55 protein-coding genes (2 of these 55 running past the window's edge) are annotated in these 54,488 nt (G+C 71.1%); 31 read left to right on the top strand and 24 right to left on the bottom strand.

The features are described 5' to 3' along the window. A protein-coding gene (locus FGM06_RS09140; RefSeq protein WP_144798957.1) for a PLP-dependent cysteine synthase family protein crosses the window boundary here: on the bottom strand, positions 1–547 show its 5' portion. The gene continues 434 nt to the left of window position 1, outside the view; the window shows 547 of its 981 coding nt (coding positions 1–547); it begins with the start codon at positions 545–547; its stop codon lies beyond the left edge, outside the window. Between the two features lie 190 nt (positions 548–737). Here FGM06_RS09140 and thrS point away from each other — a divergent pair, with 190 nt between their 5' ends. The 3 genes from thrS to FGM06_RS09125 all read left to right on the top strand — a co-directional run bounded on the left by thrS (position 738) and on the right by FGM06_RS09125 (position 4,843). Then, the gene (thrS, locus tag FGM06_RS09135; RefSeq protein ID WP_186310993.1) at positions 738–2,714 is read left to right on the top strand and encodes a threonine--tRNA ligase; all 1,977 of its coding nucleotides are present in this window, start codon (positions 738–740) and stop codon (positions 2,712–2,714) included. Between the two features lie 106 nt (positions 2,715–2,820). Beyond that, positions 2,821–3,993 carry a pyridoxal-phosphate-dependent aminotransferase family protein gene (locus tag FGM06_RS09130; protein WP_144798955.1) on the top strand — a complete coding sequence of 391 codons (1,173 nt, stop codon included), beginning with the start codon at positions 2,821–2,823 and terminating at the stop codon, positions 3,991–3,993. Between the two features lie 118 nt (positions 3,994–4,111). Continuing rightward, entirely contained in the window at positions 4,112–4,843 is a 732-nt protein-coding gene (locus FGM06_RS09125; protein WP_144798954.1) for a methyltransferase domain-containing protein, read from the top strand. Positions 4,844–4,891: 48 nt separating this feature from the next. Here the strand turns inward: FGM06_RS09125 and FGM06_RS09120 are convergent, their stop codons facing one another. Then, on the bottom strand, positions 4,892–6,190 hold the full coding sequence (locus FGM06_RS09120) for an MFS transporter (protein ID WP_144798953.1): 1,299 nt from the start codon (positions 6,188–6,190) through the stop codon (positions 4,892–4,894). A 99-nt stretch (positions 6,191–6,289) separates the two neighbouring features. On the opposite strand from FGM06_RS09120, the gene FGM06_RS09115 reads away from it, so the two are divergent. Next, a complete protein-coding gene (locus tag FGM06_RS09115; protein ID WP_144798952.1) occupies positions 6,290–6,892 on the top strand; it encodes a DUF192 domain-containing protein in 603 nt (200 codons plus the stop codon). Positions 6,893–6,966: 74 nt separating this feature from the next. Here the strand turns inward: FGM06_RS09115 and FGM06_RS09110 are convergent, their stop codons facing one another. Beyond that, positions 6,967–7,818 carry a ZIP family metal transporter gene (locus tag FGM06_RS09110; RefSeq protein ID WP_144798951.1) on the bottom strand — a complete coding sequence of 284 codons (852 nt, stop codon included), beginning with the start codon at positions 7,816–7,818 and terminating at the stop codon, positions 6,967–6,969. Positions 7,819–7,992: 174 nt separating this feature from the next. Here FGM06_RS09110 and folP point away from each other — a divergent pair, with 174 nt between their 5' ends. Then, the gene (gene folP / locus FGM06_RS09105; protein ID WP_144798950.1) at positions 7,993–9,234 is read left to right on the top strand and encodes a dihydropteroate synthase; all 1,242 of its coding nucleotides are present in this window, start codon (positions 7,993–7,995) and stop codon (positions 9,232–9,234) included. A gap of 174 nt (positions 9,235–9,408) precedes the next feature. Beyond that, complete coding sequence (locus FGM06_RS09100; RefSeq protein WP_144798949.1) at positions 9,409–10,116, top strand: 6-hydroxymethylpterin diphosphokinase MptE-like protein; 708 nt, start codon at positions 9,409–9,411, stop codon at positions 10,114–10,116. A gap of 19 nt (positions 10,117–10,135) precedes the next feature. Here FGM06_RS09100 and FGM06_RS09095 read toward each other — a convergent pair whose 3' ends face one another. After that, a complete protein-coding gene (locus FGM06_RS09095; RefSeq protein ID WP_144798948.1) occupies positions 10,136–10,921 on the bottom strand; it encodes a creatininase family protein in 786 nt (261 codons plus the stop codon). 153 nt (positions 10,922–11,074) lie between these two features. Between FGM06_RS09095 and FGM06_RS09090 the strand changes: the two genes are divergently transcribed. The 7 genes from FGM06_RS09090 (at position 11,075) to FGM06_RS09060 (ending at position 17,573) form a co-directional block, all read left to right on the top strand. Then, positions 11,075–11,485, top strand: a complete 411-nt coding sequence (locus tag FGM06_RS09090) for a nascent polypeptide-associated complex protein (protein ID WP_144798947.1) — start codon at positions 11,075–11,077, stop codon at positions 11,483–11,485. A gap of 10 nt (positions 11,486–11,495) precedes the next feature. Beyond that, positions 11,496–12,236: a tRNA (adenine-N1)-methyltransferase gene (locus tag FGM06_RS09085; RefSeq protein WP_144798946.1), complete on the top strand. Its 741-nt coding sequence runs from the start codon at positions 11,496–11,498 to the stop codon at positions 12,234–12,236. Positions 12,237–12,277: 41 nt separating this feature from the next. After that, the gene (locus FGM06_RS09080; protein WP_144798945.1) at positions 12,278–13,330 is read left to right on the top strand and encodes a transcriptional regulator TbsP domain-containing protein; all 1,053 of its coding nucleotides are present in this window, start codon (positions 12,278–12,280) and stop codon (positions 13,328–13,330) included. Between the two features lie 107 nt (positions 13,331–13,437). Continuing rightward, positions 13,438–14,559 carry a pyridoxal phosphate-dependent aminotransferase gene (locus tag FGM06_RS09075; protein WP_144798944.1) on the top strand — a complete coding sequence of 374 codons (1,122 nt, stop codon included), beginning with the start codon at positions 13,438–13,440 and terminating at the stop codon, positions 14,557–14,559. Between the two features lie 126 nt (positions 14,560–14,685). Continuing rightward, a complete protein-coding gene (locus FGM06_RS09070; RefSeq protein WP_144798943.1) occupies positions 14,686–15,888 on the top strand; it encodes a methionine adenosyltransferase in 1,203 nt (400 codons plus the stop codon). A 93-nt stretch (positions 15,889–15,981) separates the two neighbouring features. After that, positions 15,982–16,434, top strand: a complete 453-nt coding sequence (locus tag FGM06_RS09065) for a DUF5804 family protein (protein ID WP_144798942.1) — start codon at positions 15,982–15,984, stop codon at positions 16,432–16,434. Between the two features lie 395 nt (positions 16,435–16,829). Continuing rightward, positions 16,830–17,573 carry a ThuA domain-containing protein gene (locus tag FGM06_RS09060; RefSeq protein WP_144798941.1) on the top strand — a complete coding sequence of 248 codons (744 nt, stop codon included), beginning with the start codon at positions 16,830–16,832 and terminating at the stop codon, positions 17,571–17,573. 30 nt (positions 17,574–17,603) lie between these two features. On the opposite strand, the gene FGM06_RS09055 is transcribed toward FGM06_RS09060, so the two are convergent. Continuing rightward, complete coding sequence (locus tag FGM06_RS09055) at positions 17,604–18,272, bottom strand: helix-turn-helix domain-containing protein (protein WP_144798940.1); 669 nt, start codon at positions 18,270–18,272, stop codon at positions 17,604–17,606. Positions 18,273–18,356: 84 nt separating this feature from the next. Between FGM06_RS09055 and FGM06_RS09050 the strand changes: the two genes are divergently transcribed. After that, positions 18,357–20,012, top strand: a complete 1,656-nt coding sequence (locus FGM06_RS09050; RefSeq protein ID WP_144798939.1) for an NADH-quinone oxidoreductase subunit D-related protein — start codon at positions 18,357–18,359, stop codon at positions 20,010–20,012. Between the two features lie 208 nt (positions 20,013–20,220). On the opposite strand, the gene FGM06_RS09045 is transcribed toward FGM06_RS09050, so the two are convergent. The 3 genes from FGM06_RS09045 to pyrB form a co-directional block, all read right to left on the bottom strand. Continuing rightward, a complete protein-coding gene (locus FGM06_RS09045) occupies positions 20,221–21,081 on the bottom strand; it encodes a glycoside hydrolase family 10 protein (RefSeq protein ID WP_144798938.1) in 861 nt (286 codons plus the stop codon). 309 nt (positions 21,082–21,390) lie between these two features. Continuing rightward, the gene (pyrI, locus tag FGM06_RS09040) at positions 21,391–21,849 is read right to left on the bottom strand and encodes an aspartate carbamoyltransferase regulatory subunit (protein WP_144798937.1); all 459 of its coding nucleotides are present in this window, start codon (positions 21,847–21,849) and stop codon (positions 21,391–21,393) included. After that, entirely contained in the window at positions 21,846–22,787 is a 942-nt protein-coding gene (gene pyrB, locus FGM06_RS09035) for an aspartate carbamoyltransferase (protein WP_144798936.1), read from the bottom strand. The genes pyrI and pyrB overlap by 4 nt, the downstream gene beginning before the upstream one ends. A gap of 187 nt (positions 22,788–22,974) precedes the next feature. Between pyrB and FGM06_RS09030 the strand changes: the two genes are divergently transcribed. Continuing rightward, the gene (locus FGM06_RS09030; protein WP_144798935.1) at positions 22,975–23,295 is read left to right on the top strand and encodes an ASCH domain-containing protein; all 321 of its coding nucleotides are present in this window, start codon (positions 22,975–22,977) and stop codon (positions 23,293–23,295) included. A gap of 25 nt (positions 23,296–23,320) precedes the next feature. Here FGM06_RS09030 and FGM06_RS09025 read toward each other — a convergent pair whose 3' ends face one another. After that, a complete protein-coding gene (locus tag FGM06_RS09025; protein ID WP_144798934.1) occupies positions 23,321–23,674 on the bottom strand; it encodes a 2Fe-2S iron-sulfur cluster-binding protein in 354 nt (117 codons plus the stop codon). 149 nt (positions 23,675–23,823) lie between these two features. Between FGM06_RS09025 and mvaD the strand changes: the two genes are divergently transcribed. Both mvaD and FGM06_RS09015 read left to right on the top strand, forming a co-directional pair. Further along, positions 23,824–24,822: a phosphomevalonate decarboxylase MvaD gene (gene mvaD / locus FGM06_RS09020; RefSeq protein ID WP_144798933.1), complete on the top strand. Its 999-nt coding sequence runs from the start codon at positions 23,824–23,826 to the stop codon at positions 24,820–24,822. Positions 24,823–25,091: 269 nt separating this feature from the next. Beyond that, the gene (locus tag FGM06_RS09015) at positions 25,092–25,430 is read left to right on the top strand and encodes a DUF7344 domain-containing protein (protein WP_241662555.1); all 339 of its coding nucleotides are present in this window, start codon (positions 25,092–25,094) and stop codon (positions 25,428–25,430) included. A gap of 26 nt (positions 25,431–25,456) precedes the next feature. Here FGM06_RS09015 and FGM06_RS09010 read toward each other — a convergent pair whose 3' ends face one another. From FGM06_RS09010 to dacZ, 7 genes are all read right to left on the bottom strand, one after another. Then, a complete protein-coding gene (locus FGM06_RS09010; RefSeq protein WP_144798932.1) occupies positions 25,457–27,016 on the bottom strand; it encodes a cryptochrome/photolyase family protein in 1,560 nt (519 codons plus the stop codon). Between the two features lie 81 nt (positions 27,017–27,097). Continuing rightward, complete coding sequence (locus FGM06_RS09005; protein ID WP_144798931.1) at positions 27,098–27,544, bottom strand: phosphate-starvation-inducible PsiE family protein; 447 nt, start codon at positions 27,542–27,544, stop codon at positions 27,098–27,100. A 57-nt stretch (positions 27,545–27,601) separates the two neighbouring features. Further along, the gene (locus FGM06_RS09000; protein WP_144798930.1) at positions 27,602–30,025 is read right to left on the bottom strand and encodes a DEAD/DEAH box helicase; all 2,424 of its coding nucleotides are present in this window, start codon (positions 30,023–30,025) and stop codon (positions 27,602–27,604) included. Between the two features lie 72 nt (positions 30,026–30,097). Further along, positions 30,098–30,757: a GNAT family N-acetyltransferase gene (locus FGM06_RS08995; protein ID WP_144798929.1), complete on the bottom strand. Its 660-nt coding sequence runs from the start codon at positions 30,755–30,757 to the stop codon at positions 30,098–30,100. A 73-nt stretch (positions 30,758–30,830) separates the two neighbouring features. Then, positions 30,831–31,886: a sensor histidine kinase gene (locus FGM06_RS08990; protein ID WP_144798928.1), complete on the bottom strand. Its 1,056-nt coding sequence runs from the start codon at positions 31,884–31,886 to the stop codon at positions 30,831–30,833. A 106-nt stretch (positions 31,887–31,992) separates the two neighbouring features. Next, positions 31,993–32,781 carry a mechanosensitive ion channel domain-containing protein gene (locus tag FGM06_RS08985; RefSeq protein ID WP_144798927.1) on the bottom strand — a complete coding sequence of 263 codons (789 nt, stop codon included), beginning with the start codon at positions 32,779–32,781 and terminating at the stop codon, positions 31,993–31,995. Between the two features lie 6 nt (positions 32,782–32,787). Next, the gene (dacZ, locus tag FGM06_RS08980) at positions 32,788–33,597 is read right to left on the bottom strand and encodes a diadenylate cyclase DacZ (protein ID WP_144798926.1); all 810 of its coding nucleotides are present in this window, start codon (positions 33,595–33,597) and stop codon (positions 32,788–32,790) included. 153 nt (positions 33,598–33,750) lie between these two features. Here dacZ and FGM06_RS08975 point away from each other — a divergent pair, with 153 nt between their 5' ends. After that, positions 33,751–34,875 carry an aldo/keto reductase gene (locus FGM06_RS08975; protein WP_144798925.1) on the top strand — a complete coding sequence of 375 codons (1,125 nt, stop codon included), beginning with the start codon at positions 33,751–33,753 and terminating at the stop codon, positions 34,873–34,875. A gap of 148 nt (positions 34,876–35,023) precedes the next feature. Here FGM06_RS08975 and FGM06_RS16030 read toward each other — a convergent pair whose 3' ends face one another. Beyond that, positions 35,024–35,194 carry an HVO_0758 family zinc finger protein gene (locus FGM06_RS16030; RefSeq protein ID WP_186310992.1) on the bottom strand — a complete coding sequence of 57 codons (171 nt, stop codon included), beginning with the start codon at positions 35,192–35,194 and terminating at the stop codon, positions 35,024–35,026. 150 nt (positions 35,195–35,344) lie between these two features. Here FGM06_RS16030 and FGM06_RS08970 point away from each other — a divergent pair, with 150 nt between their 5' ends. The 3 genes from FGM06_RS08970 (at position 35,345) to FGM06_RS08960 (ending at position 38,422) form a co-directional block, all read left to right on the top strand. After that, positions 35,345–36,529, top strand: a complete 1,185-nt coding sequence (locus FGM06_RS08970; RefSeq protein WP_144798924.1) for an MFS transporter — start codon at positions 35,345–35,347, stop codon at positions 36,527–36,529. Between the two features lie 99 nt (positions 36,530–36,628). Next, positions 36,629–37,846: a glycosyltransferase family protein gene (locus FGM06_RS08965; protein WP_144798923.1), complete on the top strand. Its 1,218-nt coding sequence runs from the start codon at positions 36,629–36,631 to the stop codon at positions 37,844–37,846. A 3-nt stretch (positions 37,847–37,849) separates the two neighbouring features. After that, complete coding sequence (locus FGM06_RS08960) at positions 37,850–38,422, top strand: DUF7109 family protein (protein ID WP_144798922.1); 573 nt, start codon at positions 37,850–37,852, stop codon at positions 38,420–38,422. Positions 38,423–38,450: 28 nt separating this feature from the next. Here FGM06_RS08960 and FGM06_RS08955 read toward each other — a convergent pair whose 3' ends face one another. After that, on the bottom strand, positions 38,451–38,843 hold the full coding sequence (locus tag FGM06_RS08955; protein ID WP_144798921.1) for a TlpA family protein disulfide reductase: 393 nt from the start codon (positions 38,841–38,843) through the stop codon (positions 38,451–38,453). Between the two features lie 144 nt (positions 38,844–38,987). On the opposite strand from FGM06_RS08955, the gene FGM06_RS08950 reads away from it, so the two are divergent. The 5 genes from FGM06_RS08950 to FGM06_RS08930 all read left to right on the top strand — a co-directional run bounded on the left by FGM06_RS08950 (position 38,988) and on the right by FGM06_RS08930 (position 43,090). Continuing rightward, positions 38,988–39,905 (top strand): PLP-dependent cysteine synthase family protein, encoded by a 918-nt coding sequence (locus FGM06_RS08950; RefSeq protein WP_144798920.1) that lies wholly within the window; start codon positions 38,988–38,990, stop codon positions 39,903–39,905. A gap of 131 nt (positions 39,906–40,036) precedes the next feature. Then, on the top strand, positions 40,037–40,432 hold the full coding sequence (locus FGM06_RS08945) for a hypothetical protein (RefSeq protein ID WP_144798919.1): 396 nt from the start codon (positions 40,037–40,039) through the stop codon (positions 40,430–40,432). Next, the gene (locus FGM06_RS08940) at positions 40,429–40,998 is read left to right on the top strand and encodes an MOSC domain-containing protein (RefSeq protein WP_144798918.1); all 570 of its coding nucleotides are present in this window, start codon (positions 40,429–40,431) and stop codon (positions 40,996–40,998) included. Before FGM06_RS08945 ends, FGM06_RS08940 begins: the two co-directional genes overlap by 4 nt. A gap of 72 nt (positions 40,999–41,070) precedes the next feature. After that, positions 41,071–42,243, top strand: coding sequence for an MFS transporter (locus tag FGM06_RS08935; RefSeq protein WP_144798917.1), 1,173 nt, complete (start codon positions 41,071–41,073; stop codon positions 42,241–42,243). Between the two features lie 61 nt (positions 42,244–42,304). Then, complete coding sequence (locus FGM06_RS08930) at positions 42,305–43,090, top strand: PHP domain-containing protein (protein WP_144798916.1); 786 nt, start codon at positions 42,305–42,307, stop codon at positions 43,088–43,090. Between the two features lie 55 nt (positions 43,091–43,145). Here FGM06_RS08930 and FGM06_RS08925 read toward each other — a convergent pair whose 3' ends face one another. Next, the gene (locus FGM06_RS08925) at positions 43,146–44,384 is read right to left on the bottom strand and encodes a mandelate racemase/muconate lactonizing enzyme family protein (RefSeq protein WP_144798915.1); all 1,239 of its coding nucleotides are present in this window, start codon (positions 44,382–44,384) and stop codon (positions 43,146–43,148) included. 172 nt (positions 44,385–44,556) lie between these two features. Between FGM06_RS08925 and FGM06_RS08920 the strand changes: the two genes are divergently transcribed. Further along, positions 44,557–45,018, top strand: a complete 462-nt coding sequence (locus tag FGM06_RS08920) for a TRAM domain-containing protein (protein WP_144798914.1) — start codon at positions 44,557–44,559, stop codon at positions 45,016–45,018. Between the two features lie 32 nt (positions 45,019–45,050). Here FGM06_RS08920 and FGM06_RS08915 read toward each other — a convergent pair whose 3' ends face one another. The 3 genes from FGM06_RS08915 to FGM06_RS08905 all read right to left on the bottom strand — a co-directional run bounded on the left by FGM06_RS08915 (position 45,051) and on the right by FGM06_RS08905 (position 49,793). Next, on the bottom strand, positions 45,051–46,151 hold the full coding sequence (locus tag FGM06_RS08915; RefSeq protein WP_144798913.1) for a geranylgeranyl reductase family protein: 1,101 nt from the start codon (positions 46,149–46,151) through the stop codon (positions 45,051–45,053). A gap of 41 nt (positions 46,152–46,192) precedes the next feature. Then, entirely contained in the window at positions 46,193–47,497 is a 1,305-nt protein-coding gene (locus tag FGM06_RS08910) for an HAD hydrolase family protein (RefSeq protein WP_144798912.1), read from the bottom strand. Positions 47,498–47,573: 76 nt separating this feature from the next. Next, on the bottom strand, positions 47,574–49,793 hold the full coding sequence (locus tag FGM06_RS08905; RefSeq protein ID WP_144798911.1) for a thioredoxin domain-containing protein: 2,220 nt from the start codon (positions 49,791–49,793) through the stop codon (positions 47,574–47,576). A gap of 142 nt (positions 49,794–49,935) precedes the next feature. Between FGM06_RS08905 and purD the strand changes: the two genes are divergently transcribed. Beyond that, positions 49,936–51,219, top strand: coding sequence for a phosphoribosylamine--glycine ligase (gene purD, locus FGM06_RS08900; protein WP_144798910.1), 1,284 nt, complete (start codon positions 49,936–49,938; stop codon positions 51,217–51,219). A gap of 352 nt (positions 51,220–51,571) precedes the next feature. Continuing rightward, positions 51,572–52,090 (top strand): acyltransferase, encoded by a 519-nt coding sequence (locus FGM06_RS08895; protein ID WP_144799927.1) that lies wholly within the window; start codon positions 51,572–51,574, stop codon positions 52,088–52,090. Positions 52,091–52,093: 3 nt separating this feature from the next. Here the strand turns inward: FGM06_RS08895 and FGM06_RS08890 are convergent, their stop codons facing one another. Continuing rightward, positions 52,094–52,453 (bottom strand): DUF5798 family protein, encoded by a 360-nt coding sequence (locus FGM06_RS08890; RefSeq protein WP_144798909.1) that lies wholly within the window; start codon positions 52,451–52,453, stop codon positions 52,094–52,096. Positions 52,454–52,576: 123 nt separating this feature from the next. Here FGM06_RS08890 and surE point away from each other — a divergent pair, with 123 nt between their 5' ends. After that, positions 52,577–53,440, top strand: coding sequence for a 5'/3'-nucleotidase SurE (gene surE, locus FGM06_RS08885; protein WP_144798908.1), 864 nt, complete (start codon positions 52,577–52,579; stop codon positions 53,438–53,440). A 27-nt stretch (positions 53,441–53,467) separates the two neighbouring features. On the opposite strand, the gene FGM06_RS08880 is transcribed toward surE, so the two are convergent. Continuing rightward, on the bottom strand, positions 53,468–54,157 hold the full coding sequence (locus tag FGM06_RS08880; RefSeq protein ID WP_144798907.1) for a nucleotide exchange factor GrpE: 690 nt from the start codon (positions 54,155–54,157) through the stop codon (positions 53,468–53,470). 157 nt (positions 54,158–54,314) lie between these two features. On the opposite strand from FGM06_RS08880, the gene FGM06_RS08875 reads away from it, so the two are divergent. Continuing rightward, positions 54,315–54,488 carry the beginning of a DUF1028 domain-containing protein gene (locus FGM06_RS08875; RefSeq protein ID WP_144798906.1) on the top strand. 792 nt of this gene lie beyond the right edge of the window, so only the first 174 of its 966 coding nucleotides appear in the window; the start codon lies at positions 54,315–54,317; its stop codon lies off the right edge, out of view.

The following is a 54,488-nucleotide window of genomic DNA, read 5'->3' as shown; positions in this document are numbered from 1 at the left end:
CGCCCGTGCCGCAGCCGACGACCACGGCCCCGACCTCGCCGTCGAGCGCCTCGTCGATCTCGGGGGCGGTGGTCTCGTAGTGGGCCTCGGCGTTGAGCGGGTTCGAGAACTGCTGGGGGACGACGGCGTCGTCGAGCTCGTCGGCGATCTCGTGGGCGCGGTCGATGGCGAACCCCATCCCGTCCTCGCTCGGGGTGTTGACCACCTCCGCGCCGAGCGCGCGCATGAGCTGCTGTTTCTCCACCGAGAACCGCTCGGGGACGACGAACACGGCGTTCAGCCCGAGCTGTCTCGCCGCGACCGCCAACCCGATCCCGGTGTTGCCGGCGGTCGGCTCGACGACGGTGCCGCCCTCGCCGACGTCGCCGCGCTCGCGCATGCGTTCGAGCATGTACTTCCCGATCCGGTCTTTGACGCTCGCGCCGGGGTTGAACGACTCCAGCTTCGCGTACACCGGCACCGCGTCCGGCGAGTCGTGCACCCGGACGAGCGGCGTCTCCCCGATCGTCTCCAGCACCGACGACAGGGGCTCCCGATGGGTCGTCATGTCTCCGCAGTCGGTGCCGCCCCTTTTGCGTGTTTCCATGGCCGCTCGGGCCGCCCTCTGTCGTCGTCGGCGGCGGGCGTTGCCGACGACCGCGGTGCCCACCGCGTCGACGGCGGGCGTTGCCGGGGGCTCGGAGCGAACGACCGCCGCCTCGAAGCGCGCGAGCCCGTGCCGGGGATCGAACAAACTTATGCCCCTCGTCCGGTTCCGAAGAGATATGAGCGAGACCGATGCGCAGGCCGACGTGACGGTCGTCCTTCCGGACGGATCAGAGCTGGACGTTCCGGCGGGGGCGACAGTCGAGGACGTCGCCTTCGAGATCGGCCCCGGGCTCGGTCGCGACACCGTCGCGGGGAAGATCGACGGCGAGCTCGTCGAGAAGCACGCGACGGTCCACGACGGCGCGCGGATCGAGATCGTCACCGACCAGTCCGACGAGTACCTCACGGTGCTGCGCCACTCGGCCGCCCACGTCTTCGCGCAGGCCCTCCAGCGGCTCCACCCCGAGGCGACCCTGACTATCGGCCCCCCGACCGACGACGGGTTCTACTACGACGTGACCGACGTCGACCTCGACGAGGACGACCTCGCCGCCATCGAGGAGGAGATGGAGGCGATCATCGAGGCCGACTACGACATCGAGCGCGAGGTCCGGTCCCGCGAGGAGGCGAAAGAGATCTACGCCGACAACGAGTACAAGCTCCAGATCCTCGACGAGGAGGCCGACGACGAGGAGGTTACCTTCTACGCGCAAGACGACTGGCGGGACCTCTGTCAGGGTCCGCACGTCGAGTCGACGGGCGAGATCGGCGCGGCGGCCCTATTGGAGGTCTCCGCCGCCTACTGGCGCGGCGACGAGGAGAACGACACGCTCACGCGCGTCTACGGCACCGCCTTCGCCTCCGAGTCCGACCTCGAGGAGCACCTCGAACTGCGCGAGGAGGCGTTAGAGCGCGATCACCGGAAGATCGGCCAGGAGATGAACCTCTTCTCGATCCCGACGGTGTCCGGGCCGGGGCTCCCGCTGTACCACCCGCCGGGCAAGACCGTGCTCCGCGAGCTCTCGAATTTCGCGAACGAGCTCAACCGCGAGAACGGCTACGAGGAGGTCGAGACTCCTCACGTGTTCCGCACGGAGCTGTGGAAGAAGTCCGGCCACTACGAGAACTACAAGGACGACATGTTCCTCCTCGACGTCAACGACGAGGAGTACGGGCTCAAGCCGATGAACTGCCCGGGCCACGCGACCATCTTCGACCAGCAGTCGTGGTCGTACCGGGACCTCCCGCAGCGCTACTTCGAGAACGGGAAGGTGTACCGGAAGGAGCAGCGCGGTGAGCTCTCCGGGCTCTCGCGCGTCTGGTCGTTCACCATCGACGACGGCCACCTGTTCGTCCGCCCCGACCAGATCCGTCAGGAGATCGAGTCCGTCATCGAGATGATCTTCGAGGTCGTCGAGACGCTCGACCTGGACGTCGAGGTCGCGCTGGCGACCCGCCCGGAGAAGTCGGTCGGCGGCGACGAGATCTGGGAGTCCGCCGAGGAGCAGCTCCGCGACGTGCTGGAGTCCGGCGGCTACGACTACGACGTCGAGCCCGGCGACGGCGCCTTCTACGGCCCGAAGATCGACTTCGGCTTCGAGGACGCGCTCGGCCGCGTCTGGGACGGCCCCACCGTCCAGCTCGACTTCAACATGCCCGACCGGTTCGACCTGACGTACACCGGCGAGGACAACGAGGACCACCAGCCGGTGATGATCCACCGAGCGCTGTACGGGAGCTACGAGCGCTTCTTCATGGTGCTCATCGAGCACTTCGACGGCGACTTCCCGCTGTGGCTCGCGCCCGAACAGGTCCGGATCCTCCCCGTCTCCGACGGGACGCTCGGCTACGCGCACCGCGTCAAAAACGATCTCGAGGACGCCGGCTTCCGCGTCGAGGTCGAGGACCGCGACTGGACGGTCGGCCGCAAGATCCGCGCCGGGCACGACGACCGGCTCCCGTACATGGTCATCGTCGGCGACGACGAGCAGGAGGCCGGCACCGTCTCGGTGCGCGACCGCTTCGAGAACCAGCGCGGCGACGTCGATCTCGACGCCTTCGTCGACCACCTCGTCGAGGAGCGCGACGAGAAGCGGACGGAACCGGACTTCGTCGACGCGGCGTAGGCGGCGCGTAAGCGGCGAGAGCGACGCGAAGGCGACCCCCCGTCGCCGCCTCAGCTCTCGGACGCGTTCCGCCGCGTTTTTGACGCTCACCGCCGCGAACTCTTGTATGAGCGACACGCCGCTGGCACGCAGCGCAGTCGACGACGCCCCCGACGTGGGGGAGCTGACGCCGCCCGACCGCACGCTGATGGGCCCCGGGCCGAGCGACGTCGACCCGCGGGTGTTGAGGGCGATGAGCACGCCGCTCGTCGGCCACCTCGACCCCTCGTTCGTCGAGATCATGGACGAGGTCCAGGAGCTGCTCCGGTACACCTTCAGGACCGACAACCAGTGGACCATTCCGGTGTCCGGGACCGGCTCCGCGTCGATGGAGGCCGCGATCGGGAACCTCGTCGAACCGGGCGACACGATGCTGGTCCCGACGAACGGCTACTTCGGCGGGCGGATGAGGTCGATGGCCGAGCGCGCGGGCGGCGAGGTCGTCGAGGTGTCTGCGCCGTGGGGCGAGCCCCTCGACCCCGTCGACGTCGAGCGCGCGTTCGACGAGCACCAGCCGGACGTGTTCGGCTTCGTCCACGCCGAGACGAGCACCGGCGTCCGCCAGCCCGACGTGCCCGCGCTGACCGAGATCGCACACGCCCACGACGCGTACGTGATCGCCGACTGCGTCACGTCGCTCGGGGGCGTTGAGCTGCGCGTCGACGAGTGGGACGTCGACGTCGCCTACTCCGGGCCGCAGAAGTGCCTCTCCTGTCCGCCCGGCGCGAGCCCCCTGACGCTCAACGACCGCGCGATGGACAAGGTGCTCGACCGTGAGGAGGAACCGCGGTCGTGGTACCTCGACCTCTCCCTCTTGGAGGGGTACTGGGGCGACGACCGCGCGTACCACCACACCGCGCCGATCACGAACGTGTACGCGCTCCGCGAGGCGCTCCGGCTGATCGCCGAGGAGGGGATCGAGGAGCGGTGGGCCCGCCACCGCGCCGTCGCCGGCGAGCTGAAGGCGGGGCTGCAGGACCTCGGCCTCGAGATGAACGCCGCCGACGACTACTGGCTGCCGAGCCTGAACGCCGTGCGCGTCCCCGACGGGGTCGACGACGGCGCCGTCATCGAGCGCCTCCTCGACGAGTACGACCTCGAGATCGCCTCCGGCCTCGGTGACCTCGAGGGGGACATCTGGCGGATCGGCTGCATGGGCCGCTCCGCCCGCAAGAAGAACGTCGAGTACCTGCTCGCCGCGCTGGAGGACGCGCTCGCCGAGCAGGGGTACGAGGCCTGATCCGGGGCCGAGCCGTCGGTCGCCTCCTCGATCGACCGACGGCGGGCGATACCCCGACTTCGGAGCACGGTACCGCCCCTCACGCGACTTTTTCACCGTCGACGCCGGCGGTTTCGGTATGTCCGACGCCTTCGGCCGAGCGATCCGCGATCACTTCCGCGGCGAGCGGGGCGAGCCCCTCCTGCACCGAGACGGCGGCGAGACGGTCGAACACCCGATCGAGGCGTTCTACTTCGCCGACTTCGACCCCGACGAGGACCCGTCTCACGAGTGGCTGGCGTCCCGGCTGCAGGGGCCGCTCGTCGACCTCGGCGCCGGGACCGGGCGGCACGCGCTGTACTTCCAGGAGCGGTTCGAGACGGTCGCGGTCGAGCCGAGCCCCGCGCTCGTCGAGACGATGCGCGAGCGCGGCGTCGACGACGCCCGCGAGGGAGACATGTTCGCGCTGCGCGAGGCGTTCCCCCGCGACCGGTTCGGCTCCGCGCTCGCGAACGGGACCCAGATCGGACTCGCCGGGTCGATGCGGGGGCTCACCGAGTTCCTCGGCGACCTCGCACACGTGACGACGCCGGACGCGACCGCGGTCGTCGACTGCTACGACCCGACCCATCCGGCGACGGCCGACCTCGTCGGCTACCGGGACGACCCGACGCCGGGGCTCGCGCACCGCGTCATGTTCTTCGAGTACGAGAGCGAGACGAACCCGATCCTCCAGCTTCGGCTGTTCAGCCCGGCCAGGCTCCGGGAGGCCGCCGTGGGAACGGACTGGGAGATCGCGGAGGTGGTCCGCGGCGAGGAGGGCAACGAGTACCACTACCGCGCCGCGCTGCGGAAGCGCGGCGGCGAGTAGAGCGCTCGTCTCCCCTCCTGTCCACCGGTTTCAGTCGCGGGACTCGCCCTACCACGTCGTCAGCGCTGCCCGCCCGTGGTCGTGCACGAGAACGGCGAGGAAGGCGAGCACGCCGGTGACCGCGAACGCGCCGCCGACGTAGAAGACGGACGCCATGCTCACCTCGACCATCAGCCACCCCGCGATCAGCGGGCCGGCCACCGAACCGGGGCGCCAGACCAGTTCCCGGATCCCGAAGCTGGCGGCCACGCCGCCGTCGTCGGTCCCCTCGTCCGCGAACAGCGCCATGCTCGCCGGCTCACGGAAGGAGTCGGCGACGCCGAGCAGCCCGGAGAAGGCGACGAGGGGGAGGTACGCGGGCGGCAGCTCGCCGAGGAACGGGAGCGTCACCCCGGCGCCCAACGCGGTCCCGATCGCCGCGGAGAAGGGGATCCCCATCGCGATCAGTCCGTACGCGCCGCCGCCGGCGAAGACGAACAGCGACCGGCCGTACCCGTCCGAGAGCCGACCGGTGAACAGCTGGCCGACCATGTTGGTCGCCTTCTCGGCGGTGACCGTCACCGCGATGGCGACGCCGGCGACGCCGAGGCCGCCGCCGGCCATCGACGTGCCAGCGTAGATCGGGACCCAGGTTCGGACCATGGTCACGGCGAAGGCGTACTGGGCGCGGAACCCCGTGATCGTGAGGATCTTCCGGTTGACGGCCAGATCGGAGAAGGGGAACCCCTCGACGCGGGTGTCATCCTCGTCTAAGACGAGCCACGTGACGGCCCAGGCGGCGACCATCAGCCCGGAGATGATCGCGAAGATCGGGCCGAATCCGACCGCGTCGTAGATCGCGCCCGCCGACAGCGACCCGACGATCGAGGCGGCGAAGGCGGCGGCGTTCGCCTTCCCGATCCTGTCGGCCCGCGTTCCCACGTCGGCGATCTGGCCGACCAGCGACAGCGTCATCAGCCCCGCGCCGGTGACGACGAACCCCTGCAGGGCCCGCACGGCGACGAACGAGGCGGAGGAGTCCACCAGCGGGAACAGCGCGTAGACGCCGGCTCCGACCGCGAGGGTGCCGAGCAGGACGGTCCGCTTGTCGAACCGGTCGCCGGCCCACGCCAGCGGGACCACGGCGACGGTCTGGGCGAGGGTGAACCCCGTGGTGTACATCCCGATGACGAACCCCGCGGAGATGGAGACGCCCAGCACCGTCGTCGCCTGCGGGTCGAGCGCGTTGATGTACGGTCCGAGCAGCGTGATCAGGGTGATGAACCCGAACCCCTCGGCGAACCGCGTGAGGTAGAGCGCCCAGAACTGCGATCGGCTCGCCCCGTTCCTCGCGTCCACGTTGCTCACACCGGAACGGCGCGCACCGGTTCAAAGTGCGTTTCGATTCGAAGGGCTCGCCGCGATCCGGTCGGGGGGCATATACGCGAGCGACCCGTAACTCCGCCGATGCGACGCCGGGAACTGTTGACCGCGTTCGGCGTCGGCTCGATCGGTCTCCTCGCCGGCTGTGCGGGCGTCGGACCGAGCGCGACCGACGAGGCCGGTGACGACGGCGACGGAGGAAGCGATAGCGGCGGGACCGGTGACGACGGAAGCCATAGCGGCGGGGCCGGCGACGCGGACCCCGCGGACGACTGGCCGTCGGGTCCGTACGCCGACTACGACGCGACCGCCGTCGAGGCCCGCACTCCCGACGGCGACCGCCTCGGAACGGTGACCGCCGCGATCGCGGAGACCGGCGACCAGCGATTCCTCGGGCTCAGCGACGCCGAGCGGCTCCCCGAGGACGCCGGGATGCTGTTCGTCTTCCCGTCGTCCCGCGACGACCTGACGTTCGTCATGCGCGAGATGGCGTTCGGGATCGACATCGTCTACGCCGACGCCGAGGGGACGATCGTCGAGATCCACAACGCGCCGGCGCCCGGTCCCGGAGAGGACGGGAGCGAGCAGCGGTACCCGGGGTCCGGCCGCTACGTGCTTGAGGTGCCCTACGAGTGGACGGATCGGCACGCGGTCACCGTCGGCGACTCACTGGCGTTCGACCTGTAGGGGACCGACGCCGGGACGGGGGCGGTTCGATCCGGTCGCGGGGGGAGACCTCGCGGGTCGGTCGACCGGCCGAGTTACCCGGCCAACGCGATGTCCAGGTAGAGCATGATGACGACGCCGGCCATGAGCCCGAGCGTCGACACGCGCTCGTAGCCGCTCCTGTGCGTCTCGGGGATGATCTCGTCGGAGATCACGAACAGCATCGCGCCCGCGGCGAACCCCATCGTGTACGGCAGCAGCGGCCTGACCGTCCCCACGGCGACGGCGCCCAGCACCGCCAGCGGGATCTCGACGACGCCGGCCCGGATCCCGGCGATCGCGGCGTAGAGCCGCCGATCGAGCCCGGCGTTTATCGCCGCCACGGAGACGGCCAGCCCCTCGGGGACGTTCTGAAGCCCGATCGCGAGCATCAGCGACAGCGCGCTCCCCAACCGCGCCGGATCGCCCGCGGCCGCGCCGAACCCGACGCCGACGGCCAGCCCCTCGGGCATGTTGTGCAGCGTGATGGCCAGGACGAACAGGACCACCCCGGCCAGTCGCTCATCGCTGACGGGGAGCGTCTCGTTCGGTTTCGCCGCGTCCGTCCGTCGCGTCCCGGTCAGGAGGTAGTGGGCGTGCGGGACCAACGCGTCCGCCCGGTCCAAGAACAGCGCGCCGAGGCCCACTCCGACGAGCGTCGGGACCGGGTTGCCGCCGGAGTATTCCTCGATACCGGGGATGATGAGGCTGGTGAACGCCGCGGCGAGCATGACGCCGGCGGCGAAGCCGAGCATTCCGTTGAGCGCCCGCTCGGAGGGGTTCCGCCAGACGAGGACGAGCGACGCCCCGAAGAGGTTCATCAGGGCGATGACGACGCCCCCCGCGAGCGCCTGTATCACGGGGGAGGTCCCGGCGAGACGGACGAACGCGTCGGTGAGCTCGAACATCGACGTCTCTGCCTGCGCGGTGCAGCGTTGTATAATCCCGCATCCGAGTCCGACCGGGGGCGCGGCGGTTCATCGCACTCGCCCGCGGTGGTCCCCCGTCCCGATCCTGGCCGTTCCCCGGCGAGGGCGTCGGGTACTCGCCCCGTTTATGTCGCTCGCGCCCGTGGCGAACGTATGCGAAACGTGGACGCCGCGGGGCTCGGGATCGGCGACGACCACCCGCCCCGGATCATGGGCGTGCTCAACGTCTCCGCGGAGTCGCCGTACGACCCGAGCGTGTACGACGACCCCGGCGAGGCCGCCGAGTACGTCGACGAGGAGCTGATCGGCGAGGGCGCCGACGTCGTCGACGTCGGGCTCGAATCGGCCAACAAGGACCTCGACGTGCTCTCGGCCGAGCAGGAGCTGGACCGCCTCGACACCGCGGTCGAGGCGCTGGAGTCGACCTCGGGGGACGCCGTCTGGTCGATCGAGACCCGCTACCATGAGGTCGCCGACGAGGCGCTCTCGCGCGGCTTCGACATGGTCAACGACATCTGCGGGTTCGCGGACCCCGAGATGCCCCGCGTCTGCCGCGAACACGACGCCGCCGTCTCGAAGATGGCCTCGCCGCCCGATCTGGAGCGCCCGGGCGCCATCGAGGACGTAAACGACATCTACGAGGCGCTCTCGATGAACGGGTTCACCGACAAGACGATCCTCGACCCCGCCTTCGGCGGCTGGTCCGAGGCGAAGACCCACGCCGACGACCGGGAGACGCTCCGCCGCCTCCGGGAGTTCCGGGGGTACGGCCGGCCGCTGCTCGTCTCGATCAACCGCAAGAGCTTCCTCAAGACGATCGCCGGGCGGACCACCGAGGAGGCGCTGCCCGTCTCGCTGGCCGCCACGTCGATGGCGGTCGAGCGCGGTGCCCACGTGATCCGCACCCACGACGTCGCGGAGACCCGCGACGCTGCGCTCGTCGGCGCCGAGTTCGCCCGCGACCGAGTCCGATCGGGCCGCGACGCGGGCGACGTCGCCGTCGAGGAGCTCGACGTGACGACCGCGCGGGAGGCGGAACGTCACCTCGACCGGCTCGGCGCCGACCGCGACGTCTCCGGGAGCGCGGCCGTTCGCACCTACGAGCTCACCGGCCTCACGGAGCCGGCCGTCGGCGCGCTTCGGGCCGCGACCGCCGAGACAGCGGGCGTCGACGGCGCGGCGTTCGCCCTCGCGGGGGGGGCCGACGAGGCGACCGCGGCGGTCACCGACCCGCCCTCCGCGACCGACGGCGGCGTGTCCGGCGCCGACGGGACCGGCTCCGCGGGGATCCTGGTCTGTACGCCGTCCGGGCTCTCAGCGCTCACGGCCGCGGTTTCCGGCGCGTCCGCCGCGCTCGACGCCGCGCTCGAAACGACGGACGCCGGCCGGAAGTAAGAGAAAGTTTATGCCGTCGTGTAGACAACCCATCGACCGGACGCCGGAGGGGCACGCGGGTAGGGGTACTCTGTGCTACTCCGGCCCATACCATATTCCACACCGCGAGCGGCGGCGCCGCGCGGCGCCGCGGTGGGCAGACCGATCCGGCCGCCCGAGTCCGGGTGAGACGGTGTGAACTTCGAGGCGTTCGAACCGGCGTACGAGGCGATCCTCTCCGACTTCGGCTTCGAGCGGGCGGCCGACGAGCGCGCCCGGGACGTCGCCGCCGAGCTGGCGACCCCCTTCCCGCTCGACCGGTTCGGCGACTGGCGCGGCGCGACCGTCGCGGTCGCGGGCGCCGCGCCGCGACTCGCCGCCGACGTCGACCTCGCCCGCGACGCCGACGTCGTCATCGCCGCGTCGACCGCCGCCGACGTCCTCCGCGACCGGGGGGTCGAAGTGGACTGCATGGTGACCGACCTCGACAAGAACCCGGGGACGGCGGCCGCGCTGACGCGAGAGGGCGTCCCGGTCGCGGCCCACGCCCACGGCGACAACGTCCCCGCGGTCCGCGAGTGGCTCCCGCGGTTCGCCGGCGAGTGGACGCTGGCAACGACGCAGGCGGCGCCGGCGGGGCCCGTCGTCAACACCGGCGGGTTCACCGACGGCGACCGCGCGGCCTTCCTCGCCGACCACGTCGGCGCCGGGCGACTGGTGTTTCCGGGATGGGAGTTCGACGATCCCGACGTCGGCCCGACGAAGGCGAAGAAGCTCGACTGGGCCGCCCGCCTGCTGCGGTGGCTCGAGCGCCGTCGCGGCGAGCGGTTCGGGATCCTCGACGGACGGCGAGAGGGTGCGGACGCGGCGCTCGACCCGATTCTGTCGGGCGGCGATCAGTGAGGCGACGGTTCGGCGGCGATCAGTACGGCGACGACTCGACGCGCGCCTTCGGCAACAGCTCCTCTGAGTCGCGCGCCTCCAGCCACCCCACCAACTGCACGAGCTGGTCGGTCGCGGCCTCGAACAGCCGCTCCGCCTTCTCGGGGGTCACGTCGGTCGGATCGCCGAAGGCGCCGTTCGCGGAGTTGTCGACCGAGTCGTAGAACGTCCGGGCGCCGTGGACGACCGCGTCGGAGTCGTCGAGGTGGACCAGGCCGTCGTCGCGGGCGTTCTCGAACTGGTCCTCGCGGACGAGCTCCGGGGCGATGTGGGTGATCATCGCCGTCTCCTTCGGGCCCGCGTGGGGGCCGTTGTGCTCGAACAGCTCGTCGACGAGCCCCGGGATCGACTCGTCCCACATCCACTCCAACGCGTAGGTCGTGCCGTCCTGATGCAGCCGCCGGCCGACCTCGCGGAGGTGCTGGACGTTGCCGCCGTGGGCGTTCACGTAGACGACGCGGTCGATCCCGTGGTACGCGAGGTTGCGGGTGAACCCCTCCACGTAGTCTCGGAACTCGGGCGGGTCGACCCACATCGTCCCCGGGAACTGGCGGTGGTGGGGGCTGACCCCGACGTCGATCGTCGGCGTGCGGACGACGCCGGTCTCCTCGGCGGCCGCGCTCGCGAGCGCCTCGGCGATGAGGTGGTCGGTCGCCAGCGGGAGGTGCGGGCCGTGCTGTTCGGTGGAGCCGAGGGGGACGAGCGCGATCGACTCCTCCGACAGCCGCTCTGCGAGCTCCGGCCACGTGTGGTCGGCGAGGTACATACCGGCAGGTGGGGTTCGGGACGTATGAACCCAGCCGTCCCGGCGCCGTTCGCCGTCTCGTGCTCGCCCGTCGCGGCGCCTCCGTCCGCCGCTCGAGGAGGGCGTCGTCCCGTGTCGCCACCCTTTTTGTGTCGTCCGGCCGAACTCGCTGGTATGTTCGGAGGAGGCGGCATGAACCCGCGGAAGATGAAACAGATGATGAAACAGATGGGGATCGACGTCGAGGAGCTCGACGCCGAGCGGGTCGTCATCGAGACGGCCGACGGCGACCTCGTCTTCGACGGCGCCCAGGTCACCAAGATGGACGCGCAGGGCCAGGAGACCTACCAGATCGTCGGCTCCCCGGAAGAGGTCGCCGACGCGGGCGCCGGCGGCCCCTCGGCGGTCGAGGGCGACGACGGCTCGGTCGACGCGACGGAGCGCGACGCGGGCGTGACCGACGCGATCCCGGACGAGGACGTGGCGTTGGTCGCCGAGCGCGCCGGCGTCCCGCAGTCGACGGCCCGCGAGGCCCTGGAGAACGCCGACGGCGACCTCGCGGCCGCCATCGCGGCCCTGGAGTGACCGGTCCGGCGTGACCGACGCCGCGTACCTGCTCGTCCACGACGACCGGGAGTACCTGCTGGGGCCGGGCGAGGAGTTCGGCACCGACCTCGGCGTGCTCGAGGTCCCCGAGGACGTCGCGGGCGGCGACACGGTCGAGACGCACCTCGGGACCGCCTTCGCGGTCCGCGAGCTCCGCGGCCCGGACCTGTTCAACCACCTCGAACGCACCGGAGCCCCGATGATGCCCCGCGACGTGGGGCTCGTGATGGGCCACACAGGCGCGTCGGGCGGCGACCGCGTCCTCGACGCCGGCACCGGCACGGGGATCCTCGCCGCCTACCTCGGCCGGGCCGGCGCCGACGTGACGACCTACGAGGTCGACGCCGAGTTCGCCGACGTCGCCCGCGCCAACATGGAAACCGCCGGGGTTTCCGACCGCGTCGAGGTCCGCACCGGCGACCTCACCGAGGAGCTGGACGCGCTCGCCGAGGGCGATCCGTTCGACGCCCTCACGCTCGACACCGGCGACGCGCCGGCCGTCGTCGAGCGCGCCGACGAACTGCTCGTCTCGGGCGGCTGTCTCGCCGTCTACTCCCCGTTCGTCGAGGGCACCCGCGAGGCGGTCCTCGCCGCCCGCGAGGCCGGCCTCGACGGGATCGAGACGCTGGAGACGATCCAGCGCGAGATGGAGTTCTCGGAGCGCGGCTCCCGCCCCTCCACCGCGGGCGTCGGCCACACCGGGTACCTTGTCTTCGCGCGGGCGCCCTGAGGCGGCGCAACGTTCTTTCCGATCCCGCCGCCACGAAGCGTATGGTTCCCCCGACGGGCGGCGGTGACGGCGCCGACGAGCCTCCGATCGAGCCCTCGGAGGTCGCCGTCGCGATCGACGAGTACGGCGAGGGGCTCGCCGACGCGGTCGAGTCGGCGCTCGCGGGGCGGTCCGGCGTCGTCGCCGTCGGCGTCCCGCTCGGGCTGCTCCCGTCCGTCCTCGCGGCTCGCGAGCGGACCGACGACGACGCGCCGTGGCGGGTCGCCTGCCCGCCCAGCGCCGTCGACGCGCTCGAACGGGCGTTCGTCCTCGGAACCGCCGTCGCCGAGGCGGTCGCGGAGGGGTCGATCGAGCTCCGGGTGATCGCGGGCGAGAGAGACTCCGACGGCCTCCTGCCGACCGATGCCGCGGGGCGCTCGCTCGCGTTCGCGACGCCCGACCGCGTCGACGCTGTCGCCGGCCCGCGCGCGGACCGAACGCTCGTCTCGGAGACGGGGGGCGAGCGGACTGCTGCGGCACTCCGTGCAGTGACGACGCGGTTCGAGGCCGCGACGCCCGCGACCGTCGGGATGCCCTCGCGCACCCGCCTGCTCGCCGCGGCGCGCGAGGTCCTCGACGACCGGTTCGCGGACGACGTGGCCGCGGTCCTCGACGCCCTCGACTACGGTGCGGTCGGGCGGACGGGGACCGTCACCGACCGGACTCTGCTGATCGCGCTGGCCGCCCGGCACGACCACCTGTTCCGGGACCTCCGGCGGTGGGTCGACGGCGAGGGGAGCGAGGGTGGCGAGGAGAGCGAGAGGGGCGAGGGGAACCCCGCCGACCGCGTCGCGATCGCGCCCGGGCAGGAGCTCACGGCCGACCGACGCGCCCTCGTGGGCCGGGAGCTGATCGAGTCGATCAAGGTACCGATGGGACCGGGGCGACCCCAGTTCCGGCTCCGGGCGGTCGACGAGGCGCTGCTCCGGGCGGAGCCGACCGAGGTGTTCAGCGTGCTCCGCGGGCGGTTCGCGCTCCCGGTCGACGAGGACGGAACGCTCCGCCGAGGCCCCGGCGGCGAGGGGCGTCGGCCGGTGTGGGACCGGCGGCGGTGAGCGGGCGTCGGCGGCTGTCGGCGTCGGCGGCTGTCGGCGGTTACTCCTCCTCTACCGAGCGTGCCGACGTGACAAGAACTAACTCCCGGCGGCGCCCCCGAACGGGTATGCCGAACTTCTCCGACAGGGTCGAGCGGATCTCCATCAGCGGGATCCGCGAGGTGTTCGAGGCGGCCGGCGACGACGCGATCAACCTCGGGCTCGGACAGCCCGACTTCCCGACGCCGGAACACGCGCGCCGGGCCGCCGTCGACGCGATCGAAGACGGGAAGGCGGACGCCTACACCGAGAACAAGGGGATTCTGTCGCTCCGGGAGGCGATCGCGGAGAAGCACCGGGCGGACCAGGGGGTCGACCTCGACCCCGCGAACGTGATCGCCACCGCGGGCGGGAGCGAGGCGCTCCACGTCGCGCTGGAGGCGCACGTGAGCGCGGGCGACGAGGTCGTGATCCCGGACCCGGGGTTCGTCTCCTACGACGCCCTGACGAAGCTCGCGGGCGGCGAGCCCGTGCCCGCCCCGCTCCGCGACGACCTCACGATCGACCCGGCCGCGGTCGAGGACGCCATCACGGAGGACACCGCGGCGTTCGTGGTGAACTCCCCCGGCAACCCCACCGGGGCGGTCTCCTCCGAGGCGGACATCCGGGAGTTCGCGCGGATCGCCGACGAGCACGACGTGCTCTGCGTCTCCGACGAGGTGTACGAGTACACCGTCTTCGACGGCGAGCACTACTCGCCGATGGAGTTCGCGGAGACCGACAGCGTCGTCGTCGTCAACTCCGCCTCGAAGCTGTTCTCGATGACCGGGTGGCGGCTCGGCTGGGTGTACGGCTCCGACGAGCGCGTCGAGCGCATGCTGCGCGTCCACCAGTACGCGCAGGCCTGCGCGTCGGCCCCGGCCCAGTACGCGGCCGAGGGCGCCCTCCGGGGCGACCGCGGGATCGTCGACGAGATGACGGCCTCCTTCGAGCGCCGCCGCGACCTGCTCCTGGAGGGGTTCGACGAGATTGGCCTCGACTGCCCCACGCCCCAGGGCGCCTTCTACGCGATGCCCCGCGTGCCGGATGGGTTCGTCGACGAGTGTATCGACCGCGGTGTGATCGTCGTCCCGGGCGAGGCGTTCGGCGAGCACGGGCGGGGACACGCCCGGATCTCGTACGCGACCGACGAGAGCGAGCTCCGTGAGGCGCTGGACGTGATGGGCGAGGCGTACGCGGCGGTCCGCTGAGCGCGGACGGTCGCCCGTCCGGCCGCAACGTAGCGTCAATTTCTGCCGCCCGATAACCCCAGGACATTACCCGGCCGCGAGAGGTTTCCGCAAGTTATACTGCGACCGACGGAGTACCGAGAGGTAATGGACCGGAACATTCAGGTCAGCCGCCTCGACCGGCGAGCGGTCGAGGACCAGGAGGTCGAGATCGTCGAGCGGAAGGGTATCGGACACCCTGACTCGATCTGCGACGGAATCGCGGAGTCGGTGTCGCGGGCGCTCTCGCAGCTCTACTTGGACCGCGTCGGGAAGGTGCTCCACTACAACACGGACGAGACGCAGCTCGTCGCCGGCCGCGCCGCGCCCGCCTACGGGGGCGGCGAAGTCGTCGAACCCATCTACGTGCTCATCGTCGGTCGCGCCACGAAGGAGTACGACGGCGAGCAGCTCCCGGTCGACTCGACCGCGCTGGCGGCCGCCCGCGACTACCTCGCCGAGGCGATCCCGGAGCTGGAGTACGGCACCGACGTCGTCGTCGACGCCAAGCTCGGCGAGGGCTCCGGCGACCTGCAGGACGTCTTCGGCGAGGAGACCCAGCAGGTGCCGATGGCGAACGACACCTCCTTCGGCGTCGGCCACGCCCCCCTCACCGAGACGGAGACGATCGTTCACGAGGCCGAGAGCGCGCTCAACGGCCGGTACCACGACGACCACCCCGAGCTCGGCCCCGACGTGAAGATCATGGGGAAGCGGGAGGGAGACCGCATCGACATCACCGTCGCGGCCGCGATGGTCGACGCCTACGTCGACGGCCTCGACGAGTACGACGACGCGGTCGCGAACGTGCGCGAGTTCGTCACCGGGCTCGCTCAGGACCACACCGACCGGGAGGTCCACGTCGACGTCAACACCGCCGACGACTACGACGAGGGGTCGGTGTACCTCACCGTCACCGGCACCTCCGCCGAGCAGGGCGACGACGGCTCGGTCGGCCGCGGGAACCGCGCGAACGGCCTCATCACGCCGAACCGACCGATGTCGATGGAGGCGACCTCCGGGAAGAATCCGGTCAACCACATCGGGAAGATCTACAACCTCCTGTCGACCCGGATCGCCGAGTCGGTCACCGACGAGGTCGACGGGATCCGCGACCTGCAGGTCCGCCTGCTGTCGCAGATCGGCCGCCCGATCGACGAGCCCCACGTCGCCGACGCGCAGCTCGTCACCGAGGAGGGCGTCGCGATCGGCGACATCGAGCCGGAGGTCCTCGAGATCGTCGACCGCGAGCTGGCCGACGTCACCGACGTGACCCGCAGCGTCATCGACGGCGACGTCTCGACGTTCTGAGTCGCCGGCGGACGGGTCGCCGGGCGGATCGCCGGTCTCGTCGACGACCGAACGACCGCAACCGATTTGGGGAGCGGGCGAATCCGATAGCGTGTGACGCGGGTGTGTCTCCTCGGCGATCCGGACGTCAACCTCACCTACGAGCTGCTGTCCCGCGAGACCGCGCGGGACGCGCTCGCGACGTACGACATCGAGGAGCCGTACGCGAACAGCCTCGCCGTCGACACCGTGAGCCTCGGCGCCGCTGTGTCCCTCTTAAACGATCTCAACTGGTACCTCGTTCGCTTCGTCGACGAGGCGCTCGTGCGCGAGCCGTCGGTCTCGACCGACGAGTGGCTCTCGCGGGACCTCGCCCGCGAGGTGCGCGACGGCGCGGTCCCGCCCGAGGAAACCGACCAGCGTCTGAAGGTGTTCGGCCTCGTCGACGGGCGGCCCGTCGAGCCGCTGTACGTCCGGCGGAAACAGGGCGAGACCCCCGAGTACGACCTCCGCGACGTCGACGAGACGGTTATCGTCCGGGTGAGCGAGTCGGAGTTCTCGGGATAATCGACTGTCAGTTATTTATATTGCAGATCAGTGACTGCTGTCAGGGCCACTGGTGTCCACTTATAAACAGACAGCTGATCGATGCAGAACACCCTCAAAGCCCCAGCCGCGACGGCTCGCGCGCTTTGCTGCGCTCCTCGGTCGCTCACTTCGTTCGCTTCCTGTGGTGCTTGCTGCAGCGTGCTTCGCCCTCGCGGCTGCCCCTTTGAGTCCCACCCTGCACCGTGACCGCACCTCACACCTCCCCAGCCTCGCGGTTCGCGCTCTGCGAGCGCTCACCGCGTCCCTCGCGCGTGCTGCTCGCGCCCAAGGGGAGCTCGCAGGCACGCGCCACCGCATCGATCGCTTTCGTTCCGGATACGATCGTACAAGTCGGTCCGGCGGCGAAGGCGCGTATGGCACGCGTCACGGTCTGGAACGAGTACCGCCACGAGCGCGACAGCGACGTCGTCGCCGACGTCTACCCCGACGGGATCCACGCGGTCCTCGCGGAAGTCTTCGAGGAGGCGGGCCACGACGTCCGCACCGCCACGCTCGACGAGGGACCGGAGCACGGGCTCACCGAGGAGGTCCTCGACGACACCGACGTGCTCACCTGGTGGGGCCACGCCGCCCACGACGAGGTGCGCGACGCGGTCGTCGACCGCGTCCACGAGCGCGTGCTCGACGGGATGGGTCTCCTCGTGCTCCACTCCGCGCACTACTCGAAGATTTTCAAGAAGCTCATGGGCACGAGCTGCTCGCTGAAGTGGCGGGAGGCCGCCGAGACGGAGCGGCTCTGGGCGATCGAGCCGAGCCACCCCATCGCCGACGGGGTCGGCGAGTACATCGAGGTCGAGGAGGCGGAGATGTACGGCGAGCGGTTCGACGTTCCCGCACCGGACACGCTCGTCTTCAACTCCTGGTTCGCCGGCGGCGAGACGTTCCGCTCCGGCTGCTGTTACCGCCGCGGCAACGGGAAGGTGTTCTACTTCCGGCCGGGCCACGAGACGTACCCGGTCTACTACAACGAGGATATCCGACAGGTGCTCCGGAACGCGGTCGACTGGGCGACGCCGGGCGACGGGCCGACGCCCGACTTCGGCAACGCCGACCCGATCGAAGAGATCGACACGAGCGACGATCGGACGGTCCACTAGCGGCGGTTCCCCGACCGGTCACTCGCGGACTCACGGCACGTCGCGAAGTTCCATGAACGCGGTCATCACCGCCGACTCGGCCTTCCGAAGGTGCTCCGAGGCGGTGCTCGGGGAGGCGCCGATCCGCTCGGCGACCTCCTCGACGGTCGCCGCTCGCGGGGACTCGTAGTACCCGCTCTCGACGGCGGCCGCGAGCGCGTCGAACTGCCGGTCGGTCAGTGCCGGATCGAAGAGGTGCTGCCGCCAGTCGTACTCGCCGATCCGGAGGACGGTGGTATCGATCCGGTCCGGGAGCTCCGCGAGCGCGTCGCGCAGCGGGCCGTGATCCCCGACGATCGTCAGTCGAGCGATCCCGTTCGAGCGGAAGTCGACCGGGGGAACGACGACCACGCCGGTCCGCTGGAGCGGGCCGAACATCGCGTCGTCGACCGCGTCCCGTCGCTGCGTGAGAAAGACGTAGTGACCGGTCTCGTCGATCCGAGTCACGTCGAACTCTCGAATCCGGTCGACCGACCGGAGCGCGTCGGTGTACACGTCGATGTCTCCCTCCACGTAGAACAGGAAGGTGTCGTCCGGTTCGTCAAGGATCGTCCCCTGGACGAGCACGTCGCGCTCGATCGCGTCGGACTCGTCGATGAGCCGGTGTATCGGATGCATGAGGTCCGGCGGAAACCGGAGCTCGACTCGGAGGTACTTCACGCCGAGCAGTGTCCACGGGTCCGTTATAAATACCCGTCGTGATCCGGCAGAAGACACGGGAGGTCCGGGCGCGTCGGTTCGCGTATGTCGATCGACGCGACGACGGACGGGATCGACGCGGCGGGGAAACCGGACCCGTTCTCGTCGATTTCGGACCTGATCGTTGGACGCGAGACGCACCTGAACGCTCCCGCCGCTCGGATACGACCGGACGCGGTTCAGGAGGTACTCTCGACGCTGAAACGGGAGGCCGGCTACGATCATCTGGCCTGCGTCACCGCCCAGGAGTACGAGAACCGGTACGAGTCGGTCTACCACCTCCGCTCGTTCGACGACCCGACCCGGGAGGTCGGCGTCGTCGTCCCGGCCGACAAGGACGACCCGGTCTCGGAGTCCGCAGCGCCAGTGTTCCGCACCGCCGACTGGCACGAGCGGGAGGCGTACGACCTCGTCGGGATCCGGTACGACGACCACCCCGACCACCGGCGGATCCTCCTGCCCGAGACGTGGCAGGGCCATCCCCTCTCGATGGACTACGACCAGGACCGCCCGCAGATCGCGGCGCTGTCCGAGAACGAGCCCGTCGAACCGGGGTCGTCGACGGCGATCGGGAGCGATACCATGCTCCTCAACATCGGGCCGCACCACCCGGCGACCCACGGCGTGCTCCATCTCCAGGTCACGCTCGACGGCGAGGACGTCGTCGGCGTGGAGCCGGACATCGGCTACATCCACCGCTGCGAGGAGCAGATGGCCCAGTCTGGTACCTACCGACACCAGATCATGCCGTACCCCGACCGCTGGGACTGGGGCGGCGGCGGCCTGCTCAACGAGTGGGCGTACGCGCGTACCGCCGAGGACCTCGCCGACATCGAGGTTCCCGAATACGCGCAAGTCGTCCGGACGATGGCCGCGGAGTGCAGTCGGATCCTCTCGCACATGCTGGCGATGGGGGCGTACGCGCTCGACGTGATCGGCGATTTCACCGCGACGTTCATGTACGCGATCCAAGAGCGCGAACGCGTCCAAGACGTCTTAGAGGACCTGACGGGCCAGCGGCTGATGTTCAACTACTTCCGGCTCGGCGGCGTCGTCTGGGACCTCCCCGAACCCCGCGAGGAGTTCTTCTCGACGGTGCGGACGTTCCTCGACGGACTCCCGCGTCGGCTGGAGGAGTACCACGACCTCCTCACCCGCAACGAGATCCTCCAGTTGCGCACGGTCGACACCGGCGTTCTCCCCCCGAAGGTCGCGAAGGAGTACGGCTGCACGGGCCCCGTGCTCCGCGGGTCGGGCGTCGACTACGACCTCCGCCGCGACGACCCGTACGGCTACTACGACGAGCTCGACTGGGACGTCGTCACCGAGGACGGCTGCGACAACTTCAGCCGCCTGCTCGTCCGGATGCGCGAGGTCGAGGAGTCCGCGAAGATCATCGAGCAGTGCGTCGACCTCCTCGAGGACTGGCCCGAGGACGAGCGGACGATTCAGGCGAACGTGCCCCGCACGCTCCGCCCGGACGACGACACGGAGATATATCGCGCGGTCGAGGCCGCGAAGGGCGAACTCGGCATCTACATCCGCGCGGACGGCACCGACAAGCCCGCCCGCTTCAAGATCCGCGGCCCCTCCTTCTCGAACCTCCAGGCGCTCCCCGAGATGGCCGACGGCGAAGCGATCCCGGACCTGATCGCCTCGCTGGGGAGCTTAGACACGATCATGGGCGAGGTCGATCGGTGAGTCGCCCCGATCTCGGACGAGCCGGCGGCTCGCGAGTGTAGGGCGACCGCCGCTACGGCGCGGACGTTGAAAGGCGACCGCCTCGCGCGAACGCGAGACGACCGGTGTGTCGCACGCCGGCGGCCGGTCGAATGAACGTCAACGGCGTCCGTATATAAACCCTCGTTCACGAAGCCGCCGCGACAGGGCGCCCTCGAACCGCCTACCGTTAGTCCGGCCGGTGGACCTCGCCGTCGCGCCCGTCGGCGTCCTTCCGGCGGAGCGCCGCGGCCGCGTTGTTGGCGTCGTAGCCGAAGAACACGTCCTTCGCGTACGTCTCGGCGACCTCGGTCGCGTGGATCAGGTCGTCGACGGCGACGTCGACCGCGTACAGCTCCAGCGAGAACGGCGTCTCCGGCGGCGCGCCGTGGACGTCGTAGTCGCCGCCGAGCCGCGTCCGGAAGCCGCGGGCGATCGTCTCCAGCCAGTAGGTCGTCGCGTACTCGGTGTCGTACAGCGGGACCACGAACTCGTCGACGTGGTCGGCGAGGCGGTCGAGGTCGAGCCCGGCGCGCTCCCGGAGGTGACCGGGGTACGGGTCGGGGTACAGCGTGAGCAGCACGCGACCGGGGACCAGTTCGGCGGCGTCGGCGACGAACTCGGTGATGACGTCGGCGCGCCACTCCGCCCACCGGTCGCGATCGCTCTCGGCGAACAGCCGCTCGCAGCGGTCGCACCGGCAGAACCCCTCGCGCGGGAACCCCACGTCGTCGAGCCGCACGTCGTCGCTCTCGGCGGCGCAGTCCTCGATGATTTCCAGCAGGCCCTCGCGGTACTCCGGGTGGGTCGGGCAGATGTACGCCCAGTCGAAGTAGTCGCGGTCGCGGGTCGCCGGATCGCCGCGCTCGTCGACGGGGACGAGGTCCGGGTTCTCGGCGGCCGCGGCGTTGTCCCCGAAACACGACACCATGTTCACCGCGTTCGGGAGCGGCGCGGCCGCCCGCCCCGTGACGTCTTTCACCTCGTAGAAGCCGAGGTCGAACGGCTCCATCTCGACCTCGTCGGCGTTGCGCGTGACGACCCCGTACATACCCGTCGCTAGGCGACTGCGGGATAAAAACGGCGGGCATCCGCCGCGGGGATGACCGCGAGAGGCGAACGAACGGAGGTGGTCGTCGGTCGGTGCGAATCGCCCGGCGGGAGCTCGATCGCTACTCGACGGTCACCGGCTCCTTGTCGCCGGCGAACAGGAAGTACGCGAGCGCGACGAGGGACAGGACGACGACGAGCTTCGCTTTCTTGCTCATGCTCGACCTATCGAGCGGCGGGCGCTAAAACCTACCGGAGCGTCGGACGCACGGGACGCGAGCGAGACGAAAAACGCCGGACTCCGCGCGGCTCAGACGTCGATGTGTTCGGCGATGTCGGCGCGCAGAATCGTCGAGCAGTAGTCGCAGCGGACGCCGTCGGCGACGACGTCAAACCGGGTCTCGACCGGCTCGTCCGCGTTCGTGATACAGTTGCGGTTCGGACATGAGAGCACGCCGGTCACCGAGTCGGGACGCGTCACCCGGTTCTTCTCGACGACTTCGAAGTCCCGGACGATGTTGATCGTCGCCTCCGGGGCGATGAGCGAGAGCACGTCGACCTCGGACTGCGAGAGCTCCCGTTCCTCGACTTTTACGATGTCCTTGCGCCCGAGCCGGTCCGAGGGGACGTTCATCCCGACCGAGACGCCGAACCCCTCGGAGCCGTCGATGCCGAGGATCGCGAGCACGTTGAGCGCCTGCCCGCCCTCGACGTGGTCGATCACGGTGCCGTCGCGGATCTTCGAGACGCGGAGCTCGTGGTCGCTCATCGGTCCGCCTCCACCCCCTCGTCGGCCTCGGCGTTCTCCATGAGCGTGTCCAGCAGCGCCATCCGCACCGGGATCCCGTTGTGCGCCTGCTCGAAGTAGCGGGCGTGGTCCGTCTCGTCGACGTCGGGCGCGATCTCGTCGACGCGCGGGAGCGGGTGCATGACGGTGAGGTCGTCGGCGGCGTCCTCGAGCGTCTCGGCGTCGATCTGATACTCGCCGGCGACGCGGTGGTACTCGTTCTCGTCGGGGAATCGCTCCTTCTGGATCCGGGTGACGTACAGCACGTCGAGCTCGCCGAGCACGTCCTCCAAGTCGGTGTGCTCGCGCACCTGCGCGCCGGTCTCGTGGAGGTCGAACCGGACCGAGCGCGGGAGCCGCAGCGACTCCGGGCTGATGAAGTGTTGGTTGGCGTCGAACTCGGTGAGCGCCGCCGCCAGCGAGTGGACCGTGCGGCCGTACTTCAGGTCGCCCATGATCCCGACCGTGAGATCGTCGAGCCCGTGGTTCTCGCGGATCGTGTGGAGGTCGAGGAGGGTCTGCGAGGGATGTTGCCCGGCGCCGTCGCCCGCGTTGACGACGGGCACGGAGACGTGCTCGGCGGCCAGCGTCGCGGCGCCCTCGCTCGGGTGGCGGAGCACCAAGGCGTCCGCGTAGCCCTCGATGACGCGGACGGTGTCGGAGAGCGACTCGCCCTTCGACACCGACGAGGAGTCGACGTCGCCCATGTCGACGGTGTTCATACCGAGGCGTTTGGCCGCGCTGTCGAAGCTCATCCGGGTGCGGGTGCTCGGCTCGAAGAAGCAGAGCGCGAGCACGCGCCCGGCGTGCCGGTCCGCGAAGGCGGCGGGGTCGTCGGCGACCTCGCGGGCCCGGTCGAGCACCGCCTCGATGTCATCCCGCGAGAGCTGCGTCGCGGTGATGAGGTGGTCCTGACGCATCGTCGGAGAAGGGGTTTGGCACGGTCTTGAATCCCTCGGCTTGGGCTCCAACAGCGGTGTTCACGTCCGTGGTGATCGCCGCGAACGACTGTTTCGAGAATCGCAAAACGCGGTCCGCGTCACCGCGCCTCGTCCCTCGACGACTGCCGGCACCGCTTATAAACCGATCCGCGCCTAACCGAGGGACATGTCCGAGAACGACCCGGCAGACCTGCTCCCGAACGACCGCGTGAAGCAGGCGGCGCTCGACGGCGACGTGACGCAGCTCCACCGCGGGAATCGGTACGGCGAGGCGGGCGACACCTTCGAGATAGACGGCGTGACCTTCGAACTGACCGCGGTCACCGAGCGCACCCTCGGCGACATGACCGACGCGGACGCGAAGCGAGAGGGCTCGCCGTCGCTGGAGGCGTACAAAGAGCGCATGGTCCGCGCGCACGGCGGGAGCTTCGACTGGGACGACGACGCCGACGTGGTCCGGCACCGGTTCGAGCGCGTCGAGAAATAAGCGCCGCGAGCGAGACGACTCAGTTTCAGTCGTCGTCCGCGGCCGCGCCGTCGGCGCCGTCGCCGTCCCCGCCGGCCGCGGTCGCCGCGTCGTCCTCGATGCTCGGCGGGTACTTCCCGCGGTCCAGCTTCAGGTCGGACTGCGGTCGCGCCATGCAGGTGAGCGCGTACTCCTCGGCCTCCTCGTCGGTGAGTCCGCGGGCCGCGGGCTGGGTCACCTCGCCCTCGACGATCTCGGCGGAGCAGGCCAGGCACATCCCGACGCGGCAGGAGTACTCCTGGGCGATCCCCTCCTCGATGCAGGAGCTGAGGACCGTCTCCGTGTCGGCCACCTCGATCGTCTCGCCGGTACCGACGAACTCGACGGTGTACTCTGTCATGGCGCGGAGTACCCGCCCACCAATCAAAAAGGGTTCCCCTCGATCGCGTCGCCGGCGCGGGGACCGAATTAGGGACGAGCGGCGGTCGACGACAGAGTCGGCTCCCGCCCATCGCAACGACTAATCCCCCGCCGGACGCTTCCCGAGGTATGACCGAGAAGGCCACCGCGCGAGCCCACCCCATCCAGGGGCTCGTTAAGTACCACGGGATGCGCAACCCGGAGCTCCGGCTCCCGTACCACGACAGCATCAGCCTCTGTACCGCCCCGACCGCGACGACGACGACGGTCGAGTGGCAGCCCGACGCGAGCGAGGACGCGTACGTCATCGGCGGCGAGGCGGTCGACGGGCGCGCCGCGGAGCGAATCGACATGGTCGTCGACCACGTCCGCGAGCTGGCCGGCGTCGACGCCGCGGTCCGGCTGGAGAGCGAGAACTCCTTCCCGTCGAACATCGGCTTCGGCTCCTCCTCGTCCGGGTTCGCGGCCGCCGCGCTCGCGCTGGTCGAGGCCGCGGGGCTCGATCTCACCTTGCCCGAGGTCTCCACGGTAGCCCGCCGCGGCTCCTCCTCGGCGGCGCGCGCCGTCACCGGCGCGTACTCCCGGCTCGACGCCGGGCTCAACGACGAGGACTGTCGCTCCTACCGGCTCGACGTCGGCGTGAGCGAGGACGGGTTCGACCCGGAGGAGGACCTCCGGATCGTCGCCGCGCACGTCCCGGCGTACAAGGAGACGGAGGAGGCGCACCGCGAGGCCGCCGCGAGCCACATGATGCAGGCGCGGACCGCCCACGTGCAGGACCAGCTCGTCGAGATGACCGACGCGCTCCGCGCGGGCGACTTCGACCGGATCTTCGAGACGGCCGAGCACGACTCGCTCTCCCTGACGGCCACCACGATGACCGGGCCCGCGGGCTGGGTGTACTGGCAGCCCGAGACGATCGCCGTCTTCAACGCGGTCCGCGAGCTCCGCGAGGAGGGCGTCCCCGTCTACTTCTCGACGGACACCGGCGCCTCGGTGTACGTGAACACGCTCGCCGACCACGCCGAGGAGGTCGAGAGCCGGATCGCCGAGATCGGCATCGACACCGACGTCTGGGAGGTCGGCGGGCCGGCGCGCGTGCTCGACGAGAGCGAGGCGCTGTTTTAGCTGAAAGGAGGCGCAGGTCGGTCGGCTCCGTTGAAATCCGGTGTATCCGACACCGCTGTGTGCCCGATACGGGGCGCGAATGCGGTAGGGGTAATACGGAGCGACCCCGCGTTGAGACGGAGCGTCGTCTCTGATAGCGGTTATAACAGATTCACCGACGATTTTGTCTGACACGCCAGGGTCATAGCCGTCATATTGGGTGGTTCTACTAATGTTGTCTTACTGATGTCTCACAAGCGATTATGTGGATATCCAACATGGATTGTTGTATGTCAGACACAGCCGAAGCCGGGAGGGTCCTCTTGCGTCCAGAGATAGACCGGATGCTCGATATCATGTCCGAGCGTCGTCGTCGCTTGATCCTCCTGTTGTTGAAACGGGGAACCGTGGAAACGACGGACGACGTGATGCTTCGGGGGAACGGCGAGTCGGACACGTCCGAGATCCAACTCGTCCACAGCCACTTGCCGAAGTTGGAAGACGCGGGATATATCGAATGGGACCGCGACGCTGGCGATATCTCGAAGGGCCCACGCTTCGACGATATCGAGCCGCTTCTCGAACTGATCGAGAACCATGCCGACGAACTACCTCCGGGCTGGCCGTGAACCGTCCGTCCTCGCCGCACAGTGCCCTATTCGTCCGGGTCCTCGCCGCGCGCCCGCTTGTACATCGCTAACGCGGCTTCCCGGCGCTCCGAGTGGTCGACGATGGGCTCCGGATACTCGGGGGCCGCGTTCGCGCGCTGCGTCGGCGAGAGCTCGTGCCACTCGTGGATCAGGTCGGCGTCGAGCTCCCGGAGCTCGGGGACGTACTCCGCGATGTACTCCGCGTCGGGATCGTACCGCTCCCCCTGCGTCATGGGATTGAAGATGCGGAAGTAGGGCTGCGCGTCGGTCCCGGTGGAGGCCGCCCACTGCCACCCGCCGTTGTCGTTGGCGGTGTCGTGGTCGGCGAGCTTCTCTCGGAAGTGGTCGTAGCCGTGCCGCCAGTCGGCGAGCAGGTCCTTGGTGAGGAAGGAAGCGACGATCATCCGCACGCGGTTGTGCATGAACGCCTCCTCGCGGAGCTGGCACATCCCGGCGTCGACGATCGGGTACCCCGTCTCGCCGCGCTTCCACGCCGCGATCTCCTCGGGGTCGTCGCGCCACTCGATCCCCACCTCGTACTCCTTGTAGTTCTCGGTGACCACCTCCGGATTGTGGTACAACACCTGCGTGTAGAACTCGCGCCACGCGAGCTGCTGTTGGTACTCCTCGACCGCGACGACGGGGCCTTCGTCGTCTCCGCTGTCGCCGCCGCCGTCTTCCTCGGATCCCGCGTCGCTGCCGCCGGCCCGCTCCGCCGCCGCGGCCGTCGCGCGCTCGGTCGCCTCGTACACCTCTCGCACCCCGATCTCGCCGTACTTCAGGAACGCCGACAGGCGCGAGGTCGCCTCGCGGGCAGGGTAGTCGCGCTCGGCGTCGTACGAGAACACCGCCTCCGAGAGGAAGGCGTCGAGCCGCTCGCGGGCGGCCTCGGTGCCGGCGGGCCCGACGTCGACGTCTGGCTCCGCGAACCCTAGGTCCGCCGGCGACGGGAGGTCGCCAACGGCGACGCGGTCGGTCGCGACGCCCCCGTCGGCGAGCGCGCCGTCGTCGCTCCCCAGCGCCGCCGTCAACGCGTCCGCGTCGACGAGGTCGCTCGCCTCCGGCGTCGGCGCGGGCGGGTCGGTCTCGCGGTCGGTCCACTTCCGCCAGTAGTAGGTGTACACCGAGTACGGGTCCCCGGCGTTCGTCCGGATCGAGTCCGGGGTGTGCAGCACCGCGTCGTGGTGCGCCTCGCGCTCGATCCCGGCCTCGTTGAGCGCCGTCCGGACCGCGGCGTCGCGCTCGCGGGCGAGCCCCGAGTAGTCCCGGTTCCACACGACGCGGTCGGCGTCGAGGGCTTCAGCCAGTTCAGGGAGGACGGCCTCCGGGTCGCCGCGGGCGACGAGGAGGTCGCCGCTGCGGTCGCGGTAGTCCTCCCGCAGCGCCGCCAGGCCGTCGAGCAGGCGGCGGACCCGCACGTCGCTCGCGTGCGCGAGGACGTCGTCGTCGAAGACGAAGACGGGCGCGATCGCGTCGTCGGGGTCGCCCGCGACGCGCTCGGCGGCGGCCGCGAGCCCGACGTTGTCGGCGAGCCTGAGGTCCCGTCGGTGCCAGAACAGCTCCATGGGATCGGCACGGGTGCGAGGACCGTGAAACCACCGGCGGCGGTCGCGGAGCCGACCGTTACAGCGCCGCCCGAGGCCGACTCACAGCTCCGGACGCCCGGGGATGTCCACCCGATCGAGGAGGAAGTAGCCGACGGTGAGCGAGAGGACCAGCACCGCGATCGAGACCGCCGCGAGCACCGTCTCCTGCCCCGTGCCGTAATCCTCCAGCCGGAAGCTGATGGCGCGGCGGGCGACCGCGATGATCGACGCGCTGACGACGATCCGGAGGACGGGCTTGCCCTTGGCGTACGCGACCAGCGTCCGGTGGACCTCGACGATGATCAGCAGGAGGAGGACGCTGTCGAGGAGCCCCACCACCTCGTTCGGGTCGGTGAAGTTCCCGGCGACGAGGAGCCGGAACAGCGACAGGAACAGGTCGAACACGCCGATGAGGAATAACAGGAGGAGGAAGTACGCGGCGCCGAGCACCAGCCACTCCATCGCCACGGCGGCCGGCTCCGTCGCGTCGTCGAGGTCGAACGCCATGTCCCGGGATCTCGCGGAACCGACAAGTCGCTTATGCCTACCGTCGTCCGCTGCCGGCTACCCGTCGGCCGTCAGCGCCTCCAGTAGGCGGACCGCCGGCGCCTTCGCGAGCGGGTCGTTGGCGTTGCCGCAGTGGGGCGACTGGACGCAGGCCGGGCAGCCGCCCTCGCAGTCGCAGCCGTCGATGAGCCGCGCGGTGCGGGCCATCAGCTCCTCGATCCGCTCGTGGCCGCGGCGCGTGAGCCCGACCCCGCCGAGGTAGCCGTCGTAGACGAACACCGCGGGCGCGTCGGCGTGCGGGTGGTACGGCGTCGAGATGCCGCCCACGTCGGCTCGGTCGCAGAGCAGGTGGAACGGGAACAGCGAGATGATCCCGTGTTCGGCGGCGTGGATCCCGCCGTTGAAGGCGTACTCGCCGTCGGGCGGGGTGTCATCTCCTTCGCCCTCGCCGGTCCCCCCTCCGCCATCCGTCGCCGCTTCCGTACCGGCGCCGTTCCCCTCGGACCCTCCGATCGCCCGCATCTCCGACTCCAGGTCGGCCGGCACCGGGAAGTAGAGGGCCTTCGTCCGCAGCGTCGTCTCCGGGAGGTCCAGCGTCGACTCCCCGAGCGACTCGCCGGTCTTGGCGTCCTTCCGGACGAACCCCGTAATCTGCTCCGTGACGGTCACGTCCGCGAGCCGGACCGGGACGTCGGATCGCGCCGCGAGCTCCCGCTCCGCGAGGTCCTCGTTCACGACGATGTCCTTCTCGGTGAGCGGCTGCGTGTAGTAGTCGGCCCACGAGGACTGCAGCTCGGCCACGTCGCGGTCGAGGTCCAGGGCCGTCACCTCGTAGGTCCGGCCCTGCTGGTGGTAGATCGCGCCGGGATGCGCGTCGCGCAGCGCGTCGCCGAAGCCGAGCGATGCGACCGTCTCGCTCCGCGAGGAGTCGATCAGGTCGACCTCCCGGTCGCCGACGGTCCGGAGGCTCACGGACTGCTGCGGGCTCGACGACCCGGCGTGGGTCCACCGCACCCCGTCGGCGGTCTCCCGCCTATCGAGGACGCCCTCGTCGGTCAAGTCCGCGACGACGCCCGGGAACGGCTCGCCGAAGAAGCGCTCGTCGTCCGGGGAGAGCCAGCTCTCGTCGGCCGCGCAGGCGACGTGGCCGGGGAGCAGCTCGCCGTTCTCCGGGTCGCAGATCGCGTCCTCCGGCGGCGCCTCGAAGAAGTCGGCGGGGTTGGTCATCAGGTACTGGTCGAGCTGGTCCTCGCCGCCCACCATCACGACGAGCGCGGGGTCGTCGCCGCGGCCGGCCCGCCCGGCGCGCTGGTACGCCGACATTCGCGTGCCGGGATAGCCGTCGAGGATGACCGCGTCGAGCCCGCCGACGTCGACGCCGAGCTCCAGCGCGCTCGTCGACCAGACGCCGCGGAGCTCCCCCGAGTGGAGGTCGGCCTCGATCTCCCGGCGGCGCTCGTCGGTCAGGGCGGCCTGGTAGGCGCCGACCTTCCCCGCGAGCTCGCGCTCGCCGCGGTCGCGGAGGTCGCTCGCGCTGTCGGTCGCGTACTGCTCCGCGGTCTGGCGCGCCCGCGTGAACGCAAGCGTCTGGGCGCCCACGGTCACGAGGTCACAGAAGAGCCGCTTCGCGGAGGTGTGGCTCGACTTCCGGCGGCCGCTCCCGCGCTCGGCCCAGTCGTCGTCGTACTCCGGCGGGTTCCACAGCACCCAGTCGCGCGGTCCCCGCCCCGACGCGTCCTCGTCGATCAAGGCGATCCCGTCCGGGTCGCGGCCGGTCACCGCCGCGACGTGTTCGACGGGGTTGTTGATCGTCGCCGAGCAGCAGACGAACTGGGGGCTCGATCCGAACCGCTCGCAGGTCCGCGCGAGCCGGCGCAACGTCATGGCGACCTGCGAGCCGAACACCCCGCGGTAGCTGTGGACCTCGTCGATCACGACGTACTCCAGCGACGAGAAGAACCACTCCCACAGGCGCCCGGCGTACGGCAGCAGCGCGTAGTGGAGCATGTCCGGGTTCGAGAGGAGGACCGCCGGCTCGCGGTCGCGCACCTCTCGCTTCTTCGACCGCGAGAGCCGGCCCGTGTACGACGCGACGGAGACGCCGCTCCCGAAGCCGAGCCCGTGGGCGAGCTCCGACAGCGACTCCTCCTGGTCCGCGATCAGCGCGTTCTGCGGGCCGATGTAGAGGGTCCGACCCCCGTGATCCATCGCGGCCTCGAAGGCGGGGACGGTGTACGCGAGCGACTTCCCGCTCGCGGTCTCGGTGGCGAGCACCACGTCGTCGCCGCCGCGGACCGCCTCGATCGCGTCGGCCTGATGGCGGTAGAGGCGGTCGATCCCCCGCTTCGCGAGCGCGTCGGCCGTCCGGGGCGCGAGGTCGACGTCGCCGAAGGCGGGCTCGCGGGCGGGGAGGCGGCGGTGCTCCGCGATCTGTCCCTCGTAGAACGGTCGGTTCCGCAGCCACTCGATGGCGTCCTCCACGGCTACCGGTTCGTGGGGACGGGCGGGCCTAACGGTTGTGATCGCCGAAATAGATCCGGGAGTGCGGACCGGTCAGTCGTCGGCCGGCGCGGGAGCGCGACCGGCGGCGGGCGGCTCCTCCGCGGCCGGTGCCGCCGGCCCGTAGCGGGCGAGCGGCGGCCAGCGCACCTCGATCGCGATCAGGTCGTCGAGGTCGAGCTCCATCCGGAGGTCGCCGCGGCGCTCGGCGAGCTCGAAGCCGACCCTCCGGTAGACGCGACGCGCGACGCGGTTCCCGCTCTCGACGTGGAGTTCGATCCCCTCGCGGTCCGCGGCCGCGGCGTTCGCGATCACGTGTCGGCAGAGCTCGGTTCCGACGCCTCGCCCCTGCGTCTCGGGGTGGACGAAGACGGCGAGTTCGGGGCGCGCCGCGTCCGTGGGCGTGTACATCGCGTGGCCGAACAGTTCGCCGTCGCGCTCGGCGACGACGTTGCTCCCCTCGCGCAGCATCGACTCGATCCACTCCGCCCGGCGGTCCCGTGTCACCGGGGGGAGCCCCTGCGCGCGGTCCGCGGTGTCGAACCCCTCGTACATCTCGGCGAGCGCGGCCGCGTCCTCCCGGACGGCGGGCCGGACCGTCCACCGGGCGCCTTCCTTATCGACGAACCGCGGACACCGCGGCGGGCAGTGGACCGTGCCCTCGCACTCGCTCCCGTCCCACCCCTCGCAGGCGACGGCGTCGTGGTGGTTCATGGTCGTGTCTTGGTCCCCCGGCCGGTTATATCGTGGCAGGTGGTCCCACAGCGTGGGAACGGCGGAGCGTCGGCTACTCGTCGTCGGACGGCGGTTCGACGGCCTTCGGGAGGGAGATGGAGACGACGTTCCCGCGCGGCGCGTTCTTCTCGAAGGAGAGCTCGCCGCCGAGGGACTCAACGCACCACTGCATCACCCACAGCCCGACGCCGGAGCCGTGGAACGTGCTGCTGGTCTCCACGTCGGTTTCCAACACCTTGATTTCCGTCTCCGGGATCGGTGGCCCGTCGTCGGCGACCCGGACCGTCCCTCGGCCGTTCGCTGGATCGTCGACGACGGCGACGCTGACCGCCGGCGACTCCCGGTCGTTGTGCTCGACGGCGTTCCGGAGCGCGTGATCGATCGCGTATCGGATCCCGGAGTCGGCGACGACCCACACCGCTTCCGGCGCGTCGACCGTGATGTCGGCCGCGGGATACTCGGCGTTTCCGTCCTCGACTAGGGATCGAACGACCCGCCGGAGGTCGGTCGGGGAGCGCTGCGTCGCCGAGGGTTCGGCGATCTCCTCGATCTGTTTGACCGAGTCGCTCAACCCCCCGACCTCGGTCGTGATGCTCAGGATCGTCTCGATCTCGCGTTCGAGCGTCTCGTCTTCGACGGCCTGTCTGACCCGATCGGCGTACCCCATGAGCACGTTCGTCTTGTTCCGGAGGTTGTGGCGGATCACCCGGCTGAGTAGCCGTAACCGCCGCTCTCGGGCCCGGGATTCGGTGACGTCTCGCACTTCGGCGACGACGCACGACCGCTCCTCGATGTCGGTCGGGCTGAGGTGGATGCGCATCCACCGTAGCTCGTCGTTCGCCCGTTGGACCTGCCAGTCGAACGCCTGTCGGTCGCCTTGCGCCGCGAGCCGGATCCTGCGGGTCGCCTCTTCCTGCGAGAACTGCGTCGAGGGCGGGGTGTAATCCCCGACCTCCATGGTTCGAAGCTCGTCGACCGAGTAGCCGTACAGCGACTCCAGGCTGGGGTTCGCGTCGAGGATCTCGCACGTCTCCGGGTCGTGGAGGTTGATTCCGACCTCCAAGTCGTCGAGAACGGACGGAAGTCTGACCGAGGCGGGCTCTCCCATGTACCGTATTTATCGATATTTTAAATATACTCGCGGATTCAGGTAACCGCCGGATCGTATACAAAGATGTATGTCACCGGACCGCGTCCCGCGCTCTCCACGCTCGTCACTCCCGGATCAGGACGATCCCGTCGCGGAACACCGAGTGGTTGGGGATCACGTGATCCTCCCCGTCGGCCTCGATGTGGGTGACGAACAGGTCGACCTCTTGGACGATGCCGCGCTCGCCGGCGACTTTCACCTCGTCGCCGACGCCGTACGGCTGCCGGAGGAGGAGGAACACGCCGGCGGCCGCGCTGGCGACGAGGTCCTTCGTCGCCAGCGCGGCGAAGAGGACGACCGCGAACGCGTACGCCGCGAGCAGCACGACCAGCGCGAGCGTCTGCACGCCCACCTGCCCGAGCGCGACGAGCGCGGCCACGTACACGACGCTGTACTTGACGAGCGGCGGCAACACGCCGAGTTCGGGGAGCTTGATCCCGCGGAGCCGCTCCGCGACGACCAGCTCCGCCTTGTCGCCGACGACGACCCCGACGATCATGACGAGCACGGCGACGAACAGGCGCGGGAGGAAGGAGGCGACCGAGGACCAGAACCGGTCGAGGTAGTTGACTTCGGCGACGGTGAGCGCGACGATGACCGCGACGGCGACGATGAAGTAGCTGGACAGCTGCGCCACGATCCGCACCGTCGACGTGTTGAACTCGCGGACGGTCCGCTCGAACGCGGTCCCCTCGATCGCCTCCGGCACGCCGGCGCGGGTCAGCAGCCGGCGGTTGATCACCCCGACGACGTACGCCAAGACCAGCCCGACGACGATCACGAACAGGGCGAGCCACAGCCTGTCGGGGACCCTCGCCGCGAACTCCCTGAACGCGTTCTGTGCCGCGATCATGGGTGGTCAGTACTCCTCCGGATCGATCTCCAAGACGAGTTCTCCCGCCTTGAACGCCCGGACGAGCCCGTCCGACTCCGAGAGCACGATCGCGGTCGCGTTCGTGTCCCGGGTGATCGCCCCGCCGGCCATGTGGCGCGCGCCGAGCCCCTTCGGGATGTCGACGCCCTCCGCGCCCGGCTCGAGGTAGCGGTAGGCGGAGACGATCTTCCCGGAGTCGGAGACGACGAACGCTCCGTCGAGCCGGGAGAACTCCTTGAGCATCACGTTGACGATGGGGTCGCCGACGTGGACGTGCGACTTCTCGAAGGGGTTGTACGACAGCGGGCGTGACTTGTTCATCACCTTCCCCGCGTCGCCGACGACGAACAGCGCGCCCACCGGCTTCCCCTTCTGCCCCTTCTGACCGAGCTCGATCGCGACCTCGAACACGTCGCGGATGACGCTCGGCTCGGCCCGGGAGTTGACGAACAGGTCGTAGATCCCGGTGTGGACCGTCTCGTCGACGGTGACCCGGATCACCGCGTCCGACCCCCCGTCGAAGACGCTCGCGATGCAGACGACCTCGTCGCCCTCCGAGACGAGGTCGGCGTCCATCGAGCCCTCGATCCCGAACCGGATCCGGTCTTTCACGTTGTCGAACGGGAGGGGAAGCTCGACGAACGTGTCGGCGTCGACGTCGTTGTCGGGGGCGACGACGACGATCTCCGTGTCGCCGTCCTCGAACCGGTCGTGAAACGAGCTCGTCGGCGAGAACAGGAGCACCGCGTCGGCGTCCTCGACCAGGTCGGACAGGTGGTCGGTGAGCGAGGCCATTGTCCGAGATGACTCCCGGACGACGTATAGTCGTTGTGTCGTCGTCGTTCGAGCGTCCGACACGTTGCAGCCGCGAGAAACGACCGCGGCCCCTTCACCGCCGGCCGGACGCCGCGCGACTTTTCCCCTCGCGCCGCCACCCGTCGGACGAACATGGCGACCAGCGACGCGCTCTGGGCGTACCGCGACCGGTTCGGCGACGCCTTCGGGCGGACGTACTTCCGGCGGTTCGGTCCGGGCGTGGCCTCCAGCGTCGGGATCGGCACCTACCTCGGCGAGCCGACCGCCGCGGTCGACGACGCCTCCCGCGAGGCGATCGGGCTCGCGCTCCGCTCCGGGGTGAACCACGTCGACACCGCGGTCAACTACCGCTGCGGGCGGGCCGAGCGCGTCGTCGGCGAGGCGGTCCGCGACTCGCCGGTCGACCGCGAGGCGGTCGTGGTCGCGACGAAGGGAGGGTTCCTCCCGTTCAACGGCGAGCGACCTGACGACCCCGCGGCGTTCGTCCGCGACCGCTACCTCGCGGCCGGGATCGTCGACGCCGACGAGCTCGCGAACGGCGCCCACGCGATCGATCCCGGCTACCTGGAGTGGTCGCTCGACCGCTCGCTGGACCGGCTCGGGCTCGACGCGGTCGACTGCTACTACGTCCACAACCCGGAGACGCAGCTCGCGACCCGCTCCCGCGAGGCGGTGTACGACCGGTTGGAGGCCGCCTTCGAGGCTCTCGAACGCCGTCGCGTCGCCGGCGATATCGGGGCGTACGGCGTCGCGACGTGGGACGCCTTCCGGGTCCCCGAGGGCGACGAGCGGTACCTCTCGCTGGCCGAGGTCCTCGCCAGGGCCGAGGCCGCCGGCGACGCGGTCGGCCCGGACGACGACCACGGGTTCGAGGCGATACAGCTCCCCTTCAACGTCGCGATGGCGGACGCGTTCACGCGGCGGAACCAGCGACCGCCCGGCGGTGACGGCCACGCCGGCTCAGATATCGACCCGATCTCGACCTTGGAGTTCGCTCACGAGGCCGGGCTCTCCGTGGTGACGAGCGCGAGCATCGGGCAGGGAGAACTCGCGAACGAGGGCGCGATCCCGGCCGACGTCGACGCGACGCTCGCCGGCGAGACGCCCGCGCAGCGCGCGCTCAACTTCGCACGGAGCGCGCCGGGCGTCACCGCCTCCCTCGTCGGCGCGAGCGACGCGGATCACGTGCGCGAGAACGTCGCCGCCGGAACCTTCGACCCGCTCGGCGCCTCGGCGTTCGACGCCGTCTTCGAGTGACCGCGCCGCTCTCCGATCGCGAGTCGAGGCGGCGAGATCGGCGGCGGGCTCGCTGGCGAGAGGACGACGACTCCGCCGGAGACGGAGGAAAACGCGCGGGGACGGGAGGTATCTGTCCGTCAGGTGCCAGCGACGGCGGCGCGTCGGCCTAACGGAGCTCCTTGTACGTCGCCTCGCACTCGGGGCAGACGCGGACCGAGAACACCTCGTCGGGGTCGTTCTTCTTCTTTAACACCTTCTCGCAGTCGGCGCAGTTCAGTCGCTCGTAGGTGTCCTTGAACAGGTCGCCGTCGCGAAGTCCCTTACGCGTCGATTTCATATGTCCGGGTTTGTCGCGTGCGGGTATAAAAACCCCGTACGACGCGAGTCGGACGTCGACGCCTCCCCGTCGGCGCGGTGCGACACGCCACGACCTCCCGCGGCGCCCCGCTTCCGCAACGCTTGTCTCCGGGCGCCGTGAAGCGCGGTCGTGTCTCGGACTCGGCTGTTCGGATCGCTGTGTGCCCTCGTCTTCCTCGTCAACTTCGCGCGCGTGGTGTTCGCGCCCCTCGTGGGAGCGTTCATCGGCGAGTTCGCGATCGGCGAGGGGACCGCCGGGCTCATCGTCACGCTCGCGTGGCTCGGATCGGCGGCCCCGCGGCTCCCGGCCGGGTGGGCGCTCACCCGGTTCTCACGTCGCCTCGTAATCTTGGTCTCGGGAGCGATGCTGACGCTCGGCGCGCTCGGCGTCGCGCTGGCGCCGGGCGTGCCGACGCTGATGGCGGCCGCGTTCGCGATCGGCCTGGCCTCCGGCGTCTACTTCGTCGCCGCCAACCCGTTCGTCTCCGAGCTGTTCCCGGAGCGCGTCGGCCGCGCGATGGGGGTCCACGGCACCGCGAGCCAGCTCGCCGCGGTCGCCGCCGCGCCGGTCGTCACGGTCGCGCTGTGGTACGACTGGCGGTTCGCGTTCTACGGGCTCGCGACCGCGGCGGCGACGACGACGGTCGTCTTCGCGGTCCTGGCCGGGCGGACGGACCTCCCCGACGCCGGCGCGGGCGACACCGATTTCCTCGGCGGCGCGCTCTCCGAGTGGAAGCTCGTCCTGACGGCCGTCGTGCTGATGGGCCTCACGGGCTTCGTCTGGCAGGGCCTGTTCAACTTCTACGAGCTGTACATGATCGACAAGGGGCTCCCGCCGGCGACCGCCCGGAACCTCCTGACGGTGATCTTCGCCGCCGGCGTCCCCGCCTTCCTCGTCTCCGGAGACCTCGCCGACCGGCTCCCGCACGTGCCGTACCTGCTCGGGATCGTGACGGCGTTCCTCGTCAGCGTCGTCCTCGTCGTCGCGGCCTCCGGCCTCGTCACCGTCGTCGCCGCGAGCGTCGCCGTCGGCTTCGCGATCCACATGCTGTTCCCCGCGATGGACACCTTCCTGCTGGCGTCGCTGCCGGACGGGTCCCGGGCGTCGGCGTACGCCGTCTACTCCGCCGGCATGATGACGACCCAGGCGGCCGGCTCGTGGGCCGTCGGTGAGGCGATCGAGGCCGGCGTCGCCTACGACACGGTCTTCCTCGCGCTCGCCGGGGGGCTCGGCGCCGTCGTCGTCGCCTACGCCGCCTTAGAGCGCATGGGCCGCGTCCCGGGCGGCGCGGCGGGCGCGGACCCGGCGGCCTGAGCGCGGCGGGAAGCGCGGTCGCCTCGACCCCTGTGCGTGTGTCGGCACGCGCCACGGGTATCGCACCTATTTAGGGCGTCCCGCCCCTGTACGGTGATAATGGAGTACGTCCAAGAGCGCGTGACGACGCTGCACGCGTTGACCGACCACCGGCCGGACGCCCCCACCGGCCGGGCGGCGGTCGTGGTGCCGATGACGGAGCGCGAGTACGGCACGCTCGCGGCCGAGCGCGTCCTCTCGGCGCTGGAGACGGTCGACCCCGCTCGGGTGATCGTCCCCCTCCGAGCCCCGCCCGAGCGCGTCGGGCCCTTCGCCAGGTGGCTCGCCGGCTTCGACCTCGACGTGGAGACGCTGTGGTGCGGCGGCCCCCGCCTCTCCGAACTGCTCGCCGACCGCGGGCTCGACGGCGAGCGCGGCAAGGGCCGAGACGTGTGGCTCGGTCTCGGCCGGGCATTGGAGGAGGAGTACGTCGTCGTCCACGACGCCGACACGAAGACGTACTCGCCGGCGTTCGTCAACCGCCTGCTGTTCCCGGTCGCGAACGGGCACTCGTTCTCGAAGGGGTACTACGCCCGCGTCGAGGACGGGGCGCTGTACGGCCGGCTGTTCCGGCTGTTCTTCCGGCCGCTCGTCCGCGCGCTCGCCGACGCCACCGAGCGCCGCGAGGCGGGCGTGCTCGAGTACCTCGAGTCGTTCCGGTACGCGCTCGCCGGGGAGTTCGCGGCGACGACCGACCTCGTCTCGAAGCTCCGCGTCCAGCGCGGCTGGGGTCTGGAGGCCGGGACGCTCGGCGAGGCGTACGCGCACGCCGGCTTCGCGGGGAGCGCGCAGGTCGACCTCGGCCGCTACGAGCACGACCACCGCTCCGTCGACGGTCCGACGGGCCTCGCCGACATGAGCCGCGCGGTCGGGGAGGCGACCCTCCGAGCGGTCGAGGAGGGCGGGGTCGCCGTCGACTACGGCGGGCTCGCCGACCGCTACCGCGAGGCGGCCGAACGGGTGATCGCCGGCTACGAGACCGACGCCGCGTTCAACGGCCTCGACTACGACCGCGGCGGCGAGCGCTCGCAGGCGGCGACGTACGCCGACGCGCTGGGCGAGCCGGGACCGGACACCCGGCTCCCGGCGTGGCGCGACGCGACGGTCACGCCGGCCGAGGTCGCCGAGGCGGCGCGCGCCGACCTCGCGGCGGCGGCCGACGGACTGGGGGACGACGCGACTCGAACCGCCCGGGCGCTCGCCGACGCCGACGTCCGCTCGAACGGCCATCGGCCGCCGGCGGACTCGCTCCCCGACCCGGCGCCGGGGGAGGACTGACGGATGGGAGGAACGGGCGATCCCGTCGACTCAGGAGCCGCGCCCAGCGCGGCAGCCCGCGACGACCTCGCCGGCGTCGTCGACCTGTTCGACTGGCTCACCCGCGCGGAGCTCTCGCGGGCGCTCTCGGAGCTCGCGTTCAAACAGCGGACGGAGGTCGACGACGACGCCATCGCCGCCGCCATCGACGTCGCCGTCGCGGAGTACGCCCTGGTGCCGGCGCCGCCCGGGGCGCTCGACGAGGCCGGCGACGAGGCGCCGGCGGTCGCCGCCCCCGACGAGGGCCTCGACGCGGACGACGTCGCCCTCGCGGTCGGGCCCGCCGCGTTCCCGTCGCTGCCCGAGGACGCAGGCGACCTCCCGCACATCCTCGACGTGCCCGAGCGCGACGTGGACCGCGAGGCGCTCTCTAAGGCGGTGTTGGAGCGGCTCTCCGAGGACGCGGTGGCGGCGATCGGCGAGGGCGACGCCGACCGGCTGGAGGTCCTCGCCGACGTGACCTACGACATCGAGGCGTGGGCGGCGGTGGACGCCGAGCCGATCCGCGAGCGGATCGTCGCCGAACTCGACGCCTGAGCTCGGTTGAAAGGGGACCGGCCTCGACTCAGGCGCTCGCCTCGGTCTCGGCGAGCTCGCGCGCGAGGAACTCAGCGATCGACACGTCCGCCTCCTCGACGAAGCGGGCGAGCTCCTCGCCGTCGGCGCTCTCGACCACGACGGTCGGGATCAGCTCGATCCCGTACGCCTCGACCGCTTCCCCCTCCTTCCCGTTCGGCCCCTTCGTGACCGGGAAGTCCTCGATCCGATCGTCTGGGACGCCGGCGGCGTCGAGCGCGGCCGCGAACGCGGGGAGCTGCCGCTGGCAGTCGCCGCACCAGTCGCCGCCCCACACCTTGAACCGATAGTCGCCGGCCCCGAGCGCCGCTAGGACCTCGTCGTCGAGCGCGTCGCCGTCGGTCGCGCCGGCCTCGTCGGGCGCGAGCGTTTCGAGCGTCATACCTCCTCGATACGCCGGCGAGCCTTGTAAACCGCGCGTCGGTGGCAACCGCGCTCCCGGTGGCCGATCGGAACCGGGTCGGAAGCGAACGCGTCTTGCCGCGGTCCGTCGGGCATTTGAGTGACGACCCCGTTCGTTCGGTCAATGGACGACGACGTGTTGAAGGGGCTCGGCTCGCCGCTGGTGCGAGTCGACTCGCCGCCGGAGACGACGGTGGCCGCGAAGGTCGAGTCGCGAAACCCGGGCGGCTCCGCGAAGGACCGCCCGGCGCGGTACATGGTCGAGGCGGCCGAGGAGGCCGGTAAGCTGGAGCCCGGCGACGGCATCGTCGAGCCGACCTCCGGCAACACCGGCATCGGGCTGGCGATGGTCGGCGCCGTGAAGGGGTACGACGTGACGCTCGTGATGCCCGACGGGAAGTCGATGGAGCGCCGCCGGCTCATGCGCGCCTACGGCGCCGACGTCGAGCTCGTCGACGGCGACATCTCCGCGGCCAAGGAGCGCGCCGACGAGCTGGAGGCCGAGGAGGGAATGATCCAGCTCCGCCAGTTCGAGAACCCCGCGAACCCCCGCGCCCACTACGAGACGACCGGTCCGGAGGTCCTCGAACAGGTCGGCGACCGGACCGTCGACGCGCTCGTCGCCGGCGTCGGAACGGGCGGCACCCTCTCCGGGATCGGTCGTCGGCTCCGCGAGGCCTTCCCCGACGTTCGGATCGACGCGGTCGAGCCCACCGACAACGCGGTCCTCTCCGGCGGCGAGCCCGGCGTCGACCGATTCCAGGGGATGGGGCCGGGGTTCGTCTCCCCGAACCTCGACGTCGACCTGATCGACGAGGTCCACGCGGTCGACATCGACGACGCGGAGGCCGAGTGCCGCCGACTCGCACGCGAGGAGGGAATCCTCGTCGGGCAGTCCTCGGGCGCCTCGAACCTCGCCGCGAAGGACGTCGCGGCCGACCTCCGTGAGTCCGGCGCGCACGAGGGCGACGAGCCGCTCGTCGTCACCGTGTTCTGGGACAGCGGCGAGCGCTACCTCTCGGCCGGCACCTTCGACGAGTAGCTCGCCTCGCGGCGGCGAGGAGCGCAGCGACCGCGCCGACCGCAGCGACCGCACCGACCCCGCCGCCTGCGACCCGCCCGCGAACCGCCTCCGACCCGAACGTTGAGTACCGTCCGGCACCCACCTCGACCGTGAGCACGCACGCTGCAGCCCCCGCCGACGACCCGGACGGGTCGGCCGCAGAATCGCCCGACAGGCGGTTCGACGGCCCGTGGCTCCCCGTCCTCGCCGCCGCCGCCGGCGGGTGGACCGTCCTCTACGCGCTCGACTGGGCGCTGCTCTCGGCCGGCACCCCGCTCGGGGCCGCCGTCGCGTTCGCCCACGGCTACCTCCTCGCGCCGCTCGCGACCGCCGCGGTCCTCCTCGACGCGCTGTCGCTGGACGAGCGCGGCGTCGCCGATTTCGGGTTTTTCAAATGGCTGTACGCGCTCGCCGCGCTGGTCGCGCCCCCGGTCTGCGTCGTCTACTACGCGCACCGCGAGTGGCTGAAGCCCGGCGACCCGTCGCTGCTCGGAGGGCCCGGATGACGGCCGAGAACGCGGCTGGCGGCGTTGTTAGGAGCCTCGTCACGGCGTCCGAGGGCGGCGCACCGCCCGAGCTCCGGGAGGCCGCCACGGTCCGGCCGGGCGGCGTCGGGGGCGACCGGTACCGCCGCGGCGACGGGCACTTCCAACTCGACGGCTGCGCCGTCACCCTCGTCGCCGCCGAGGCCCTCGACGCGGTCCGCGCCGAGACCGGGATCGACCTCTCCGACGGCCGCCACCGCCGGAACGTCGTCGTCGAGGGGTTCGGCGCGGGGATGGACGACCTGTTGGAGGCGACCGTCTCCGTCGGCGAGGCGCGCCTGCGGCCGACCCGGCGCCGGCCGCCCTGCGCGCGCGTCGAGTCGCTGGCCGGCGCGGAGGGGCTCGCGCCGGCGTTGCGGAACCGCGGCGGGCTCTGCTGTGAGGTCGTCGAGCCCGGACGCGTCGCGGTCGGCGACGCGGTCGCCGTCGCGGAGGCGCCCCCGCGGGCCGCCGGCGCCGCCATCGCGGACCGGTTGCGGGAGGGCTCGGGCGACGCTCCCCGTCAGTCGCACGACGCCGGCGAGTGAGGGAGACGACGCCGCTCCGAAACCGAAAGCGTTGACCCCCGACCGGACCCACCTCCGGTCAGTGACAGGCGGATGAGCTGGCAGTACCGTCACACGGTGCTGTCGCTGTGCATGCTCGCGTTCCTGGTGACGTACTTCGCCAGGCTGGCGATCAGTCCGGTCGTCCCGCTGATCGTCGACGACTTCGGGGTGTCGAACACCGCCATCGGGATCGCGCTCTCCGGGATGTGGCTGGCGTACGGCGCCGCCCAGTTCCCGAGCGGCGTGCTCGCGGACCGCCACGGCGAGCGGAAGGTCATCCTCGTCGCCGTCGGCGGGACCACCGCGATGAGCGCGGTGCTCGCTTTCGCGCCCGTCTTTCCCCTGTTCGTGTTGGCGGCGGTGCTCCTCGGGCTCGTCGCCGGGCTCCACTACGCGGTGGCGACGACGCTGCTCTCGCGGACCTTCGACGACATCGGAACGGCGTTCGGGCTCCACTCCGCGGGCGGTCCCCTCGCGGGACTCGTGGCGCCGGTCGCCGCGGCCTGGGTCGGCGTCCGGTACGGCTGGCGCCCCGCGGTCGCGCTGGCCGCGCTGGTCGGCGCACCGGTGTTCCTGCTGTTCGCGTGGCGCGTCCGCCCGACCGAGCCGCGCCGTCCCGACCAGCCGATGCGGGACCGGTTCGCGGTCGCGCCGCTCGTCGAGCTCCTCTCGCGGCCGAGCATCCTCCTCCCCCTCTTCATCGCGATGGTCGGCACGTACGTGGTCCAGGGCGTGATGTCGTTCCTCCCCACGTTCCTCGTCGAGTTCCGGGGGTACTCGCCGTCGTTCGCCGCCGGCGTCTTCTCCGCGTTCTTCGTCGTCCGGGCGGTCGCGCAGGTCGCGCTGGGGCGGCTCTCGGACCGCGTCGGTCGCGACACCGCCATCGGCGGGGCGATGCTGGCGGGCGCTGTCGGCACCGCCGCCTTCGTCTTCGGCCCCGGACCCGCTGGGGTAGCCGTCGCGGTGCTGCTGGCCGGCTCCGGCGCGAGCTTCTTCTCGGCGATCGACCCGCGGTTCATGGACGCGCTCGGCGACGCGGAGCGCGGCGCCGGATTCGGGCTCGTTCGGACCGTCTACACCGTCGTCGGCTCCGCGGGCTCCTTCGGCGTCGGGCTCGCGGCGGACCTGTTCGGCTGGGGCGCCTCCTTCGCGATCCTGGCGGTCCTGTTCGGCGTCACGTTCGCCGTGCTCGTCGCGAACTCGGCGCTGGAGACGGGGTACTGAGACGGGCCGGCGACGCTCGGAGACCCGAAGCTACGAGTCGCCGCGCGACCTACGGCGACGCGTGCACGATTACCACGCCCACACGAACTACTCGGACGGGGCGTTCCTGCGGTGGATGGTGGACGCCGCCGCGGACGCGGGGCTCGACGGGATCGGGTTCGCGGACCACTGCAACGTCTCGCCCGAGGCCGGCGCGAAGCGGTACAGGCGCGCGCTCGGATTCAACCTCGACCTGACGTACGAGCGACGCCGGACGGCGATCGAGGCGGTCCGCGAGGACGCCTCGATCGACGTGTTCGACGCCGCGGAGATGGATTACGACCCCGCACACGAGGCGGCGATCGCCGACTTCCTCGCCGAGGCCGACTTCGACTACGCGGTCGGCAGCGTCCACGAGCTCGACGGCGCGAACATCCACGCGCGTTCGCACTTCGCCGACAAGCCCGCGTCGGAGCGACAGGCGCTCGTGGAGCGGTACTTCGAGAAGCTGGTCGCGCTGGTCGACTCGGAGCTGTTCGCGATCGCCGCGCATCCGGACCTGATCGAGCGGAACCCTCACCTCCGCGGGTTCGCGACCGAGGATCACTACGCCGCGGTCGCCGACGCGCTCCGGGAGTCGCGGACCGTTCCCGAGATCAACGCCGGTCGGCTGCTCGACGACTACGGGGAGTTTCACCCCGCCCCGGCGTTCCTCGACCGGCTCGTCGACGCCGGCGTCCGGGTGACCGTCGGGACCGACAGCCACGAGCCGGACGAGATCGCGCCCCGGCTCCGCGAGACCGAGGCGGAACTGGACCGGCGGGGACTCGACCCGGTCCGACTCGACGAGGTCGTCGCGGACGCCTGACCTCGCTTACGCCTCGTCGAACACCGCCTGACTTCGTCAGGCGAGCACGACTTCGCTACGCTTCGTCGAACAGAGTCTCGCCCTCGACCATGTGCTCTTCCACGGCGTCCATGTCGAGCGTGACGCCGAGCCCCGGCTCCTCGGGCACCTCGATGTAGCCGTCCTCGATGACGTCCTCCTCGACGAGGTCCTCCCACCAGCCGAGCTCGTAGGAGTGGTACTCGATCGCCAGCGAGTTCGGGATCGCGGCGCCGACGTGGGTCGCCGCCATCGTCGCGACCGGCGAGGCGACGTTGTGCATCGCCACCGGAACGTAGTACTGGTTCGCCACGTCCGCGATTTTGCGGGTCTCGCGCATCCCGCCGACCTTCGGCAGGTCGGGGGCGACGATGTCGACCGCCTGGTTCTCGATGAGCCGGCGCAGTTCGGTGACGCGGTAGCGGTTCTCGCCGACCGCGATCGGCGTGGTCGTGCTCTTGGTGACCTCCTCTTGGACCTCCAGATTCTCCGGCGGCACGGGGTCCTCGAGCCACCACACGTCGTGATCGTTGATGGCCTCCGCGAGGCGCTTCGCGGAGCCGCCCGAGAACGTCCAGTGGCAGTCGAAGGCGACGTCGGCCTTGTCCTTCACGCGCTCGGTGACCTTCTCGACGATCTCCGCCTTGTGGCGGATCTCGCCGGGGCGGAGGTGGCGGTTCGCGCGGTCCTTCTCTAACCCCGAGGGGACGTCGAGGTCGAACTTCAGCGCGTCGTAGCCGAGCTCGTCGACGACGCGCTCGGCCTCGTCGGCGCACGCGTCGGGGTCGGCCTCCTCCTCGGTGTGGCAGTCGCAGTAGACGCGCATCCGATCGCGGTACTTCCCGCCGAGCAGCTGGTAGGCGGGCACGTCGAGGATCTTCCCGGCGAGGTCGTGGAGCGCGACCTCGATCCCGGAGATCGCGGTGACGGTGACGCCCTCGACCGAGCCCTCGCCCGACATCTTCTGGATGAGGTGCTCGTACAGTCGGTCGATGTCGAGCGGGTTCTCGCCGACGACGAACGGCTTCATGCGCTCGATCAGCTCCGGGACGCCGGCGCCCCAGTACGCCTCGCCGGTGCCGACGACGCCCGCGTCGGTGTAGACGCGGACGAGCGTCCACGGGAAGTTCCCGTCGACCATCGTCGTCTGGACGTCCGTGATCTCGACGTCGCGGTCGCCGCCGCGCGACCCCGTGACCTCCATCGTCTCGGCGGAGAGCTCCCGCATCGTGTACTCCGCGTTCGGGTCGTGGAGCGACTCGTAGTTTCGGCTCATGGTCGGCGATTCATTCGGAACAGGGTAAACGTTTATGTTCGGCTGGTGATCCGAGCGGGGGCTCTCTCGGCTCGCGACCGCGCTCCGACCGCATCCGAACCGCGCTCAGATCGCATCCGCGCCGCGGGTGACAAATAGGGAGCTTTTCATTACCGTGTTCGCAACGTCACGCATGGTCGAGATCACCGATTCGCTCGCGTGCCTGTTCACCGGAGAGGTCGAAGAGCGCGACGGCGACCACGTCGTCGCGGTCCCCTCGTCGGAGATCGAACACGGGACGGTCGCCCCAGACGAGACGTACCGGGTAGCGCTGATAAAACGAGACGAAGGAGAAGAGACCGCCGCGCCGACAGAGGCCGCGGCGAACGCGTCGTCGGACCGGGACGTCGCGGGCAACGGGGCCGGCGCCCCCGCGGCGCGCTCCCCCGCGGACGCCGCCGCCGGCCCGCCGGTCTCCGAGGGCGACGTCCGCGAGGTCACGATCGAGACGCTCGGCGACAAGGGCGACGGGATCGCGAAGATCGAACGCGGCTACGTCGTCATCGTCCCCGACTCCGAGCCGGGCGACGAGCCGACGGTCGAGATCACGAGCGTACGCGAGAACGTCTCGTTCGCAGAGGTCGTCGGGGAGTAGCGTCGCCGTCGGAGCCGCCTCTCGGACCCCGGTCACTCCGGCGGGTCGCTCCGCGAGAACAGCCGCCGGAGGTGCGTCGCCGAGAAAAAGGAGCTCGGGCGGTCCATGTGGACGCCGATCTCGCCCGACAGCGCCCGGAGGCCGAGCCGCTGGACCGGCTCCGGCAGCGAGTAGCACCGGCGGATCCCTTTCCCGAGCAGGATCTCCCGGCCGATCGCGTCGCGCCAGCCGGTCTCGTAGTCGGCGAGCGTCGCCGGGTCCGCCGGGTCGACGACGTCCGCGGCCACGTCGGCCGCGGTCATTCCGTACAGTATCCCCCCGCCGGTGAACGGCTTCGTCTGCGCGGCCGCGTCCCCGATCAGGAACGCGCGGTCCGACGTGACCCGGTCCGGCGGGCCCACCGGGATTGCGCCCGAGCAGAATCGGTCGGTCGTCGCGCCGTACGCGTCGGTGAGCCGGTCGAACATCGCCGTGACGTCGTCGCTCGGGGGCGCCGCGAGCCCGTACTCGACGCCGGCGTCGCCCCGCGGTATCCGCCACGCGAAGAACGTCGGCGCGGTGAGGTGGACGTCGGCGAGGTCGCCGGCGTCGGACGCGTCGTCGAACGCGAGCACGCCGTGGAGCAGCTCGTCCGGCTCGGGGAGGTCGAGCGACCGGCGTACGCGTGACGTGGGGCCGTCGCAGCCGGCGACCATCCGCGCCTCGACGGTCTCGACGTCGCCGGCGGGAGTCCGGACCTCGACAGCGACGCGGTCCGGCCGCTCCTCCACGTCGAGGACGGTGTGGCCCTCGCGCACGTCGGCGCCCGCCTCGCGCGCGCAGTCGGCGAGCGTCCGGTCGAGCCCGACGCGGTCGATCACGTTCGAGACGGGGCGGTCCTTGTAAAACGGGTACGCCGTCGAGCCGGGGCCGCCGACGTGGAACCGCGCGCCGTACACGCGGTTCTGGAGGAGTCGGTCGCGAGCCTCGTCTGGGACGTACCCCCAGACGTCGTCGGAGACGTGCCCCGAGCAGGCCAGCGGCTCGCCGACGGTCCCCTTCTCGAAGGCGACCACGTCGCGGCCGGCCTCGGCCGCGCGCCTGGCGAACCGCGAGCCCGGCGGGCCGGCGCCGACGACGATGAAATCGTGCATGGACGGGCGGTCGTGACGGACGTATATAATTACGCCGCGACTTACTCGAGGCGAGCGAGCAGGTTGAGGACGTAGGCGGTCCGGAGCGTCCGCGCCGAGGCCCCGCGGTCGAACACCAGCTCGTCGCGGGCCAGCACGTGCGAGAGCACGTCCGCGGAGGCGTGCTCGGGCGCGGCGGCGATGCCCGAGCCACGTTCGGCGGCCCACTCCATCACCCGCAGGTCCGACTTGCTGTCGCCCATCACGAGCAGGAACGGGTCCCGCACGTCGAGCACGTCGAGCGCGGCCTCGACGCCCGCGACCTTGTCAAGCTCCAGCGAGGTGATCTCCGCCGCGTCGCCGCGGTAGTAGCCGACGTCGATCCGGTCGAACAGCGCGGCGACCGGCTCCGGAACGTCGGCGAGCGCGGTCGGATCGACGGCCGTCCCTCCCTCGGCCGCACTCGCCTCGAGCACCTCGCGGATCTCGGGGTCGGCCGACGCGTAGTGCGCCCGCGCCCACGTGGCGCCGCGCTCGGCGGGGGCGTCACTCTTCGGCGGGTCGTCGCCCTCACCCCCGCCGACCTCGACGTCGGCCCGCTCGACGACGACCGCGCCCAACAGGTCGATCAGGTGGACGAGCCCGTCGTCGATCACGGCCTCCGCGTCAGCGCTCCCGGTCTCGAAGTTAGGTTTCAGCGTGACGTTGAACTCGTTGCCTTGGAGGTGACAGCCGCGGCGAACGTCCTCGGGGGACTCGGGGAGGACGCGGGACCGGACGTCGTCGAAGACGCCCCGAACCGACTCGTCGAGCTCCTCGTAGAGCAGCCGCTTCGTCCGGGAGCCGTGTCCGGGCGTGAACACGCCGTTCCCCGACTCGTAGACGATCGAGAAGGCGCCGGAGTGGACCAGCTCGTTTCCGAGCCCTTGGATCATGAACCCCTTCACGTTCTCTAAGGTCTGGCCGGTGCAGATGACGATCGGCACCCCGGCGTCGTGGAGCGTCGTCAACACGTGCAGCGTCTCCCGGGGGATCTCGTTGTCGGTGCCGCCGGCCGACCGGAGCGTCTCGTCGACGTCCAACACCAGCGCGTTGACGGCGCGGCCGTACTTGGCGTGGAGGTCGAGGGCGGTGAACGCCGTCTCGCGGTCGGCGTGAGCGGCGATCTCCGCGAAGGTGGCACCGCCCGGAAGCGCGTCGCGGATCTCGGATTTCAACAGGTCGAGCTCGTCGCTCGCGTCCTCCCAGTGTTCTAGCGCCACGCGCGAGTCCACCGGCGGAAAGAGGTCGACGAACGACTGGTGCTCGCGGAGGGTCTCGACGTCGAACTCGTCGTACAGGCGATAGAGGAGGTCGTACCGCTCCATGCACTCTCCTCCGATCCGGGGTCCGTAAAGCGTGCCGACTCGGCGTCGCCGAGTGCGGGCGGCGATCCGACCGGAGCTACGGCTCGCCCCGCCGCTCCGCCAGCCACGTCAGCGCCGCGTCGAGGTCGGTCTCCGGCGGCGAGCAGGTCCGGCCCTCGCAGACGTAGGCGGTCGGCTCGCCGTCGACGGCGTCGCGGCCGGCCCAGATCGGCGGCGCCTCGTCCATGCCGAGCCGGTCCAGCCACTCGTCTAACCCCGCCTCCGTCGGCGGTCGCGGCGCGACGAGCGCGCCCGGGAGGTACCGCTCACCGAGGGTCTCGCGCCACGCGTCCGGCACCGCGTCGGCGGCGATCGTCGCCTCGATCCCGCCGGTCTCGACGCGCTCGGCCGCCCGCACGAGCGAGACGTGTTCCAGCGGGCTCGCGCGGATCCGGTCCGCGTGGGTCGTCACGACGGCCTCCGCGACCGCGGCGAAGTCGCGGTCGGTCCGGAACCCGTCGAGGAGCATCAGCGTCTCGGCCGCCACGCCGAGGCTCGAGGGCGTCGAGCGGTCGGTGAACTCCTGTGGGCGGGCGAACAGGGCGTCGTCGCCCGCGGGGGTCTCCCCGTCGTCCTCCGCCTCCGGATCGCGGGTGAAGTAGATCGTCCCGTCGTCGGGGTCGTGGAACTCATCAACGATCGTCTCGGCCAGCTCCAGCGCGAACCCGAGCGGTTCCGGGTCGCCGGTGGCGGCGTAGACGTCCAGCGCGCCGCGCGCGAGGAACGCGTGGTCGTCGAGGTAGCCCGGCCCGCGGACGTCGCCGCCGAGCCACCGCCGGGCGAGTTCGCCGGAGTCGGCGTCGTACAGGCGGTCGCGACAGAAGTCGAGCGCCTCGCGGGCGATCTCGGCGTACTCCTCGCCGAGGGCGCCCGCCGCGCTCGCGAACGCGGAGACCGCCCGGCCGTTCCACGCCGCGAGCACCTTCTCGTCGCGGGCGGGCCGCGGGCGCGACTCCCGCGCCTCGAACAGCGCGACGCGGGCCTCGGTCAGGCGCTCGCGGACCTCGTCGACCGCGAGGTCGTGCTCGTCGGCGAGCTCGGCGACCGACGCCGCGACCGTCGGCACGGTCGTGCCGCGCTCGAAGTTGCCGCCCGACTCGATCCCGTACCGCTCCTTCGCCAGCGACGCTGCCGGCTCGTCGAGGACCGCGTCGACTTCCGCTGGCGTCCAGACGTAGAAGGCCCCCTCGACGTCCTCGGCCACGTGGCCGTCGTCGCCCGCGTCCCCCCGCCGGCTCTCCGGGGGCGCGCTCCGCGCGTCGAGCGTGCTGAAGAAGCCCCCCGCCTCGTGGCGGAGTTCGCGGTCGAGGAAGCCGAGCGTCTCGCTCGCGACGCGGGCGTACGCCGGGTCGCCGGTCACGCGGTAGCCGTCGAGGTACACGAGCGGGAGCTCCGCGTTGTCGTACAGCATCTTCTCGAAGTGCGGGACGGTCCACCGCCGGTCGGTCGCGTACCGGTGGAACCCGCCGCCGATCTGGTCGTACATCCCGCCGCGGGCCATCCCGTCGAGCGTGCCGGTCGCGGCCGCGAGCGCGGCGTCCCGGCCGCTTCGGCCGTAGGCGCGCAGGAGCAGGTCGATCCGCCCCGGCATCGGGAACTTCGCGCCGCCGCTGCCGAACCCGCCGTACTCGTCGTCGTACCCGCGTATCGCGGCGGCGGCCGCCTCGTCGAGGAGGTCGGCGCCGGGCGCCTCGGCGTCGCTCGCGTCGTGGTCGTCCCGCTCGGGGACCGACTCCAGCTCGTCGCGGGCGCTCGTCGTCCACTGCTCGGCGCGCCGCTTCATCTCCTCGCGCTGCTCGGGGTCCGCCCACGAGTCGGCGATTCGTTCACAGAGGTCGCGGAACCCCGGCTGATTCCGGCGCGGCTCCGGCGGGAAGTAGGTCCCGACGTAGAACGGCTTCCCCTCGGGCGTGCACCACGCGGAGAGCGGCCAGCCGCCGCCGCCCGTGACGAGCTGGGAGACGGTCATGAACGTGCTGTCCACGTCCGGGCGCTCCTCGCGGTCGACCTTGACCGGCACGAACTCCTCGTTGAGCACCTCCGCGACCCCCTCGTCCTCGAAGCTCTCCTCGGCCATCACGTGACACCAGTGGCAGGAGGAGTAGCCGATGGAGACGAACACCGGGACGTCGTGCTCGCGGGCGCGCTCGAACGCCTCGTCGCCCCACGGCTGCCAGTGGACCGGGTTGTCGGCGTGCTGCTGGAGGTACGGGCTCGCCTCCCCGTCGAGGCGGTTCCGCTCCGTCGGCTGTGTCATACGCCCGGTTCGCCCCGGCGAGGCAAAAACCCGTCACACGAGCGTTGGATCCGGTCGCGATCCCCCGTTCGATCCACGTACATGGCTATCTCGGCGTGAGCGGAGAGTAACGTTTACACTACCGTGCAGTTATCCGTCGGGCATGACCGAGACCGTACTTCTCGTCGGCGGCGGCGGACGCGAGCACGCGATCGCCCGCGCGGTCGCCGGCGACTGCGCGCTGTACGCCTGCGCGAGCAACCGGAACCCCGGCATCCGCCGGCTGGCCGACGGCTTCGAGTCGATCGACGAGACCGACGCCGAGGCCGTCGCCGACTACGCGACCGACGTCGGCGCCGACCTCGCGGTGATCGGCCCCGAGTCGTCGCTCGCGGCGGGCGTCGCCGACGCGCTCGACGACGCCGGCGTGTACGCGTTCGGCCCGCGGGCCGAGGAGGCGCGGCTGGAGACGGACAAGGCGTACCAGCGCGAGTTCATGGAGGAGGCCGACGTCCCCGGCTGTCCCGACTACGCGGTGTTCGACGACATCGAGGCCGCCTGCGACTACATCGACGCGTACGACGGCGACCTCGCGGTGAAGCCGGCCGGACTCACCGGCGGAAAGGGCGTGAAGGTGATCGGCGACCAGGTGGACGCCGAGGGCGCGAAGGCGTACCTCCGCGACTCCGACTACGACCGCGTGGTGTTAGAGGAGCGGCTCGTCGGCGAGGAGTTCACCGTGCAGGCGTTCGTCGCGAACGGCGACCTCCGGACGACGCCCGCGGTCCAGGATCACAAGCGCGCCTACGAGGGCGACGAGGGGCCGAACACCGGCGGGATGGGCTCGTACTCCGACACGGGGCTTTCGCTCCCGTTCATGGCCGATGGCGACTACGAGGCCGCCGTCGACGTGCTGGAGGCGGTCGTCGACGCGCTCCCCGACTACAAGGGCGTCCTCTACGGGCAGTTCATGCTCACCGACGAGGGACCGAAGGTCGTCGAGTTCAACGCGCGCTTCGGCGATCCGGAGGCTATGAACACGCTCCCCGTCCTGGAGACGCCCTTCGTCGACGTGCTGACGGCCGCGCGCGACGACCGTACGCTCCCCGACCTGGCCTTCTCGGGCGAGGCGACCGTCTGCAAGTACGCGGTGCCGGACGGCTACCCGGTCGACCCCGACGCTGGCGCGAAGATCGCGGTCGACGAGGAGAGCGTCGGCGACGCGCTGCTCTACTACGCCAGCGTCGACGAGCGCGACGACGGGCTGTACACGACGACCTCGCGGTCGTTCGCGGTGGTCGGCCGCGGCGACTCGATCGCCGCCGCGGAGCGGCAGGCCGAGGCGGGGCTCTCGGCCGCCGGTGACGGGCTCCGGATCCGCCACGACGTGGGGAAGGCCGACCTCGTCGAGCGACGGATCGATCACATGGACGAGCTGCGGCAGTAGCGCGGACCCCCGGCGGACGCCGCACGGACGCGGCGCTGAGCGGCGTGGCGAACAGGCGGTCAGTCGTCGCGTCCGCACGGCGGTCGACCGCGCACCCGTCTCGGCCGGCCGTGGGCCCTCGTCAGGTCGTGGGGGCGCTGGCCGCGGTATCCGATTTGAACCCTCGCGTCGATTTCGGCACCGACACGACCCCGCTCTCGGACCGCCGAGCGCGTCGGCGACCCTTTTACCCGTGCCGTCCGAAGGTCCCCTCGTGATTCACGAGGACGGCGACGCGGCGGCGGGTTCGGCGGAGCGCGCAGCGGCGGGCGCGGGCGGTGACGGGAGTCCGGACGACTCGCGGACCGATCGACTGGACCGCCATCCGACGGGCGGCCCCCGCAACTCGCTGTGGTCGTGGCCCGACGCGAAGTCGCCGCTCGTCGTCGTCCGCAACTACGTCGCGATCGTGCTCGCTCGGGTCTGCCCGAGCCTGCGGCTGAAGAACTGGCTGATGCGGCGGATCGGCGTCACGGTCGGCGCCGGCGTCGCGTGGGGGCTGGAGTCGACGCCGGACGTGTTCTGGCCGGAGCGGATCGCCGTCGGCGACGACGCGATAATCGGCTACGACGCGACGCTGCTGTGCCACGAGTTCCTCCGCGACGAGTACCGCCTCGGCGACGTCGTCGTCGAGGAGGGCGCGATGATCGGGGCCGGCGCGGTCGTCCTCCCGGGCGTCACGGTCGGCGAGGGCGCGCGCGTCGCCGCCAACTCCCTCGTCGCCGCGGACGTCCCGCCGGAGACGACGGTCGCGGGCGTGCCGGCCGAGGTGGTCTCGCGGGCGGACGACGGAGAGGAGTCCGTCGACGAGACGGCGGAAGCCGCGGAATAGGCGCTACGCCGCGCCGTCGTTCGCGTCGTCGCCGTCGGCCGACTCGCCGCCGTCGCTCTCGGCGGGGGCGGCGTCGCCGGTCGCGTCCCCGGCCGCGTCCTCCACGGCCGCGCGCTCGGCCTCGGTGATGTGCGCCTCGGTGCTGACGCTCTCCAAGTCGACGCCGACCTCGCGCGCGACAGCGTCGAGGACGGCCCGCTGTTCGGCCATCTCGTTTTCCAGCTGCTGGACGCGCTCGGAGGTGTCGAGAACGGTCGTCTGGGTCTCCTCGACCTCGGTGCGGAGCTCGTTGATCTTCTGGTACGTGCGCTCGGCCTTGTCGGCGAGCGTCTGGATCTTCTTGGCCGTGTCCCCGAATCCCATGTCGGACGGTGGGGGCCCGGGATACGTGGGCTTTTCCGTTCGCCGTGGGCGGGGAAGACCGCCCCGGCTCGAACCCACCCCCAGCGACGGTGGGCTTTTGTCCGAACCGCCCGACGTAGCGGTATGAGCGTCGAGCGGATCCTGTTGACGAACGACGACGGCGTCGACGCCGTCGGCCTCCGCGCCCTGTACGACGCGCTCTCGGTCGACTACGACGTGGTGACGGTCGCGCCCGCGGGGGACCGCTCCTCCGTCGGCCGCGCCATCTCCGCAGACGTCGAGGTCCGCGAGCACGAGCTCGGGTACGCCGTCGACGGGACGCCCGTCGACTGCGTCGTCGCCGGCCTCGACGAGCTCGTCCCAGACGCCGACCTCGTGGTCGCCGGCTGCAACGAGGGCGCCAACCTCGGCGCGTACACGCTCGGGCGGTCGGGGACCGTCTCCGCGGTCGTCGAGGGGGCGTTCTTCGGGATCCCCGGGATCGCGGCGTCGATGTACGTGCCGGGCGGCGACGACTGGTGGAAGCGGGACCTGCCGCCGGCGTCGTTCGCGCACGCCGCGCGCGCCACGCGGTTCCTCGTCGACGAGGCCGGCGGGACGGGCGTCTTCGAGCGGGTCGACTACCTCAACGTCAACGCGCCGATGGCGGAGCCCGCCGAGGGCGACGGGGGACGGGAGGCGGCCGTGGGCGACGGCTCGTCGTCCGACCCCGCGGCCGAACCCGCGGTCGACCCCGCGCCGATGCGCGTCACTAAGCCCTCAGAGTGGTACGGGATGGAGGCGACGTCCGACGGGAACGGCGGCGTCTCCATCTCCGACCCGATCTGGGGGCGGATGACGCCCGCGGACGTGCCGGACCCGGTCGGCACCGACCGGCGCGCGGTCGTCGACGGCGAGGTGTCGGTCTCGCCGCTGTCGGTGCCCCACGCCGCCGAGCCGGACGCGGGGCTCGACGAGCTCGCGAGCCGGTACGGGACCGATCGGTGAGAACGGGAGGAACGGCCGGAACGCGGCCTACGACTCGTCGGCGCTGACGGTGACCTTCGCCTCGCTGACGACGCGGTCGCCCATCTCGTAGCCGGGCTCGTACACCTCGTGGACGGTGCCCTCGGGCTGGTCGCTCTCGACGCGGAGCATCACCTGGTGGCGCGCGGGGTCGACCTCCTCGCCCGGGTCGGGGGCGATGGGCTCGACGCCCTCCTCGGCGAGCACCTCGTCGAACTTCTCCAGCGTCGACTCGACGCCGGGGCGGAGGTCGCTCCCCTCCTCTTGGTCGAGCGCGCGGAGGAGGTCGTTGCGGACGGGAGTGATCCGCTCGACGAGCTTCTCGGAGGCACGTTCGCGGATCTCATCCTGCTTGCGCTTGGCGCGCTCCTTGTAGTTGCTGAAGTCAGCCTTCACGCGGGCGAGCTTGCTCGTCAGCTCCTCGGCTTCCTCCTCGGCCGCCAGCAGCTCCTCGCGCGTCTCCGCCAGCTCCGCCTCCAGCTCGGCGACCTCCCGGGCGAGCGCCTCGTCGTGCTCGGCGACGGCGGCGGCCAGCGCCTCGCTATCGCCGGCCGCGTCGTGCTCGCCGGCCGCATCGGTCGCCGACTCGCCGCTCGCTCCCTCGGCGGTCGCCTCCGCCGTGCCGTTCGCGCTCGCCGCGTCGGCCGCGGCGTCGTCGGGGGACTCGACCTCGACGTCGACGGCGTCGTCGTCGCTCATACCCGATCGAAGTCGGTCGGCGTGCATAAGCGTTGCAGAACGCGACCGCGAGCGGCGGCGCGGGGCGCGGCGTCGACGGTGCCGGCGCCGACGAAGGGAGGACCGCCCCGACGACCCGACCGAATTTATCAGGGCGGCCGCCGATCCCTCGATCCGCATGCCACCCCGTCCCTCGACGTTCTCGATCGCCGCCCGCGACCCGGAGACCGACGCCGTCGGCGTCGCCGTTCAGTCGAAGTTCGTCAGCGTCGGCGCTGTCGTCCCGTTCGTCAGCGCGGACGCCGGCGCGATCGCGACGCAGAGCTTCGCGAACGTCGCCTACGGCCCCGAC

It is taken from the genome of Halorubrum depositum (assembly GCF_007671725.1).
GTDB classification, from domain to species: domain Archaea; phylum Halobacteriota; class Halobacteria; order Halobacteriales; family Haloferacaceae; genus Halorubrum; species Halorubrum depositum.
The sequence above is the reverse complement of the archived record's forward strand: the minus strand, read 5'-3'. Positions and strand labels throughout refer to the sequence as shown.

Excerpts from the sequence above, each read along its gene's own strand:
- thrS (WP_186310993.1), top strand. The coding sequence starts at position 738 with ATGCCCCTCGTCCGGTTCCGAAGAGATATGAGCGAGACCGATGCGCAG.
- FGM06_RS09130 (WP_144798955.1), top strand. The coding sequence starts at position 2,821 with ATGAGCGACACGCCGCTGGCACGCAGCGCAGTCGACGACGCCCCCGAC.
- FGM06_RS09125 (WP_144798954.1), top strand. The coding sequence starts at position 4,112 with ATGTCCGACGCCTTCGGCCGAGCGATCCGCGATCACTTCCGCGGCGAG.
- FGM06_RS09115 (WP_144798952.1), top strand. The coding sequence starts at position 6,290 with ATGCGACGCCGGGAACTGTTGACCGCGTTCGGCGTCGGCTCGATCGGT.
- FGM06_RS09110 (WP_144798951.1), bottom strand. The coding sequence starts at position 7,818 with ATGTTCGAGCTCACCGACGCGTTCGTCCGTCTCGCCGGGACCTCCCCC.
- folP (WP_144798950.1), top strand. The coding sequence starts at position 7,993 with ATGCGAAACGTGGACGCCGCGGGGCTCGGGATCGGCGACGACCACCCG.
- FGM06_RS09095 (WP_144798948.1), bottom strand. The coding sequence starts at position 10,921 with ATGTACCTCGCCGACCACACGTGGCCGGAGCTCGCAGAGCGGCTGTCG.
- FGM06_RS09090 (WP_144798947.1), top strand. The coding sequence starts at position 11,075 with ATGTTCGGAGGAGGCGGCATGAACCCGCGGAAGATGAAACAGATGATG.
- FGM06_RS09080 (WP_144798945.1), top strand. The coding sequence starts at position 12,278 with ATGGTTCCCCCGACGGGCGGCGGTGACGGCGCCGACGAGCCTCCGATC.
- FGM06_RS09075 (WP_144798944.1), top strand. The coding sequence starts at position 13,438 with ATGCCGAACTTCTCCGACAGGGTCGAGCGGATCTCCATCAGCGGGATC.
- FGM06_RS09070 (WP_144798943.1), top strand. The coding sequence starts at position 14,686 with ATGGACCGGAACATTCAGGTCAGCCGCCTCGACCGGCGAGCGGTCGAG.
- FGM06_RS09060 (WP_144798941.1), top strand. The coding sequence starts at position 16,830 with ATGGCACGCGTCACGGTCTGGAACGAGTACCGCCACGAGCGCGACAGC.
- FGM06_RS09050 (WP_144798939.1), top strand. The coding sequence starts at position 18,357 with ATGTCGATCGACGCGACGACGGACGGGATCGACGCGGCGGGGAAACCG.
- FGM06_RS09045 (WP_144798938.1), bottom strand. The coding sequence starts at position 21,081 with ATGTACGGGGTCGTCACGCGCAACGCCGACGAGGTCGAGATGGAGCCG.
- pyrI (WP_144798937.1), bottom strand. The coding sequence starts at position 21,849 with ATGAGCGACCACGAGCTCCGCGTCTCGAAGATCCGCGACGGCACCGTG.
- pyrB (WP_144798936.1), bottom strand. The coding sequence starts at position 22,787 with ATGCGTCAGGACCACCTCATCACCGCGACGCAGCTCTCGCGGGATGAC.
- FGM06_RS09030 (WP_144798935.1), top strand. The coding sequence starts at position 22,975 with ATGTCCGAGAACGACCCGGCAGACCTGCTCCCGAACGACCGCGTGAAG.
- FGM06_RS09025 (WP_144798934.1), bottom strand. The coding sequence starts at position 23,674 with ATGACAGAGTACACCGTCGAGTTCGTCGGTACCGGCGAGACGATCGAG.
- mvaD (WP_144798933.1), top strand. The coding sequence starts at position 23,824 with ATGACCGAGAAGGCCACCGCGCGAGCCCACCCCATCCAGGGGCTCGTT.
- FGM06_RS09015 (WP_241662555.1), top strand. The coding sequence starts at position 25,092 with ATGTCAGACACAGCCGAAGCCGGGAGGGTCCTCTTGCGTCCAGAGATA.
- FGM06_RS09010 (WP_144798932.1), bottom strand. The coding sequence starts at position 27,016 with ATGGAGCTGTTCTGGCACCGACGGGACCTCAGGCTCGCCGACAACGTC.
- FGM06_RS09005 (WP_144798931.1), bottom strand. The coding sequence starts at position 27,544 with ATGGCGTTCGACCTCGACGACGCGACGGAGCCGGCCGCCGTGGCGATG.
- FGM06_RS08995 (WP_144798929.1), bottom strand. The coding sequence starts at position 30,757 with ATGAACCACCACGACGCCGTCGCCTGCGAGGGGTGGGACGGGAGCGAG.
- FGM06_RS08990 (WP_144798928.1), bottom strand. The coding sequence starts at position 31,886 with ATGGGAGAGCCCGCCTCGGTCAGACTTCCGTCCGTTCTCGACGACTTG.
- FGM06_RS08985 (WP_144798927.1), bottom strand. The coding sequence starts at position 32,781 with ATGATCGCGGCACAGAACGCGTTCAGGGAGTTCGCGGCGAGGGTCCCC.
- dacZ (WP_144798926.1), bottom strand. The coding sequence starts at position 33,597 with ATGGCCTCGCTCACCGACCACCTGTCCGACCTGGTCGAGGACGCCGAC.
- FGM06_RS08975 (WP_144798925.1), top strand. The coding sequence starts at position 33,751 with ATGGCGACCAGCGACGCGCTCTGGGCGTACCGCGACCGGTTCGGCGAC.
- FGM06_RS16030 (WP_186310992.1), bottom strand. The coding sequence starts at position 35,194 with ATGAAATCGACGCGTAAGGGACTTCGCGACGGCGACCTGTTCAAGGAC.
- FGM06_RS08965 (WP_144798923.1), top strand. The coding sequence starts at position 36,629 with ATGGAGTACGTCCAAGAGCGCGTGACGACGCTGCACGCGTTGACCGAC.
- FGM06_RS08960 (WP_144798922.1), top strand. The coding sequence starts at position 37,850 with ATGGGAGGAACGGGCGATCCCGTCGACTCAGGAGCCGCGCCCAGCGCG.
- FGM06_RS08955 (WP_144798921.1), bottom strand. The coding sequence starts at position 38,843 with ATGACGCTCGAAACGCTCGCGCCCGACGAGGCCGGCGCGACCGACGGC.
- FGM06_RS08950 (WP_144798920.1), top strand. The coding sequence starts at position 38,988 with ATGGACGACGACGTGTTGAAGGGGCTCGGCTCGCCGCTGGTGCGAGTC.
- FGM06_RS08940 (WP_144798918.1), top strand. The coding sequence starts at position 40,429 with ATGACGGCCGAGAACGCGGCTGGCGGCGTTGTTAGGAGCCTCGTCACG.
- FGM06_RS08935 (WP_144798917.1), top strand. The coding sequence starts at position 41,071 with ATGAGCTGGCAGTACCGTCACACGGTGCTGTCGCTGTGCATGCTCGCG.
- FGM06_RS08925 (WP_144798915.1), bottom strand. The coding sequence starts at position 44,384 with ATGAGCCGAAACTACGAGTCGCTCCACGACCCGAACGCGGAGTACACG.
- FGM06_RS08920 (WP_144798914.1), top strand. The coding sequence starts at position 44,557 with ATGGTCGAGATCACCGATTCGCTCGCGTGCCTGTTCACCGGAGAGGTC.
- FGM06_RS08915 (WP_144798913.1), bottom strand. The coding sequence starts at position 46,151 with ATGCACGATTTCATCGTCGTCGGCGCCGGCCCGCCGGGCTCGCGGTTC.
- FGM06_RS08910 (WP_144798912.1), bottom strand. The coding sequence starts at position 47,497 with ATGGAGCGGTACGACCTCCTCTATCGCCTGTACGACGAGTTCGACGTC.
- FGM06_RS08905 (WP_144798911.1), bottom strand. The coding sequence starts at position 49,793 with ATGACACAGCCGACGGAGCGGAACCGCCTCGACGGGGAGGCGAGCCCG.
- purD (WP_144798910.1), top strand. The coding sequence starts at position 49,936 with ATGACCGAGACCGTACTTCTCGTCGGCGGCGGCGGACGCGAGCACGCG.
- FGM06_RS08890 (WP_144798909.1), bottom strand. The coding sequence starts at position 52,453 with ATGGGATTCGGGGACACGGCCAAGAAGATCCAGACGCTCGCCGACAAG.
- surE (WP_144798908.1), top strand. The coding sequence starts at position 52,577 with ATGAGCGTCGAGCGGATCCTGTTGACGAACGACGACGGCGTCGACGCC.
- FGM06_RS08880 (WP_144798907.1), bottom strand. The coding sequence starts at position 54,157 with ATGAGCGACGACGACGCCGTCGACGTCGAGGTCGAGTCCCCCGACGAC.